General features: G+C 38.7%; 55 protein-coding genes and 3 tRNA genes. 5 read left to right on the forward strand and 53 right to left on the reverse strand.

Annotated features, from left to right (window positions below; all coding sequences use genetic code 11):
- Window positions 1-135: 135 nt before the first annotated feature.
- Together CP363_RS07180 and pepC are read left to right on the forward strand one after the other, a co-directional pair.
- Entirely contained in the window at window positions 136-435 is a 300-nt protein-coding gene (locus CP363_RS07180; RefSeq protein ID WP_089142846.1) for a hypothetical protein, read from the forward strand.
- A 69-nt stretch (window positions 436-504) separates the two neighbouring features.
- Complete coding sequence (gene pepC, locus CP363_RS07185; protein ID WP_089150628.1) at window positions 505-1,854, forward strand: aminopeptidase C; 1,350 nt, start codon at window positions 505-507, stop codon at window positions 1,852-1,854.
- A 61-nt stretch (window positions 1,855-1,915) separates the two neighbouring features.
- Here pepC and CP363_RS07190 read toward each other — a convergent pair whose 3' ends face one another.
- The 6 genes from CP363_RS07190 to CP363_RS07215 form a co-directional block, all read right to left on the reverse strand.
- Window positions 1,916-2,851 (reverse strand): AAA family ATPase, encoded by a 936-nt coding sequence (locus tag CP363_RS07190; RefSeq protein WP_023488529.1) that lies wholly within the window; start codon window positions 2,849-2,851, stop codon window positions 1,916-1,918.
- A gap of 110 nt (window positions 2,852-2,961) precedes the next feature.
- Window positions 2,962-3,642: a 2,3-diphosphoglycerate-dependent phosphoglycerate mutase gene (locus tag CP363_RS07195; RefSeq protein ID WP_005724199.1), complete on the reverse strand. Its 681-nt coding sequence runs from the start codon at window positions 3,640-3,642 to the stop codon at window positions 2,962-2,964.
- Window positions 3,643-3,653: 11 nt separating this feature from the next.
- Window positions 3,654-3,836 (reverse strand): hypothetical protein, encoded by a 183-nt coding sequence (locus tag CP363_RS07200; protein WP_005720404.1) that lies wholly within the window; start codon window positions 3,834-3,836, stop codon window positions 3,654-3,656.
- Window positions 3,837-3,844: 8 nt separating this feature from the next.
- Window positions 3,845-4,744: a cation diffusion facilitator family transporter gene (locus tag CP363_RS07205; RefSeq protein ID WP_057726694.1), complete on the reverse strand. Its 900-nt coding sequence runs from the start codon at window positions 4,742-4,744 to the stop codon at window positions 3,845-3,847.
- 60 nt (window positions 4,745-4,804) lie between these two features.
- Complete coding sequence (locus CP363_RS07210) at window positions 4,805-5,485, reverse strand: histidine phosphatase family protein (RefSeq protein WP_061204433.1); 681 nt, start codon at window positions 5,483-5,485, stop codon at window positions 4,805-4,807.
- Window positions 5,486-5,527: 42 nt separating this feature from the next.
- Window positions 5,528-6,286: a sulfite exporter TauE/SafE family protein gene (locus tag CP363_RS07215; protein WP_098036058.1), complete on the reverse strand. Its 759-nt coding sequence runs from the start codon at window positions 6,284-6,286 to the stop codon at window positions 5,528-5,530.
- Between the two features lie 73 nt (window positions 6,287-6,359).
- Between CP363_RS07215 and CP363_RS07220 the strand changes: the two genes are divergently transcribed.
- Window positions 6,360-7,019: an HAD family hydrolase gene (locus CP363_RS07220; RefSeq protein WP_098036059.1), complete on the forward strand. Its 660-nt coding sequence runs from the start codon at window positions 6,360-6,362 to the stop codon at window positions 7,017-7,019.
- A 36-nt stretch (window positions 7,020-7,055) separates the two neighbouring features.
- Complete coding sequence (locus CP363_RS07225) at window positions 7,056-7,640, forward strand: DJ-1 family glyoxalase III (protein ID WP_061204430.1); 585 nt, start codon at window positions 7,056-7,058, stop codon at window positions 7,638-7,640.
- A 28-nt stretch (window positions 7,641-7,668) separates the two neighbouring features.
- Here the strand turns inward: CP363_RS07225 and CP363_RS07230 are convergent, their stop codons facing one another.
- The 40 genes from CP363_RS07230 to rpsL form a co-directional block, all read right to left on the reverse strand.
- Window positions 7,669-8,118, reverse strand: coding sequence for a GNAT family N-acetyltransferase (locus CP363_RS07230; RefSeq protein ID WP_098036060.1), 450 nt, complete (start codon window positions 8,116-8,118; stop codon window positions 7,669-7,671).
- 225 nt (window positions 8,119-8,343) lie between these two features.
- On the reverse strand, window positions 8,344-9,822 hold the full coding sequence (locus CP363_RS07235; RefSeq protein ID WP_233187149.1) for a hypothetical protein: 1,479 nt from the start codon (window positions 9,820-9,822) through the stop codon (window positions 8,344-8,346).
- A 251-nt stretch (window positions 9,823-10,073) separates the two neighbouring features.
- A complete protein-coding gene (gene rpsI, locus CP363_RS07240) occupies window positions 10,074-10,469 on the reverse strand; it encodes a 30S ribosomal protein S9 (RefSeq protein ID WP_013085821.1) in 396 nt (131 codons plus the stop codon).
- A gap of 11 nt (window positions 10,470-10,480) precedes the next feature.
- Complete coding sequence (gene rplM, locus CP363_RS07245) at window positions 10,481-10,924, reverse strand: 50S ribosomal protein L13 (protein ID WP_005720369.1); 444 nt, start codon at window positions 10,922-10,924, stop codon at window positions 10,481-10,483.
- Window positions 10,925-11,028: 104 nt separating this feature from the next.
- Complete coding sequence (gene truA / locus CP363_RS07250) at window positions 11,029-11,817, reverse strand: tRNA pseudouridine(38-40) synthase TruA (RefSeq protein ID WP_089142841.1); 789 nt, start codon at window positions 11,815-11,817, stop codon at window positions 11,029-11,031.
- Window positions 11,818-11,821: 4 nt separating this feature from the next.
- Window positions 11,822-12,619, reverse strand: coding sequence for an energy-coupling factor transporter transmembrane protein EcfT (locus tag CP363_RS10815; protein WP_061204427.1), 798 nt, complete (start codon window positions 12,617-12,619; stop codon window positions 11,822-11,824).
- A gap of 3 nt (window positions 12,620-12,622) precedes the next feature.
- On the reverse strand, window positions 12,623-13,468 hold the full coding sequence (locus CP363_RS10820; RefSeq protein ID WP_065990080.1) for an energy-coupling factor transporter ATPase: 846 nt from the start codon (window positions 13,466-13,468) through the stop codon (window positions 12,623-12,625).
- Window positions 13,444-14,295 (reverse strand): energy-coupling factor ABC transporter ATP-binding protein, encoded by an 852-nt coding sequence (locus tag CP363_RS07260; protein ID WP_098036061.1) that lies wholly within the window; start codon window positions 14,293-14,295, stop codon window positions 13,444-13,446. Before CP363_RS07260 ends, CP363_RS10820 begins: the two co-directional genes overlap by 25 nt.
- A gap of 184 nt (window positions 14,296-14,479) precedes the next feature.
- Complete coding sequence (gene rplQ, locus CP363_RS07265; protein WP_005721620.1) at window positions 14,480-14,863, reverse strand: 50S ribosomal protein L17; 384 nt, start codon at window positions 14,861-14,863, stop codon at window positions 14,480-14,482.
- A gap of 27 nt (window positions 14,864-14,890) precedes the next feature.
- The gene (locus tag CP363_RS07270; RefSeq protein WP_005720363.1) at window positions 14,891-15,829 is read right to left on the reverse strand and encodes a DNA-directed RNA polymerase subunit alpha; all 939 of its coding nucleotides are present in this window, start codon (window positions 15,827-15,829) and stop codon (window positions 14,891-14,893) included.
- Window positions 15,830-15,874: 45 nt separating this feature from the next.
- Window positions 15,875-16,264 carry a 30S ribosomal protein S11 gene (rpsK, locus tag CP363_RS07275; RefSeq protein ID WP_003625817.1) on the reverse strand — a complete coding sequence of 130 codons (390 nt, stop codon included), beginning with the start codon at window positions 16,262-16,264 and terminating at the stop codon, window positions 15,875-15,877.
- Window positions 16,265-16,288: 24 nt separating this feature from the next.
- Window positions 16,289-16,639, reverse strand: coding sequence for a 30S ribosomal protein S13 (rpsM, locus tag CP363_RS07280; RefSeq protein ID WP_005724162.1), 351 nt, complete (start codon window positions 16,637-16,639; stop codon window positions 16,289-16,291).
- Between the two features lie 20 nt (window positions 16,640-16,659).
- Window positions 16,660-16,776: a 50S ribosomal protein L36 gene (gene rpmJ, locus CP363_RS07285; protein WP_005721621.1), complete on the reverse strand. Its 117-nt coding sequence runs from the start codon at window positions 16,774-16,776 to the stop codon at window positions 16,660-16,662.
- A gap of 16 nt (window positions 16,777-16,792) precedes the next feature.
- The gene (gene infA / locus CP363_RS07290) at window positions 16,793-17,014 is read right to left on the reverse strand and encodes a translation initiation factor IF-1 (protein WP_002878178.1); all 222 of its coding nucleotides are present in this window, start codon (window positions 17,012-17,014) and stop codon (window positions 16,793-16,795) included.
- Between the two features lie 75 nt (window positions 17,015-17,089).
- On the reverse strand, window positions 17,090-17,746 hold the full coding sequence (locus tag CP363_RS07295) for an adenylate kinase (RefSeq protein ID WP_005720355.1): 657 nt from the start codon (window positions 17,744-17,746) through the stop codon (window positions 17,090-17,092).
- Between the two features lie 10 nt (window positions 17,747-17,756).
- Window positions 17,757-19,052: a preprotein translocase subunit SecY gene (gene secY / locus CP363_RS07300; RefSeq protein ID WP_005724159.1), complete on the reverse strand. Its 1,296-nt coding sequence runs from the start codon at window positions 19,050-19,052 to the stop codon at window positions 17,757-17,759.
- Entirely contained in the window at window positions 19,052-19,492 is a 441-nt protein-coding gene (rplO, locus tag CP363_RS07305; protein ID WP_005720352.1) for a 50S ribosomal protein L15, read from the reverse strand. Before rplO ends, secY begins: the two co-directional genes overlap by 1 nt.
- 23 nt (window positions 19,493-19,515) lie before the next feature.
- A complete protein-coding gene (rpmD, locus tag CP363_RS07310) occupies window positions 19,516-19,701 on the reverse strand; it encodes a 50S ribosomal protein L30 (RefSeq protein ID WP_005720351.1) in 186 nt (61 codons plus the stop codon).
- 17 nt (window positions 19,702-19,718) lie between these two features.
- Window positions 19,719-20,225 (reverse strand): 30S ribosomal protein S5, encoded by a 507-nt coding sequence (gene rpsE, locus CP363_RS07315; RefSeq protein WP_005720350.1) that lies wholly within the window; start codon window positions 20,223-20,225, stop codon window positions 19,719-19,721.
- 17 nt (window positions 20,226-20,242) lie between these two features.
- On the reverse strand, window positions 20,243-20,599 hold the full coding sequence (gene rplR / locus CP363_RS07320; protein WP_005724156.1) for a 50S ribosomal protein L18: 357 nt from the start codon (window positions 20,597-20,599) through the stop codon (window positions 20,243-20,245).
- 26 nt (window positions 20,600-20,625) lie between these two features.
- A complete protein-coding gene (gene rplF / locus CP363_RS07325) occupies window positions 20,626-21,156 on the reverse strand; it encodes a 50S ribosomal protein L6 (RefSeq protein WP_005720348.1) in 531 nt (176 codons plus the stop codon).
- A 24-nt stretch (window positions 21,157-21,180) separates the two neighbouring features.
- Entirely contained in the window at window positions 21,181-21,579 is a 399-nt protein-coding gene (gene rpsH / locus CP363_RS07330) for a 30S ribosomal protein S8 (protein WP_005720347.1), read from the reverse strand.
- A 24-nt stretch (window positions 21,580-21,603) separates the two neighbouring features.
- Window positions 21,604-21,789 carry a type Z 30S ribosomal protein S14 gene (locus tag CP363_RS07335; protein WP_003549037.1) on the reverse strand — a complete coding sequence of 62 codons (186 nt, stop codon included), beginning with the start codon at window positions 21,787-21,789 and terminating at the stop codon, window positions 21,604-21,606.
- Between the two features lie 12 nt (window positions 21,790-21,801).
- On the reverse strand, window positions 21,802-22,344 hold the full coding sequence (rplE, locus tag CP363_RS07340) for a 50S ribosomal protein L5 (RefSeq protein WP_005720346.1): 543 nt from the start codon (window positions 22,342-22,344) through the stop codon (window positions 21,802-21,804).
- A 14-nt stretch (window positions 22,345-22,358) separates the two neighbouring features.
- Complete coding sequence (gene rplX / locus CP363_RS07345; RefSeq protein ID WP_005720345.1) at window positions 22,359-22,595, reverse strand: 50S ribosomal protein L24; 237 nt, start codon at window positions 22,593-22,595, stop codon at window positions 22,359-22,361.
- A gap of 19 nt (window positions 22,596-22,614) precedes the next feature.
- The gene (rplN, locus tag CP363_RS07350) at window positions 22,615-22,983 is read right to left on the reverse strand and encodes a 50S ribosomal protein L14 (protein WP_003549034.1); all 369 of its coding nucleotides are present in this window, start codon (window positions 22,981-22,983) and stop codon (window positions 22,615-22,617) included.
- Between the two features lie 31 nt (window positions 22,984-23,014).
- Complete coding sequence (rpsQ, locus tag CP363_RS07355) at window positions 23,015-23,281, reverse strand: 30S ribosomal protein S17 (RefSeq protein ID WP_005721626.1); 267 nt, start codon at window positions 23,279-23,281, stop codon at window positions 23,015-23,017.
- Between the two features lie 18 nt (window positions 23,282-23,299).
- On the reverse strand, window positions 23,300-23,497 hold the full coding sequence (rpmC, locus tag CP363_RS07360; RefSeq protein ID WP_003549032.1) for a 50S ribosomal protein L29: 198 nt from the start codon (window positions 23,495-23,497) through the stop codon (window positions 23,300-23,302).
- Window positions 23,487-23,927, reverse strand: coding sequence for a 50S ribosomal protein L16 (rplP, locus tag CP363_RS07365; protein WP_003625792.1), 441 nt, complete (start codon window positions 23,925-23,927; stop codon window positions 23,487-23,489). The genes rpmC and rplP overlap by 11 nt, the downstream gene beginning before the upstream one ends.
- Window positions 23,927-24,601, reverse strand: coding sequence for a 30S ribosomal protein S3 (gene rpsC, locus CP363_RS07370; protein WP_005720341.1), 675 nt, complete (start codon window positions 24,599-24,601; stop codon window positions 23,927-23,929). The genes rplP and rpsC overlap by 1 nt, the downstream gene beginning before the upstream one ends.
- Window positions 24,602-24,614: 13 nt before the next feature.
- On the reverse strand, window positions 24,615-24,968 hold the full coding sequence (rplV, locus tag CP363_RS07375; protein ID WP_003625788.1) for a 50S ribosomal protein L22: 354 nt from the start codon (window positions 24,966-24,968) through the stop codon (window positions 24,615-24,617).
- A gap of 19 nt (window positions 24,969-24,987) precedes the next feature.
- On the reverse strand, window positions 24,988-25,272 hold the full coding sequence (gene rpsS, locus CP363_RS07380) for a 30S ribosomal protein S19 (RefSeq protein ID WP_005720340.1): 285 nt from the start codon (window positions 25,270-25,272) through the stop codon (window positions 24,988-24,990).
- A gap of 18 nt (window positions 25,273-25,290) precedes the next feature.
- Window positions 25,291-26,127, reverse strand: a complete 837-nt coding sequence (gene rplB, locus CP363_RS07385) for a 50S ribosomal protein L2 (RefSeq protein ID WP_089142839.1) — start codon at window positions 26,125-26,127, stop codon at window positions 25,291-25,293.
- 15 nt (window positions 26,128-26,142) lie between these two features.
- The gene (gene rplW / locus CP363_RS07390) at window positions 26,143-26,448 is read right to left on the reverse strand and encodes a 50S ribosomal protein L23 (protein ID WP_005720338.1); all 306 of its coding nucleotides are present in this window, start codon (window positions 26,446-26,448) and stop codon (window positions 26,143-26,145) included.
- Window positions 26,448-27,065: a 50S ribosomal protein L4 gene (gene rplD / locus CP363_RS07395; protein WP_089142838.1), complete on the reverse strand. Its 618-nt coding sequence runs from the start codon at window positions 27,063-27,065 to the stop codon at window positions 26,448-26,450. The genes rplW and rplD overlap by 1 nt, the downstream gene beginning before the upstream one ends.
- Before the next feature lie 14 nt (window positions 27,066-27,079).
- Window positions 27,080-27,718 (reverse strand): 50S ribosomal protein L3, encoded by a 639-nt coding sequence (gene rplC / locus CP363_RS07400; RefSeq protein WP_003625776.1) that lies wholly within the window; start codon window positions 27,716-27,718, stop codon window positions 27,080-27,082.
- 23 nt (window positions 27,719-27,741) lie between these two features.
- Window positions 27,742-28,050, reverse strand: a complete 309-nt coding sequence (gene rpsJ / locus CP363_RS07405; RefSeq protein WP_013641475.1) for a 30S ribosomal protein S10 — start codon at window positions 28,048-28,050, stop codon at window positions 27,742-27,744.
- 315 nt (window positions 28,051-28,365) lie between these two features.
- Complete coding sequence (gene fusA, locus CP363_RS07410; protein ID WP_089142837.1) at window positions 28,366-30,459, reverse strand: elongation factor G; 2,094 nt, start codon at window positions 30,457-30,459, stop codon at window positions 28,366-28,368.
- 33 nt (window positions 30,460-30,492) lie between these two features.
- Window positions 30,493-30,963, reverse strand: coding sequence for a 30S ribosomal protein S7 (gene rpsG / locus CP363_RS07415; protein ID WP_003549021.1), 471 nt, complete (start codon window positions 30,961-30,963; stop codon window positions 30,493-30,495).
- 15 nt (window positions 30,964-30,978) lie between these two features.
- Window positions 30,979-31,386, reverse strand: a complete 408-nt coding sequence (rpsL, locus tag CP363_RS07420; RefSeq protein WP_025014719.1) for a 30S ribosomal protein S12 — start codon at window positions 31,384-31,386, stop codon at window positions 30,979-30,981.
- 181 nt (window positions 31,387-31,567) lie between these two features.
- On the opposite strand from rpsL, the gene CP363_RS07425 reads away from it, so the two are divergent.
- Entirely contained in the window at window positions 31,568-32,251 is a 684-nt protein-coding gene (locus CP363_RS07425) for an A24 family peptidase (protein ID WP_098036062.1), read from the forward strand.
- A gap of 61 nt (window positions 32,252-32,312) precedes the next feature.
- On the opposite strand, the gene rpoC is transcribed toward CP363_RS07425, so the two are convergent.
- From rpoC to CP363_RS07460, 7 genes are all read right to left on the reverse strand, one after another.
- Window positions 32,313-35,972 (reverse strand): DNA-directed RNA polymerase subunit beta', encoded by a 3,660-nt coding sequence (gene rpoC, locus CP363_RS07430; RefSeq protein WP_013085813.1) that lies wholly within the window; start codon window positions 35,970-35,972, stop codon window positions 32,313-32,315.
- A gap of 15 nt (window positions 35,973-35,987) precedes the next feature.
- Window positions 35,988-39,626 (reverse strand): DNA-directed RNA polymerase subunit beta, encoded by a 3,639-nt coding sequence (locus tag CP363_RS07435; RefSeq protein WP_005729342.1) that lies wholly within the window; start codon window positions 39,624-39,626, stop codon window positions 35,988-35,990.
- Window positions 39,627-39,847: 221 nt separating this feature from the next.
- Entirely contained in the window at window positions 39,848-42,328 is a 2,481-nt protein-coding gene (locus CP363_RS07440) for an ATP-dependent Clp protease ATP-binding subunit (protein WP_023488512.1), read from the reverse strand.
- 104 nt (window positions 42,329-42,432) lie between these two features.
- Window positions 42,433-42,888, reverse strand: coding sequence for a GAF domain-containing protein (locus CP363_RS07445; protein ID WP_023488511.1), 456 nt, complete (start codon window positions 42,886-42,888; stop codon window positions 42,433-42,435).
- A gap of 74 nt (window positions 42,889-42,962) precedes the next feature.
- Window positions 42,963-43,036 (reverse strand) — tRNA-Pro (locus CP363_RS07450).
- Between the two features lie 36 nt (window positions 43,037-43,072).
- Window positions 43,073-43,147, reverse strand: a tRNA-Gly gene (locus CP363_RS07455).
- Between the two features lie 112 nt (window positions 43,148-43,259).
- Window positions 43,260-43,331, reverse strand: a tRNA-Gly gene (locus tag CP363_RS07460).
- Between the last annotated feature and the right edge of the window lie 191 nt (window positions 43,332-43,522).

Here is a 43,522-nt window from a genome sequence, read left to right on the forward strand (position 1 = left end):
TCCCGAAAGGCATCCTAAATCTCACAGCCGTTTACACAAGAATTTATACTGAACCCAAAAGATTTGACAGTTTCTAGCTCTCTATTATTTATTACGCAAAAAAAATGAGATTATTTTTTTAAAAAGGAATTTTTTATGAATAAGCAAAATACGCACCAAATTTTCACTATAAAAAATGAAGAAGACATACTATTATCTAGCGTTACCTTAGATAAAATCGCTCGCAAAGACAGTAATGTCTGGATAATGAACCATTTTTTTATTAATCCACAATTTAATAGTCAGGATTTGCTTGAAAAACAAATGCAAAAAGTTTGGCAATTAGCTCAAGAAACTAACTCACCCATTTGGCCGCTTGATCCTATGATCATTGACTACTTCACCCAGCATCCTCAATTTCACAAAATTTGGTATCATCGTCCATTTAATCGATAAGATTATTAGACGACTCATTTTGAATAAGATAAAATTAATTTAAGTACTTATAAAGGAGGATTTTTTTTTATGGTAAAAGAAATCAACAATGATACTATTAATAAATTTGAACAAGACTTAGCTAACCACCCTGTTTTTGATGTGGCTAGTCACGCTGCTCAAGAAAACGGTATCTACAAAGCTAGTCAAAACTTACAAACTAAGATCGACCTAGATCCAACCTTCTCAATCGAAATTGATACAGGTAACCCTGCCGATCAAAAGCAGTCTGGTCGCTGCTGGATGTTCAGTGCTTTAAACACTATGCGTCACCCATTACAAAAGAAATTTAAGTTAAAGGACTTCGAATTATCTCAAAATTACACTAACTTCTGGGATAAATTTGAAAAGTCTAACTGGTTCTTTGAAAATGTGATCGCAACTGCTGATAAGGACTTGGGCGATCGTAAAGTTTCATTCTTATTTGCGACTCCTCAACAAGACGGCGGTCAATGGGACATGCTTTGCGGTATTATTGAAAAATATGGTATCGTTCCTAAGAGTGTTTATCCAGAAACTGCTAATGCTACTAATTCAAGTGCATTAAACGACACTTTAAATACTTTGCTTCGTAAAGATGGTCTTGAGTTACGTAAATTAGTTCAAGATGGCAAGTCAGAAGATGAAGTACAAGCTCGCAAGGAAGAAATGCTAAACGATGTCTTCCGTATTTTGGCTACTTCATTGGGTATTCCACCAAAGAAGTTCAACTTTGAATACCGCGATGATGACAAGAATTACCATATTGACAGGGACATTACCCCAAAGGATTTCTTTGACAAGTACGTTGGCATGGATTTAGCAAACCATATCTCAACTATCAATGCTCCAACTAACGACAAACCTTTCCACAAGGTATTCTCAGTTGAATACTTAGGTAATGTTGAAGGCGGTCGCCAAGTTCGCCACTTAAACCTTAAAGTTGATGAAATGAAGGACTTAATCATTAAACAATTGAAGAGTGGCGAAGTTGTTTGGTTCGGTTCAAACGTAGTTAAGGATTCTGAACGCCGTGCTGGACTTCTTGATACTAACCTTTACCGCCGTGATCAATTATTTGATGCTGACTTCACTATGTCTAAAGCCGACATGCTTGATTCTGGTGAAAGCATGATGGACCATGCCATGGTGATTACCGGTGTTGATATCGTTGATGGTAAGCCAACTAAATGGAAGATCGAAAACTCATGGGGTGAAAAACCTGGCTTTAAGGGTTACTTCGTAATGAGTGATTCTTGGTTTGATTCATTTGTTTACCAAGCAGTTATTAACAAGAAATTCTTACCAGAAGATCTTAAGAAGGCTTACGATGAAGGCAAAGATAACCCAATTCAATTATTGCCATGGGATCCAATGGGTGCTTTAGCTTTTAAATATTAAATGAATTAAACAGATAAAAAGAACTTATCCACTAAGATTGTGAATAAGTCCTTTTTTATTTTTACCAAATATGTAATAAGCGGGTTGGATCTAACTTACTTAAGTTGAACTGATGCACATGTTGCTTTTTATTTTCCGGAAATTCTTTCACAAAATCCGCTACATTATACAAACCAGTTGAATATGTCCAAACTCCCTTAACCTTTCTGATCGGATCCAACATCTCATTTCGAATTGGATAAGCTGAAATCAAAAAGTGCTTGTGATGAAACTTAAAGACAAAATATGGCAACTTGAACTGCTTAACTGCTTCATCTTCAGTTTTAGCAATTGAAACTACATTTCGATAAGTTCCATACTTTTCTGTAAACTTGTCATTAAATGAAAAATAAAAGTTCGAGATATGCACATGTGGAAAATCTTCTTCATCTACCATGTCAGGAACCGCAATCACATGAGCATAACGATCTAAATTTGTCTCACGCTGTGACAACGCATGATCCATCTGATTTGGCACAACTTTATGTGCCCAGTATGGTACTTCTGGATGTGCTTCATAAGAACGATACATTTGCTTAACCACTTCAGGCTTAACCCAATCGTAATGCATTCTAGTCTGATTACGCTTAAGCAAACTCTCTAAGGTAGTATGTTCCATCAGATCTACTACAAAGCATTCATAGTGATACTTGTCTACCCAAGGCTTAAAATGTTCAATCGCACTTGGAACGATATGCGTCCCATCCACAATAACAGTTTCGCCATATTCCATCTTGTGTTCTACAAGGTGATCCACCATTTGCTCAGTACGCACAGTTACGTGCCGCGGAATGACTTGGTGTAAAACATCCGCATCCTCTTGATAGTAAACTGTCAAATCCGCCAATAGTAGCCTAATTTGATCACGACTGATCGCATAAGGATTTAAGTGATGGCGAGCAATAAAAGAAGATTTACCGGAGCCAGGTGCACCTCGTAATAAAAATAATTTACGCATGCCTAATACTCCAAACTAAATATACTAGAAATCATAATAGATTTTACCATAGATATGTGTAAAACCTCATTTAGAGCATTAAAAAAATGCACTAAGGTGCATTTTTAACATTATTTACGTAAAATTTGTTTGTTAATAATCTTTAAGTGCTCATCCATAGTATAAACAATCGGTTCCGCATTAGGAACTTCCAGTTTTACGATGTCATGATCATTAATTTGCTCTAGCTTTTTTATCAAAGCACGCAAACTTGAACCGTGGGCTACGATCAGTTGGTCTTCACCATTCATCAATCGAGATGCGATATGATCATAATAATATGGCATGAGTCTTTTCTGAGTTTGATGTAAACTTTCTGCCCGTGGCATCAAATGCTGATCAAAATGCTTATAACGGCGATCAATCATTGGCGACCCCTGCTTAGGTGGAACTGAATCAAAACTACGTCGCCACAATAGAACTTGTTCCACACCAAATACTTTACGTGAAATGTCCTTATTAAGGCCCCTTAAAGCACCGTAGTGGCGTTCATTCAGCCGCCAGGTCTTAGTCATCGGTAGCCATAATAAATTGCAGACATCGGCTACTATATTTGCTGTCACAATTGCACGGGATAAGACTGAAGTATGAATGTGGGTGGGAGCAAAATCCGAAATGGTTTTAATCAATTCACCAGCTTTTTCTGCTTGTTCTTCACCTTTTTTAGTCAACGGAACATCGTTCCAGCCAGTATAAACATTGGCAGCATTTGCCACACTTTCGCCATGTCGAACTAATACTAATTTAGCCATTCTAAGATTCCTTACTTCATTAATACTCTAACGATCATAACAATTCCTGCGATCGTGAAGATAATTCCTAAAGCCATAAAGGCTCTAATGCCGCCTTTATTGGTAGGTTGCTTACGCCTATTAAAAGCATAGGACATGTCATAAATACCCATAATCAATACAATAATCGCTGTAAAAATATTAACATTAAACATTCTTTCACCTAATCTTCGTTAATACCGTGGCCTGGAACGATCATCTTGTCTTTTCTGCCACGCTCGCACTCTGCTTGTAAGGTAATATGATTAATACCTAACTCTTTTTGTAACTCCTGTCCAATATCTTGGTATAGCTGCTCTAATTCATCGGCTCTTAATCCTGGGGCTACATTAATATGCGCGTCCATCATAATAAAGTCATCGCTGTAGCGCCAAACATGGACATGATGGATATTTTGAACTATGGGGAACGATAAAACAATCTTGTTCACTTCATTCAAGTCGATATCAGGATTAGATTCCATCAAAACATTGGCTGCTTTCATTGTAATTTCATAAGCTTCATGCAAAACAAAGATTGAAACTAAAATAGTCAAAACTGGGTCAAGCCAAGTTACATTCCAGAAGTAAATGAAGATCGCACCAATTACAACCGCTACACTGGACAAGGCATCACTTAACATATGAATAAAAGTTGACCGTACATTCAAATTAGCCTTGGAATCGCTATGCATTGCTAGCATTGAAATAATATTGGCAGCCAGCCCAATAATCGAGACAATCAGCATAATGCCACCGTGAATATGTTCCGGCTTCCAGAAACGTTGAATTGCTTCAACAAACAAAACCACACTGATCACGATCAAGATAACGCCATTAGTAAAAGCGGCTAAAGTTTCAGCTCTTTCATAACCAAAGGTCTTAAACTGATTACGACTTTTGCGACTAATCAGGTGCGCCACAAAAGATAAAATAATTGCACCAACATCACTCAGATTATGAACTGCATCTGAAAGCAGTGCTAATGAACCTGAAAAAATACCACCTATAAATTCAGCAATAGTAATAACAACATTCAGTAGAGTTACGAAGACATAACGCTTAGTTGTATGATCTTTATTCATAAAATATTTTCCTTTCGTTATCAGTGTACCAAAAAAGGCCCTACTTCGGCAGTAGGACTTTTATAGCTCTTCAGCATCTACATTATAATCAACAATTTCAAATGAACCGTCATCGTGCAAAATTCCACGAGTAACGCTCCCATTATTTGGAAAAACAATATCGTTTTTGCCATTACTCTTATTCCAATATTTTATGGACAAAGTTTTAATAAAGTCACCATGGCTAACTAACAAAACTCTTTGTTCATCTTTAGTTAAATCGCGCAAAACGTCAATTGCCCGTACCATCCGCTCATCTAACTCATCCTGATTTTCCGCTAAATGACGCGGATCAGCCTTTTTTGTTGCTGCACGAAATTTGCGCAAGCCTACCTGATTGATGATCTTAGTTACATCATCTTCATGGCCAATTCCTGCGGCTAGTGCTACTTGCTCCCAAGTCTGGTTAATATCATCGCCTTCAAAAGTTCCAAAGAAGACCTCACGAAATTCAGGCAGCTTTTTAATTTTACCAATATCCGAGACCACATTAGCATCCTTCATCAAGTGAACGGTATCAATTGCTCTCTTCAAATCCGATGAATACATGTTATCAAAGTGAACTTGACTCAAGGCCTTAGCGGTTCTCTTTAGATCGTTAATCCCCTTCACGGTTAGAGGAGAATCGCACCAACCCTGAACTTTGTCCAATTGGTTAAACATTGTTTCACCATGACGTACCAAATAAACTTCTGTTGCCATCAACCTTAGCCCCCCTTTTCATTGCTTAATATTGTACCAAACTTATTGCAGGTATGCCGTATAAAAGAAGTAACCGGCTTGAATGAAGGCCAAGCTTGCAATGAAAATTCGAACTGGCTTTTCCGGTACTCGTCTTAAAATAGCTGGCCCAATATAACCACCAATAAACATCCCGATTGCCAAAGGAATCGCTTGAAGCCAATAAATATGCGAAGTAAACATAAAGATAATTAAGGCTACCAAATTGGCAAAACCACAAATCACATTTTTAATAGCGTTAATAACAATAAATCGATCATTAGTAATATAAGTTAAAAGTACTAGTACGATGACTCCACCAGCTGCACCAAAGTAACCCGTATACATCCCCATAATTAAAAGTGCAATAAAATAAATTATTTTAAGCCATGTTGGTTGCGCCTTAGTATTTAAACTATGGTGTTTACCAGAAACAATAATCATCAATCCTGAGAAAGCAATGAAGAATGGTACTGCTTTTTCAAAAATCTTTGGAGGAAAAGATAGAAGCAAAATACAACCCAAAATTGATCCCACAACTGTAAAAATGGTATAGAACCAAACTTGCTTCCAATGTCCTTTTAACTCCTTAGTCGAAGATACAGTTGAACCGATGCTAGTCCAAATTAGCGCCGCATCATTAGTTACATTAGCAAATACTGGTGGAATTCCTACTGCTAGCAAAACTGGGTATGATGCAAGTGATGCCATTGAGGCCACTGACGATAATAAGCCACCTGCAACACCACCTAATAATAATAAAATTACGGTCCAGATTTCCATTTTTTAATTCCTTTCCTAAAATTGTCTAGTTCATTATAATTCTAATAGGAACTAACACAAAGGAAGTTTATTCATGGCTACATTTGAAACCTTAATTTTCATTCCAGAAGGCAGTCTATTAAATGAAAAATTAGCAGAAAAAACTGCGCTGCGGCAAACTTTAAAACATTATGGATTAGACTGGGGACCAGCTGAGCGACTACGCTACACTAGCTTAGAAAAAGAATTTAAAAATTTATCTAGCGATGATCAAATCGATTTAGCTTTATCTACATTTTTAAAAGAAGATCTTTCTAAAACGCGAACTGTTTTTGATGATGCAATGAAGGATCAAACCATGTTAGTCAAGGGCGCCATCGACTTTATTGATGAAGTCAGTGGCAAGCTGCATTTGATTTTGTTTGCTAAAGAAAAGCGCACTCAAATCGAACCGCGCCTTGCACCTACAGAATTGCTTTCTTCATTTGACAATGCTTATTTCGCCGATGATTTTACGGACAAGCTGCCAAGCAAAAATATCTTCTTTAAGATTCTGAAAGACAATCCAGATATTGATCCAGACAGAGTTTTAATAATTGGAACTAATCTGGATGAAGAAATTCAAGGTGCAGAAAACGCCAATCTAAAATCATTATGGCTGGCACCTAAAAAAGACAAGATACCAATTTCACCTCATCCTACTCTTCATTTAAGCAAATTAGCAGATCTTTCATTTTACTTAGATCTAATGTAAGTAGATAATTAAAATAGTTATAGAAAGGATGATTTTATGACAAAAGTTGCTGTAGTATTTGCAGACGGTTGCGAAGAAGTCGAAGGTTTAAGCGTTGTTGACGTATTGCGTAGACTTAATGTTGAATGCGATATGGTAGGTTTAATAAGTAAAAAAGTAGATGGTGACCACCATATTGAAATCACTTGTGACAAGGTTGTAGATGACAGTTTATTAGATTATGATTTGGTTGCCTTTCCAGGAGGCATGACTGGTTCTGCTAACTTACGCGATAATGAAAAATTACGTGATCTGATGATTAAGCGTCATGAAGCTGGCAAGTGGGATGCCGCAATGTGTGCTGCTCCACGCGCTCTTGCTCGCTATGGTGTTTTGGCAGATGCGGACTTCACTTGTTATCCAGGCATTGAAGAAGAATGCTTAAAAGATGCCCCAAGTGCTCATTTTTCAGAGAAAATCACCGTTACTGATAAAGAGCATAAAGTTTTAACAAGCCGTGGTCCTGCTACCGCTTGGGCCTTTGCCTATGCAATTGCCGAAGCCTTAGGGGTCGACACTAGTGCCTTAAAGAAGGGTATGCTCTACAATTACCTAGCCGATAATATTCAAGATAGTTTGTAATAAAAAATGATTGGGTTTGATCGCCCAATCATTTTTCATATTTCATCAAATCTACTTCAACATGAAAGCTCTCATTGCCTGGCATCTTACCACTTTCGTGTTGAATAGTCTTAAAGCCTTTGGCTAAATATAATTTTTGTGCAGGATTTCCTTCTAGTACTTCTAAATAGAACGGTCTTCCTGCATTTTTTATTGCGAAATCGATTAATTGACTGCCAATTCCTTGATGCTGATATTCTGGTTTTACATATAGCCATCCTAACTCTTCATCATTGAAGGCTACAAAACCCACTGTAGTCTTATCTTTTTGAGCAACATATACTTGATAATCGTCAAATAGTCCCTCTTTTTGAGATGCAATTTTAAATGGGATAAATGCAGCGGTTAAATTAGCCACTGCAAGCTCCTGTTTTCTGGCTGGATCATGTATTTCACATAATGTCGAAAAGTCTGACTCTTGGTATTTTCTAATTTGCATGATTATTGTCCCACTCCTTTATTTGCCTGATTATTTCCTAATTTATCAAAAAATATCATTTTTCGTCAAATATTACCCAGGAAATAATTATTCTGCAAAAAGAAAAGGCACTCTATTGAATGCCTTTCCTAATGAAGAAAAATTTAAGTTATAGTTTGTTTGCAAGTTGATATTGCTTGAAAATGAATCTGTTTAGTGAAGATAGATTATCTAGAGATTTTATTATTAATTAGTTGTAAAGCTTCCTTTCACCGTTACTGCATAGGAACTTGTACCCTTTTGAACAGTTTTACCATTAGCAATAATTGTTACTTTGTTTCCTTGAGAATCGACGATCTCACCACCATCAGCTAAATTTAAATTTGTGACAGTTGAGTTACCTGTAACTATCCATTTTGAATTTGACCCAACGCTGATAGTCAATGGTGTCTTGCTCTTGGATGAACTTGTAGCATATTTATTAGCCACAATACTAGTTTTGCCAGTGTAAGTTGAATCATCTGTCAACTTCACATTAGCACTTGAAATGCTATCGACTACAATATTACCTTTTAGGGTTTGGTTTTTAGCTGTCAGAGTTACATGACCACCATTTTTACCCTTAGTACCCCAACCATTAGAATTATTACCGGCTACATTTAATAAATCTACTTTGCTATTATTAAAATTCAGTTTAGTATTTTCTAAAGTGATTTTGCCTGTAGTGTTAGTTACGTAAAACATTGCACCACTAGTAATCGCGGTTTTTAAAGTAGAGTCCTTAGCTTGGAAATCTGCACTCTTACTTGATGATGTTTCTGCATCCCCAGAAGTTGATTGATAAATAATCACACCATTCTTAATTGAATCAGAACCTGAAATTTTATTATTGGTCGATGTCAGATTGGAATTGACTAAATAAATCTTATTATAGCCTTCCATCCCAGCGATTTGGCTACCACTTGCAGTACCGGTCACATTATTAAAATTGATAGTACCTGTTGAATATGCTAGAGGTGATCCCGTACCTTTAGTAGTTACTTTAGCATTTTTAACTGTGACTGTACCACCACCACGATCAGTTGCAACTGCTGCCGAGTGATCACCTTTAGTTGAGATCTTTACCTTATTGGCATTGATCTTACCACCGTAAGTTGCATCTAAGCCTCTTGAATGGGCTTTTCCAGTAGTCTTAATCTTGGTGTTTGATACATTAACGGTACCTTTATTAGTAGCAAAGATACCATTAGCACCTGTTGCTTTAGAAGTTAAAGTAGCATTTTTAACTGTCGCAACCGCATTTTTACCGTCTGCCAATAAAATTGAGTCTAAACCATAGAAATTAGCACTATCATCATTTTTAGAATTGCTCGTTTTCTTCAGTTTAGTACCATCTAAACTCAATTTATCGTTCTTTTGTACAAGAGCTACATTTTGGTCAGTTTTGTTATTAGTAATTGTCTTCTTGCCAACCTTAGTAGTACCAGATTTTACATTAAGCGAAGCTTTTAAAGTCCCCTTATAATCATATGATTGAGTATTTGGACCACCCTTACCAGACTTACCATTAGGCTTTTGCCCCGATGGTTTAGTTTTTTTCTTATTTGTCGCTGCTTGTGCAGTATTATTTTCTATTTGATTAGATGACTGAATTCCTGTATTGATTAAAAAAGTAGTAAGCAATGTCGCTATTGTTAGTAGTTTAACTTTATTTTTATTCTTCATCTTGATAATTCCTTTCTTTGTTCGTCCTATCGATTGAGTAATAGAATACGCGAATAGTTTGAACAAAATATGGTTATCAAGTAAAAAACAATTTAAGAAAAAGTTGCTTAAAATGTAAATTGGTTAAGTTTTTTTAGAAGTTGTAGAATATATTATTTGTACTAGATGTTTATATGTGCATAGTAACCTCCACAAAAAAAGCATCGCTTTTCGCGATGCTTTTTCTTGTATATAAACGTAAAATCCAAAGATTAACGCTTTGAGAATTGTGAAGCTTTACGGGCTTTCTTCAAACCTGGCTTCTTTCTTTCCTTCATTCTTGGGTCACGGGTTAAGAAACCTGCCTTCTTAAGTGGACCACGGAAGTCTGGGTCTACTTCAAGAAGAGCACGAGCGATACCAAGACGGATAGCCCCAGCTTGACCTGAGAAACCACCACCGTTAACATTAACGTGAATGTCGTATTGACCTTCAGTTTCAGTTAATGTTAATGGTTGCTTCAAGTCCTTAACCAAGTTAGGGAATGGAATGTATTGATCAACATCTTTATCGTTAACAGTGATCTTACCGTTACCTGGTACTAAACGAACACGCGCAACTGAATTCTTGCGGCGACCAGTACCTGTGTATGCAGCTTGTTGTGCCATTGTATAACCTCCTAGATTAATTTGTTAATATCTAACTTTTCAGGCTTTTGTGCTTCGTGCTTGTGGTCTTCGCCAGCATAAACATGCATCTTCATGAATTCATGGTGACCAAGAGTGTTCTTTGGAAGCATACCCTTAACTGAGATTTCAACCATCTTAACTGGGTTATTAGCAAGCAATTCACCGTAAGATACGGCCTTCAAGCCGCCACGCCATGATGAGTGGTGGTAGTAGAACTTGTCTGAAGCCTTTTTACCAGTCAATCTAATCTTTGATGCGTTGATAACGATAACGTTATCACCAGTATCAACATTAGGTGTGTATTGAGGCTTGTTCTTACCTCTCAAAATAGTGGCAACAGCTGCAGAAAGACGACCAAGAGTTACGTCAGTTGCATCAATAATGTACCACTTACGTTCGATTTCACTAGATTTTGCTAATGGTGTAGTACGCAATTTAAATTCCTCCGTTTATTTGCAGTTTGAAAACAATAAGTTTCCGGGGCCTATCGTGGACAAACATACTATACTAGAGTACGTCCTTTTAGATAAAAAGTCAATTATAAATGCTGTTCTAAACGATATTTTTGTGGGATTTCATCGTAAAAAACATGATAAAGGTACAAACCACTCGCATGAGCAGTTTGTCTTACCTCTTGACGATCCTTGGCAGCAATTACTCGTTGCAAGTCATGAATTGGCCTACGATCATTACCAATTTCCAGTAGCGCCGCTACCATAATCCGTACCATATTATACAAAAAGCCTGAACCAATAAAATCAAAAATTACTTCATTTTCTTTTTCGTCTTTAGTAATGTTTACATAATAAATGGTCCGAACTTTATCTTCAATTTGACCACCGCTGGCCGCAAAACTGGTAAAATCGTGCTTACCCAATAAGTCCTGAGCTGCAACCTGCATTTTTTCAATATCTAATGGATACGGAAAATGACCAGTATAAAAACGCTTAAAAGGATTAACAAAATGATCTAAACTAACACGATAGCGATACCATTTTCCCTTAATCGAATAACGCGCATGAAAATTCTCATCAACAATTTGGCAATCATCAAAGATAATATCGGTTGGCATCATAGAATTCATTGCCAAAATCATTCGATTGGCTGGAATAGTTTTACCAGGATAATCAAAATGAATTACCTGTCCAACCGCATGTACACCGGCATCAGTTCTACCTGACCCCTGCACAATCACACGCTGCCCCTTAGTCATTTTCTTCAACGCATCTTCAATTGTCCCCTGAACAGTTCGCTGGTCTGGTTGAAGTTGAAAGCCATGAAAAAGATGACCATCATAAGCCATCGTCATTTTATATCTTGTTGTCATATTTCTAATATGTCCTAAAAGTTAATAGTAATCCGACTAACAGTACAAAATAAAATAATGCAATTAAATCATATTTTGACCAACTTAAAACGCGATATTTAGTTCGTCCTTCACTACTACGATAACCACGTGATTCCATTGCTGTAGATAAATCAATTGCCGTTTCTAAAGACTGAATAAACAACGGAACCAAAATGGGCGTAATTGCCTTAGCACGTTGAATTAAACCACCGTCATTGAAGTCCGCTCCACGTGATCTTTGCGCATTCATAATTTTAAAAGTTTCATCAAACAAAGTCGGTACAAAACGAAGCGCAATTGAAATTACTAACGCAATTTTATCCACCGGCACTTTAAACAACTTAAGCGGCTTAAGCAGCCATTCCATCGCATCAGCAATTTCAAGTGGCATTGTAGTAACTGTCATTACTGTTGAAATTAAAATAATTAATGTAAAACGAATAAAAATATAGATTGCATTAATCAAACCGTAGCTAGATAATGAAAAAATCCACCAATGCCAATAAATATGACCACCAGTCATAAAAAACAATTGCAAAAGCGACGTAAAGAAAATTAAACCAATCAAAGGCTTAACGCCATCCCAAAATACTTTTGCATTTAATCCTGTAGCAACTACAGCTAAGAAGCAAAAAATGGTCACAATCGCATAAGTTATTGAATTATTAGCTAAAAAGATAGCCAATATAAATAATATGGTAACTAATAATTTACTCCGAGGATCCATTTTATAAATAAGAGAATCTCCCGGAATATAACGTCCTACAATTATCTTACTCATAAACTACCCTCGCAAATTTTTCTTAATTTCATTAACAAGCTGATCCAGTGTTAACGGTTTATCTTTAAAGTTAAAGTTCGTCAAATCTGAGGCAAAAAGACTAGCCGTTGGTTCACTCAAATAGTGCTTTTCTAGCCAGTTTTTATTAGTAAAAATCGCCTTAGGCGCATCATGTCTAATTAATTTACCATGTTCCATCACTAAAACATCATCTGCATATTCGGCCACATCATCCATATTATGCGTAACCAAGATTACAGTATGACCTGCTTTTTGATAATCAACAAATAATTTCATCATTTCTTTACGAGACTTAGGATCTAACCCCGCTGCTGGCTCATCTAAGCATAAAATTTCTGGTTCATCAGCCATTACCCCAGCAATTGCAACACGCCGCATTTGTCCTCCAGATAACTCAAATGGCGACTTATTTGCTAGCGATTCATCCAATCCTACTCGCTTCAACCATTTCAAAGCTTTACTTTTAGCTTCATCATCGGTTGCTCCAAAATTTTTAGGACCAAATTCAATGTCTTCAAGCACAGTATTTTCAAAAAGCTGTGCTTCAGGAAACTGAAAAACCAAACTAACCCGCTTGCGTAACTTTTTCAAATTCTTATTTCCTGTTTGAGCAGTAATATGATAACCAGCAATATCAATTGTTCCTGAACTCGGCTTCAGTAATGCATTAAAATGCTGCATCAAAGTCGACTTACCACTACCGGTATGACCTACCAATGCAACAAAACTATTTTCAGTTAATTCAAATGAAACATTATCTAATCCTTTTTTCTCCATTGAAGTTCCGGGAGAATAGATATAATTTACTTTTTCAAATTTAATTGACATAGATATTGTTTCAACTCATCTTTCGTTTTTATATTTTTAGGTACAGAAATTCCCACTTCATTTAATTTATTTATTAATTTTTGTACAAATGGAATGTCTAGCCCTATTTCTTGCAACATTTCAGTTTTACCAAAAATTTCCGTTGGAGTTCCTTGAGCTAAAATCTTGCCATCATTTAAGACGATCACATCATCAGCCATATTAGCCTCATCAATGTCATGTGTAATCGAAATAACTGTCAAATTCTTCTCTTTCTTTAAATGCTTAATAATTTTTAGCACCTGCTCTCTCCCCTTAGGATCAAGCATCGAAGTTGATTCATCTAAAATAATAATTTTCGGTTCTACGGCAAGAATACCTGCAATTGCTACTCTTTGCTTTTGTCCACCAGAAAGATTAGCTGGCTCTGCATCTATATAATCCAGCATTCCAACGTCTGCTAAAACTTTTCTGACTATTTTTACCATTTGCTCCCGAGGAACAGCTCTATTCTCAAGCCCAAAAGCAACATCATCGCCAACAGTAGCTCCAACAAACTGATTATCTGGATTCTGAAATACAATACCGACTTTTTCCCTAACATCCCAGACTGTCTTTTGATTTAACGTCATTCCTAAAACAGTGATTCTAGAATTATTAGCAGAATCAGGCAAAAGTAACCCATTAATTAATTTAGAAATTGTGGACTTACCGCTACCGTTGTGACCTATCAAAGATGTCCAGGAACCTCTTTTTATTTTAAAACTAATCTGATCAAGAATCGCTTTTTTAGTATCGGGATAGGTAAATGAGACATCCTTAAATTCAACAGCACTATCTACTGGCATTTTTCCACTTCCTTTCTTAAATCGCTTATTAGCAATTGTAACAGAAAAAAAGAGCAAAAAAAATCACCCATGAAGAGGGATGATTTTTATCATCTAAGCTAGACTAAGCTTGCGCCATCATCTTTACGCTTATTCTCACTTTCATGGATAATTCTTAATACGTATTAAGTTGTGTTACTCTAAATTAAACTAATTCAAGAATAACCATTGGAGCAGCGTCACCCTTACGAGGAACGGCTAACTTCAAAATTCTGGTGTAACCACCATTACGGTCCTTGTAACGAGGTGCTACATCACTGAAAAGCTTTTGCAATGCTGACTTAACAACAACTGCATCTTTTTCTTCGTGAACATCTGCAACTTCGTCACGTACAAATGCAGCAGCCTTTCTTCTAGCTGCTAAATCGCCGCGCTTACCTAAAGTGATCATCTTTTCGGCAGTCTTACGAACTTCTTTAGCACGAGTTTCAGTAGTAACAATGCGTTCGTTCATGATTAATTGAGTAGTCATTTCTCTAAGCATTGCTTTTCTGTGAGCACTATCGCGACCTAATTTACGGTATGCCATGGATTTGCCTCCTTTATTCACCTAAGCTTAGTCTTCTTGACGAAGTGAAAGACCTAAGTCGGTTAATTTATTTTTAACTTCTTCCAATGATTTACGTCCTAAGTTACGTACACGCATCATATCTGATTCTGTCTTGTCAGTTAACTCTTGAAGAGTATTAATGCCAGCACGCTTCAGGCAGTTATATGAACGAACAGAAAGGTCAAGCTCTTCGATAGTCATCTCAAGCTTCTTTTCCTTCTTATCGTCTTCCTTTTCCACCATTACTTCGCTGAATTTAGCATTTGCATCTGCTGATTCAAATACCTTAAAGTGTTCAACTAAAATTTTAGCAGCAAAACTAAGGGCGTCATTAGGCTTGATTGAACCGTCAGTCCAAATCTCAAAAGTGAGCTTATCAAAGTCATCTCTCTTACCAACACGAGTTGATTCAACTTGGTAGTTAACCTTCTTAATTGGTGAGAATAAAGAGTCAACTGGGATAACTCCGATTGGCATGTCATCACTCTTATTGTCACTTGCAGCAACATAACCTCTACCATTCTTTACGGCAAGTTCCATATGCAAGTGTCCACCTTCAGCAATGGTACAAATATATTGATCCGGATTCAAGACTTGAACGTCTGCATCAACTTTAAGATCATCAGCAGTTACTGTGGCTGGACCTTCAATGTCCAATTCAATAACCTTTTGTTCATCTGAAAGAGACTTTAATTCAAGTTTCTTCAAGTTCAAGATGATCTTGGTTACATCTTCTCTGACGCCAGGAACTGTTGAGAACTCGTGTAAAACGCCATCAATTTGCACATAAACAAGTCCAGTACCTGGAATAGAAGTAAGTAATACTCTTCTTAAAGAATTACCTAAAGTAGTACCAAAGCCTCGCTCAAGTGGTTCAACAACAAACTTACCGTAAGAATCTTCTTGTTCAACAACGGTAATATTTGGTTTTTCAAATTCAATCATTACTGGGCCCCTTTCAAAACGTTACGTCCTATATCAAGGACAAAATTAAACACGACGACGTTTTGGTGGTCTGGAACCATTGTGAGGAACTGGCGTAACGTCACGAATTGCAGTAATTTCAAGACCAGTTGCTTGAAGTGATCTAATAGCAGATTCACGACCAGCACCAGGACCTTTAACTGAAACTTCTACATGTTTCATGCCTTGGTCCATTGCACTCTTAGCTGCTGCTTCAGCTGCCATTTGAGCTGCAAATGGAGTAGACTTACGACTACCCTTAAAGCCCAATGCACCAGCTGAAGACCAAGCAACTGCATTACCTTGAACGTCAGTAATCATGACTAAAGTATTATTAAACGTTGAGTGAATGTGTGCTACACCGCTTTCAACATGCTTCTTCACACGACGCTTACGTGCTGTTTTCTTTGCAGGCATCAATAAACCTCCTTATAAATAAAATTAACGATTTCTCTTAGTACCCTTACGAGTACGAGCATTGTTCTTGGTATTTTGGCCACGAACTGGAAGTCCACGGCGGTGACGAATACCACGGTAAGAACCAATATCAACTAAACGCTTAATGTTCATGCTTACTTCACGACGTAAGTCACCTTCAACACGGTACTTGTCAACTTCAGCACGAAGCTTTTCTTGATCTTCTGGAGTTAAATCCTTTGAACGAATATCTTCAGATACTCCAGCATCAGCACAAATTTTCTTGGCAGTTGCTTCACCGATACCGTAAATGTAAGTTAAAGCGATAACGATTCTTTTATCTCTTGGTAAGTCAACACCAGCAATACGAGCCATAAACTACACCCCCTCTATTTCTAACCTTGACGTTGCTTGTGCTTTGGATTTGCTGAGCAAATTACCATCACACGGCCATGTCTCTTGATAACTTTACAATGTTCACACATTGGTTTAACAGATGGTCTAACCTTCATGTTTCCCTCCGTTATATTACTTTATAAACCGATACGTAATTCTACCTTTAGTTAAATCATATGGAGATAATTCCACAGTCACACGGTCTCCCGGCAAAATACGAATGTAGTGCATCCTAATTTTACCAGAAACGTGTGCTAAAATTGTGGCTCCATTTTCCAATTCAACTTTAAACATAGCATTAGGTAAGGTATCAACTACCTTACCTTCTACTTCAATGACATCATCTTTTGCCAAAGTTGTTCCTCCGCAATTAAACAGTCATATACTTTGAAATTATAACACGGATAAAAAATTATACAAATTTTTCTTCTATTGATTATTACTCAATACCGCATCAATATCTTCAAAGACTTTTTCTGGAGTTTGTTCACCATTAATTACAGTGAGCAAGCCTTTCTTCTGATAAAAGTCCTTCAAAGGTGCATTCATCTTTTCATTAACTTCAAGACGATTCTTAACAACTTCTGGTTTATCATCTTCACGTTGATAAAATTCATGGCCACCACAGCGATCACAAGTGCCCTCAACTTTTGGCTGCTTGGAAAGCTTGTTGTAAGTAGCTCCACAATTTTTACACATGTATCTTGCTGATAAACGCTTAATCAAAGTGTCTTCGTCAACTTCAAGCGCAATGACATTTGTTAAAGGTTTCTCCAAACGTTTTGTAATACCATCTAAAAGTTCTGCTTGTACAGTGGTTCTTGGAAAACCATCTAAGATAAAACCTTCTTTAATATCAGGTTGACTTAAACGTTCCTCAACCAACTTTGCAGTAACTTCATCGGGTACTAGATTACCCTTATCGATATAACTCTTAGCTTCAAGACCAACCTTCGTCTTGTTAGCCATTGCTTCCCTAAACATATCCCCAGTTGAAATATGAGTTAAGTGATATTTATCAACGATTCGCTCTGATGCTGTACCTTTACCAGCACCTGGTAACCCTAAAAGAATTAAGTTAATCATTTATCCGTTCCTATCTGATGAATCCAACATATTCTCTCTTCATTAACAAGCCGTTAATTTGACGAGATAACTCGAGAACAACCCCAATCACAATTAAAAGACTTGTTCCTCCTAAACCAATGGAACTTGGGAGATTCCAAAAGTTAGTAGCCAATTGAGGCAGTAAAGCAACTAAGCCCAAGAATAATGAACCTACTGTTGATAATTTCATCAACATCTTTGAAATATAATCCTGAGTGTCTTTTCCTGGCCATACACTAGGAATATAAGCACCCTGCTTTTGTAAGTTTTCTGCTAGCTTCTCAGGGTTGACCTGTACGAAAGCGTAGAAGAATGTAAATAAGATAATTAAAAGAGTGTAGATAATTACCCCAGGAGTAGTTTGTAAGCTAAAGATTTGGTTCATTACTTTAAACCATTGTTGATCGCCCTGGGTTCTTTGAAAGGCCATTAAAATCGTTGCCGGTGTAACAATAAATGAACTGGCAAAAATAACCGGAATAACTCCAGATACATTAACCTTTAATGGTAGAAAACTTTCAGAACCACTCATCGTCGCTCTTCTCGTATATTGAATTGGAATACGACGATCAGCTTGTTCAACCCATGTAACAAATTGAGTTACGATAAGGATTGCAACTATAACCGCGATGAAGAACAAAATGCCTTGCCAACGATCACTAGCACTATTATTAATAATTTCTTCCTTATAAATTTGCCATAGACCACTTGGTAGTCTTGCAATAATACCAGCAAAAATAATTACTGAGATACCATTACCTAGACCCTTATCAGTGATTTCATCACCCAACCATGTTAATAACATAGTTCCAGCAGTCATAATAATAGCAATTTCTATATAAGTCTGTGGTGTTTGATTCTTTACCAAACCCATTTGAGTTAAAGCGTTAAAGCCTAACGTAATACCAATACTCTGGATAAAAGCAACAACTAATGCTAAATATCTAGTTACTTGATTTGTTTTACGTCGACCTACTTCACCTTGTTTTCCCCATTCTACTAACGTAGGAACAATATCCATCTGTAGCAGCTGGATAACAATCTGAGCCGTAATATAAGGAGAAACACCCAAAGAAAATATTGAATAGTTATCTAGTCCACCACCAGATACAGTATCCAGCATTGGAACTAAACCAGTTTGCGCAACCTGCGTGATCGCCTTCGCATTAACACCGGGAACGGTAATGTTTGCACCGATCCGATACAGCAAAAGAATAAAGAGCGTGAAATAGAGCTTATTTCTAATTTCTTTATCTTTGAAGGCGTTCTTCAAGGTCGAAAACATTAGATCACCTCAACAGTTCCGCCAGCGGCTTCAACTGCTTGCTTAGCAGATGCGGAAACTTTATTAACCTTTACAGTTAACTTAACTTTTAATTCGCCCTTGCCAAGTAACTTAACACCTGACAATTCTTTCTTTACTAAGCCATTATCTTTAAGTGATTCTACAGTTACTTCACTGCCGTCTTCGAACTTGTTTAAATCATCTAAGTTTACAATTGCATATTCCTTGCGGTTAATGTTCTTAAAACCACGCTTAGGCATAGTTCTGAATAATGGCATTTGACCACCTTCAAAACCTAAACGAGTATGACCGCCTTGACGAGCTAATTGACCCTTTTGACCACGGCCTGAAGTTTTACCGTAACCACTTGAAGTACCACGACCAACACGTTTTCTATTGCGACGTGAGCCTTCAGCAGAATGTAATTCATGAAGCTTCATTAATTTGGCACCTCCTTGATATTCTATTTGTTAATCTCTTCAACAGAGATTAAGTGAGCAATCTTTAATAATGCACCACGAGTAGCAGCGTTGTCTGGAAGAACAACAGTACTATCCACTCTACCTAAACCAAGAGCTTTAACGATCTTTCTTTGTTGAGGTAGACGGTGAGCAACACTTCTAATTAAAGTAATCTTTAAATCAGTCATCTATGATCTCCCTAATCTTAAGCTCTTTCAGGTTGACGAAGTTTTGCAACTTCTTCACTAGTTCTAAGCTTCTTCAAACCATCGATAGTTGCACGAACAACGTTAATTGGAGTGTTTGAACCAAGTGACTTTGAAGTTACGTCTGAGATACCAGCCATATCCATAACGATACGTACGGCACCACCAGCAGCAACACCAGAACCAGCTTCAGCAGGTTTCAATAAAATGTTACCTGAACCGTAGTGACCAATAACTTCATGAGGAATAGTAGTACCAACTTTAGGTACATTGATCATTTTCTTCTTACCGTCTTCTACAGCCTTACGGATTGCTTCTGGGACTTCTTGAGCTTTACCAGTACCAAAACCTACACGGCCTTTCTTGTCGCCAACAACAACAAGAGCAGCAAATCTCATGCGACGGCCACCTTTAACAACCTTAGTAATACGGTTGACAGCGACTAATTGATCTTCGATATCGTCTTTGTTTCTGCGATTGTTACGAGAATCATTGCGGTTTGCCATGTGTTAATTCTCCTTTCCTAGAAATCTAATCCGTTTTCACGAGCAGCATCAGCTAATGCTTGAACACGGCCGTGGTATAAGTAACCACTTCTGTCGAATACAACAGTAGAAATGTTCTTTGCCTTTGCAGCTTCAGCAATTGCCTTACCTACAGCAGCAGCTTGTTCTACTTTAGTTGCATCTGATACATTTTCATCCAAAGTTGAGGCGCTTGCAAGCGTAACACCCGCTACGTCATCAATTAATTGAGCGTAGATGTTTTTATTTGAACGAAAAATGCTTAAGCGTGGGCGCTCAGCAGTACCAGAAATTTTTCCACGAATACGTCTATGACGCTTTAAGCGTAACTTGTTTTTATCTGGTTTAGAAATCACAATTTCACCTCAAAAATAACTACTTATTACTTACCAGTCTTACCTTCCTTGCGACGTACGTATTCATCAACATAACGAATACCTTTACCCTTATAAGGTTCTGGTGGACGTACGGCACGGATTTCAGCTGCAAATTGACCAACATCTTGCTTTGAAACACCTTCAACTTCTACATCAGTTGCTGAAGTTGCCTTTACAGAAACACCTTCTGGTGCAGTCAATACAACTGGGTGTGAATAACCAACATTTAAAGTAATCTTGTTGCCTTGTGCTTGTGCACGGTAACCAACACCGATTAACTTCAAAGTCTTCTTATAACCGTCAACTACACCTTCGATCATTGAAGCTAAGTTAGCTCTTTCAGTACCGTGAAGTGCTTTGTCGCTTTCGCTTGAACGTGAAAAGTTAATTTCACCATCTTTTTGTTCAAACTTAATCTTTGGATCGAAGTATCTAGTTAATTCACCCTTTGGGCCCTTAACAGTAATATTGTCGCCTTCCTTGGTAACAGTGACACTGTCAGGGACTTCAATAGTCTTTAAACCGATTCGGCTCATTGATTGTTCTCCTTTCTGTCAGTATTACCAAATGTAGGCAATTACTTCGCCGCCAACGTTCTTTTGTCTTGCTTCCTTGTCGGTAATAACACCAGCAGAAGTAGAAACGATGGCAATGCCTAAGCCATTAAGAACTTTAGGTAAGTCTTCAGCGCCAACGTAGTTTCTAAGACCTGGCTTAGAAATACGCTTCAAACCTGAGATAACACGTTCTCCATTTGGACCATATTTCAAGAATACCTTGATAACGCCTTGCTTGTTATCATCTGCAACTTCGTAATCACGGATGAAGCCTTCACGTTTCAAAATTTCTGAAATAGACTTTTTAATGTTTGATGCAGGAATTTCAACTGAATCGTGTTTTGCCATGTTGGCATTTCTGATTCTAGTCAAGTAATCTGCGATTGGATCTGTCATGACCATTTAAGCTATCCTCCTAACCGTATACTACCAACTAGCCTTTTTAAGACCAGGGATTTGACCCTTGTGTGCTAATTCCTTTAAGCAAATACGGCATAACCCGAATTTACGGTATACGGAGTGTGGACGACCACATCTCTCGCAACGTGTATATTCGCGTGAAGAGAACTTAGCAGGACGACGATTTCTGATTTTTTGTGATGTTTTAGCCATTAATGTCCTCCACTATCTTGCAAACGGCATACCAAATTGAGTCAAAAGTTCACGAGCTTCTTCATCAGTGTTGGCAGTAGTTACGATAACAATATCTAAACCTCTAGTGCGGTTTACCTTATCAAAATCGATTTCTGGGAAAATCAATTGTTCTTTAATACCTAAAGTGTAGTTACCACGACCATCAAATGAACGAGTTGATACACCACGGAAGTCACGAACACGTGGAAGAGAAACATTGATTAACTTGTACAAGAAATCGTACATTCTGTCGCCTCTAAGAGTTACCTTAGCACCGATAGACATACCTTCACGTAAACGGAAGTTAGCGATTGATTTCTTGGCCTTAGTGATTAATGGCTTTTGACCTGAGATCAAAGTTAATTCTTCAACTGCTTCATCTAAGTTCTTGGCGTTAGAAACTGCATCACCAACACCCATGTTTAAAACAATCTTGTCGATCTTAGGTACTTGCATAGATGACTTGTAGTTAAACTTTTCTTCTAATGCAGGAGCTACCTTTTCGTTGTATTCCTTAGCTAAATAACTTGCCATGTGTGTCCTCCCTTCTACTTATCTTCTTTTTTACTACTAATTACTTTAACGTTTGATGCGTGAATTGAACCTTCTGATTCAACTACACCACCATTAGCATTGCTTTGTGAAGGCTTTTGGTGCTTCTTAATCTTGTTAACGCCCTTAACCACTACACGGTTTTTCTTAACGTTAACAGAAAGAACAGTACCTTCTTTACCTTTATCTTTTCCGGCAATAACTTTTACTTTGTCACCAGTTTTAACGAACATCAGTGCACCTCACTATCAATTATAAGACTTCAGGAGCAAGAGAGACGATCTTCATAAAGTCGTTCTCACGTAACTCACGTGCAACTGGCCCAAAGATACGAGTACCACGTGGGCTCTTGTCTGCGTTGATAATTACGCCAGCATTTTCGTCGAACTTGATGTATGAACCATCTTCACGACGTGCACCTGATTTAGTTCTAACAATAACAGCTTTTACAACGTCGCCTTTTTTGACAACGCCACCTGGTGTTGCTTGTTTAACAGTACATACTACGATGTCACCAATGTTACCGGTCTTACGCTTTGAACCACCTAAGACTCTAATAACTAAAAGTTCTCTGGCACCAGAGTTATCAGCAACCTTTAAACGGGATTCGTTTTGAATCACTGTGTAATCCTCCCCTCACTAAATCCGCAAATTAAACAGATTTCTTAACAATCTTTACTAAACGGAAGCGCTTCTTACGAGATAATGGACGGGTTTCCATGATACGTACAGTATCGCCAACTTTAGCTTCGTTATTTTCGTCTTGTGCGTAGTACTTCTTTGAATATCTAATACGCTTGTTGTAAACAGGGTGGTTCTTGTAAGTGTCAACAACTACAACGATAGTCTTGTCCATCTTATCAGAAACTACACGACCTTGGTATACGTGACGACGATTTCTTTCGTTTGTTTCGCTCAAGTTAATAGCTCCCTTCCATTAATTGTTTTCTAACGCTTTTTCGCTCAGAATAGTCTTGATTCTGGCGATATTCTTGCGGACTTTGCTCAAGCGAGCGGTATTTTCTAATTGACCCGTTGCTTGTTGGAAACGCAAATTGAAGAGTTCTTCTTTGTATTGCTTTTCTTTTTCTAACATTTCATCAGTGGTTAATGCTCTGATATCTTTAGCCTTCATTAGATTCGCCACCTACTTCCGAACTTCTAGTTACAAACTTAGTCTTAATTGGTAACTTAGTTGAAGCAAGACGTAAAGCTTCACGAGCAGTTGCTTCATCAACACCACCAATTTCGAACATAATCTTTTCTCTCTTAACTACAGCTACCCAACCTGCTGGTGCACCTTTACCTGAACCCATACGTACACCAACACCTTTAGCAGTGTATGACTTTTGAGGGAAAATTCTGATCCAAACCTTACCGCCACGTTTCATGTAACGAGTCATAGCAACACGAGCTGCTTCGATTTGACGGTTAGTAATCCAATGTGATTCGAGGGCTTCAAGACCATATTCACCAAAGGCAATATATTTACCACCCTTAGCAGCACCACGCATCTTACCACGGAATTCACGACGGTGTTTTACTCGCTTTGGTACTAAAGGCATTATCTATTTCCTCCCTTCGCTGGCTTTGAAGCTGGCTTATTCTTACGAGTAGGTAAGATTTCGCCACGGTTGATCCAAACTTGAACACCAATTTCACCATAAGTAGTGAAGGCATTTACCCAAGCGTAATCAATATCAGCTCTCAAAGTTTGTAATGGAACACGACCTTCTGTGTGCCATTCTCTTCTTGCCATATCGGCACCGTTCAAACGACCTGAAGTTTGAACCTTAATACCCTTGGCACCAGCACGCATAGCTCTTTGAGTAGCTTGACGCATAGCACGTCTGAAAGCAATACGAGCTTCAAGTTGACGAGCAATACTATCTGCTACTAACTTAGCATCAAGATCTGGTTTCTTAATTTCAACAATATTAATGTGAACTTGCTTACCAGTTAAAGCATTTAATTGTTTTCTCAAAGCTTCAACTTCAGAACCACCTTTACCAATTACCATACCTGGCTTAGCAGTATGAATTGAAATGTTGATTCTGTTAGCTGCACGTTCAATTTCAACAGTAGATACTGAGGCATCCTTCAACTTTTCTGAAATAAATTTTCTGATTTGAAGGTCTTCATTTAAAGTTTCTTTGTATCCCTTGTCAGCATACCATTTTGATTCCCAATCACGGATAACACCGAGACGAAAACCGTTTGGGTTAATCTTTTGACCCATTAATATACCTCCCTTAATCGTTCTTTTCTGAAACTACTACAACTACGTGACTGGTTCTCTTGTTAATTGGAGAAGCCATACCCTTAGCACGTGGGCGGAATCTCTTCAAAGTTGCACCTTCATTTACATAAGCTTCTGATACGTAAAGGTTTGCACTTTCAAGATCGTAGTTATGTTCTGCGTTAGCAATAGCTGAACGCAAAACTTTTTCAACGATTGGGGAAGCAGCTCTAGGCGTAAATTCCAAGATTGCTAATGCTTCAGCAACGCTCTTGCCACGAATTAAGTCAACGACTAAACGAGCTTTTCTTGGAGCGATGCGAACAGTTCTTGCTTCAGCCTTAGCTGAACTAATTTGTTCTGCCATTTAGATGTTTCTCCTTCCTCTAAGCTTGTGTTGTGGCTTTATCATCAGTGGATTTGTGTCCGTGGAAAGTTCTTGTTGGAACAAATTCACCTAACTTATGACCAACCATGTCTTCAGTTACATATACTGGGACATGTTTTCTACCATCGTAAACAGCTATAGTCAAACCTACAAAGGAAGGGAAAATAGTTGAACGACGTGACCAAGTCTTAATAACTTGCTTCTTATCTGCATCTGCTTGTGCATCAACCTTCTTTAACAATGATGCATCAGCAAAAGGACCTTTTTTAATACTACGGCTCATTAATTAACCCTCCTTCTACTACTTGCTACCTTTACGGTGACGAATGATTAACTTCTCGCTGGCCTTCTTGGTATCTCTAGTCTTAATACCACGTGCCTTCTTGCCCCATGGAGTCATAGGTTGAGGACGACCAACTGGAGCCTTACCTTCACCACCACCATGTGGGTGATCGTTAGGGTTCATTACAGAACCACGTGATTGTGGACGCTTGCCCAACCAACGCTTACGACCAGCTTTACCTAATTGAATCAATGAGTGTTGTTCATTACCAACAGTACCGATAGTTGCACGGCATGATGACAAAATCTTACGAACTTCACCACTTTGTAATCTTACTAAAGTGTAATCACCATCAGCACCTAAAACTTGAGCTGAAACACCAGCACTTCTTACGAGTTGGCCACCCTTGCCTGGCTTTAATTCGATATTGTGAATTGAAGTACCAGTTGGGATATTCTTTAATTCCAAAGCGTTACCTGGCTTAATGTCAACTGAATCACCTGATTCAACTACATCGCCAACTTTTAAGCCCTTAGGAGCTAAGATGTAAGCTTTGATACCATCAGTGTAGTGAAGCAAAGCAATGTTAGCAGTTCTGTTTGGATCGTATTCGATAGCCTTTACAACTGCCTTTGCGTTGTCCTTGTTACGCTTAAAGTCGATGATACGGTATTTTTGTTTGTGACCACCACCACGGTGTCTTACAGTGATATGACCATATGAGTTACGACCTGCAGTATGTGATTGAGATTCAAGTAAAGTCTTTTCAGGCTTTGTCTTAGTGATCTCAGCAAAGTCGGAAGAAGTCATATGACGACGACCATTCGTGGTTGGCTTGTAAATCTTAATAGCCAATTGACTGACCTCCTATTACTTGTTGTCTTCTGTGTTATCGTCTTGGAAAATCTTGATGTCGTTTGAATCGTTAGTTAAAGTAACGATAGCCTTTCTACGACGAGCGGTCTTACCAGTGTAACGACCTACTCGCTTGTCCTTGCCGCGAACGTTCATAATGTTTACGTTCTTAACTTTAACATCGAAGATTTCTTCAACAGCATTGCGAACTTGTGTCTTGGTTGCAGTTAAAAGCACGTCGAATGTGTACTTCTTATCATCCATTAAGTTCGTGGACTTTTCAGTAATGACAGGTCTTAAAATGATATCGCGTGCGTCCATTAAGCCAAAACCTCCTCGATCTTCTTAACAGCATCTTGATCTAAGATCAACTTGCCATAGTTAACAGCATCTTCAACGTTTAAGCCATTAACTGGAACAACCTTAACCTTAGTCAAGTTTCTTGCGGAAAGTTGTACATTGTTATCATCTGAAACAATTAAAACTTTACCGTCAGCATTTAAGCCGTTTAACATTGATACTAATTCCTTAGTCTTAGGAGCTGACATAGTCAACTTATCTAAAACAATTAAATCATTGTCAATCAACTTTTGGGAAAGAACTGACTTAATAGCCAAACGACGTTGCTTTCTTGGCATCGTGTATGCGTATGAACGAGGTGTTGGGCCAAATACTGTACCACCACCACGCCATTGTGGAGATCTGATAGAACCTTGACGAGCACGACCAGTACCCTTTTGTCTCCAAGGCTTCTTACCACCACCGCGAACGGCAGATCTGTTCTTAACCTTTGAGGTACCTTGACGCTTACCGGCTCTTTGTCTAATGATTGCTTCAAAAACGACACTTTCGTTAGGCTCAATACCAAAAACTTTATCGTTTAAAGTAACTTCACCAGAATCTTTACCGTTTTGATCCATAACTTTTAAATTAGCCATTCTAGTCCTCCTTCCTATTTATCAGCCTTAACAGCTTTAGAAGCAGTCTTAACAACGATTAATGAGTTCTTAGCACCTGGAACATTGCCCTTGATCATCAATACGTTCTTGTCTGCTACAACTTTTTCAATTACTAAGTTTTCAATGGTAACTTTCTTCATACCCATGTGACCTGGCAAACGCTTGCCCTTTGGTACACGGTTAATGATGGAACCCATTGAACCAGGAATTCTATGGTATCTTGAACCGTGGGTTTCTGGTCCTCTTGATTGGCCCCAACGCTTGATGTTACCTTGGTATCCATGACCTCTTGAAGTACCAGTAACGTTTACAACGTCACCTTCCTTAAATGTATCCACAGTAACTTCTGAGCCGACTTCATAGTCCTTAAGCTCAACACCGCGGATTTCCCGAATGAAGCGCTTAGGTGAAGTCTTTGCCTTATCAGCATGACCTTTTTCTGGTTTGTTGCTCAAAACTTCACGCTTGTCTTGGTAACCTAATTGAACAGCTTCGTAACCGTCTGATTCAACAGTCTTAACTTGCATAACAACGTTAGGAGTTGCTTCTACAACTGTTACAGGAACAAGGACACCATCTTTAGTAAAGATTTGAGTCATACCAACTTTTCTTCCTAAGATTCCTTTGGTCATGTTTACACCTCTTTCTATTTAAATTACAACTTAATTTCGATGTCTACGCCGCTTGGAAGATCAAGCTTCATTAATGAATCAACAGTCTTTGGTGTTGGATTCAAAATATCGATTAAACGCTTGTGAGTGCGCATTTCGAATTGTTCACGTGAGTCCTTGTTCATGTGTGGTGAACGAAGAACTGTGAATAAAGTTCTTTCTGTTGGAAGAGGAACTGGACCTGAAATTTCAGCACCAGTTCTCTTTGCAGTAGCTACGATCTTAGCAGCTGATTCATCGAGAATACCATGTTCGTAAGACTTAAGTCTAATACGAATTGTTTGACTTGCCATTAAATTACCTCCTTAACGTCTTCTTTAAAAGATGACTCGCTCGGCAAAAATTCCCCGCACGCCACTGTGGCAATGCAGCCTGGCGTGCCGCAACCTTTTGCGTCAACGCTTTACAACAATTTTCACACTTAAGGGCACACTGTCCCATAAGCACAAAGACTATTGTACTTTGTCCCTCCTTAAATATCAAGGGTTTACGACTTTTTTCTTAAATTTATTTACAAAAAAAGAGTTATCAAAATAAAAATGATAACTCTTTTTTATATGAAATTGTTTTCAATTAAGCTAACTGCATTAATCAGTTCTTAACGGAAGCTATTCAGCATCTCCGCCGCGCTTCTTAATGATGTCAGCTTGAATTGATTTAGGTGTTGGTGAGTAGTGATCAAATACCATAGTAAATGTACCACGACCCTGAGTTGATGAACGCAAAGTAGTTGCGTAACCAAACATTTCTGAAAGTGGAACAAATGAGTTGATGATCTTAGCACCTGCTCTGTCTTCCATACCTTCCATGGTACCACGACGAGCAGTGATTGAACCCATAACATCACCTAAGTATTCTTCTGGAGTAGTTACTTGAACCTTCATAATTGGTTCCAAGATAACTGCGCCAGCCTTTGAAGCAGCATTCTTCAAAGCAAGTGAAGCAGCAACCTTGAAGGCAGCTTCTGATGAGTCGACTTCGTGGTAACTACCATCGTAAAGCTTAGCCTTAACGTCGATCAATGGGTAACCTGCAAGAACACCATTCTTCATAGCTTCTTGTAAACCTTGGTCAACTGAAGGAATGAATTCACGAGGAACAACACCACCAACGATGGCATCTTCGAATTCGTAACCCTTACCTTCTTCGTTAGGAGTAAAGTCAATCCAAACGTCACCGTATTGACCTTTACCACCTGATTGACGAACAAACTTACCTTGTGCCTTAGCTTCCTTGGTGAAGGTTTCACGGTAAGCAACTTGTGGTTCACCAATCTTAGCATCAACGTTAAATTCACGTCTCATACGTTCAACCATGATGTCAAGGTGAAGTTCACCCATACCTGAAATCAAGGTTTGACCAGTTTCTGGGTTAGTTTCAGCACGGAAAGTTGGGTCTTCTTCAGTAAGCTTTTGCAAAGCAACGTCCATCTTATCACGGTCAGCCTTTGACTTAGGTTCAACTGATACTTGGATAACTGGATCTGGAACTTTCAAGCTTTCCAAAATAAGTGGGTGATCTGGGTCAGTTAATGAGTCACCAGTAGTGGTGTTCTTCAAACCGATGGCACCAGCGATATCACCTGAGAATACTTCTGGAATTTCAGTTCTTGAGTTGGCGTGCATTTGAAGCAAACGACCTACACGTTCACGACTGTTCTTTGAAGCGTTCAATACGTATGAACCTGATTCAAGAGAACCGGTGTAAACACGGATGAAAGTCAAACGACCTACGAATGGGTCAGTAGCGATCTTGAATGCAAGAGCTGCAAATGGCTTCTTATCGTCAGCCATAAGTTCAACTTCATCACCAGTCTTAGGATTGTGAGCAACGTAAGGCTTAACGTCAAGTGGTGATGGCAAGTAGTCAATAACACCGTCAAGCATCATTTGAACACCCTTGTTCTTGAAGGCTGAGCCAGCGTAAACTGGGAAGAACTTCAAGTCCAAAGTAGCTTTACGGATAGCTGCCTTTAATTCATCGTTAGAAATTTCTTCACCGCCAAGGAATTTTTCCATGATGCCGTCATCAACATCGGCTACGGCTTCAATTAAGTCGTTACGACGTGCTTCAGCTTCTTCCTTGTATTCGTCAGGAACTGGAACAGTATCCCACTTAGAACCAAGCTTATCTTCGTCGTAGATGTCGGCAACCATGTTGATTAAGTCGATAACACCTTCAAAAGTGTCAGCTGAACCAATTGGCATTTGAACAGCATGGGCATTAGCGTTTAAACGTTCGTGCAATGACTTAACTGACTTATCGAAGTCAGCACCGATCTTATCCATCTTGTTAACGAAAACAATACGAGGAACACCGTAAGTTTCAGCTTGACGCCATACGTTTTCAGTTTGTGGTTCAACACCAGCTTGGGCATCAAGAACAGTTACGGCACCATCAAGAACACGAAGTGAACGTTCAACTTCGATAGTGAAGTCAACGTGTCCTGGGGTATCAATGATGTTAATTCTGTAGTCCTTCCATTGTGCAGTAGTGGCTGCAGAAGTAATAGTGATACCACGTTCCTTTTCTTCATCCATCCAGTCCATTTGTGAATCACCTTCGTGAGTTTCACCAATTTTGTGGATCTTACCAGTGTAGTAAAGGATACGTTCAGTAGTAGTAGTCTTACCCGCATCGATGTGGGCCATAATACCAATGTTACGTGTCTTTGCTAATGGAAATTCACGCTTGTTAGCCATAAATTATTCTCTCCTTAAAATAAAACTAACGAATTAGAAGCGGTAGTGTGCAAATGCACGGTTAGCTTCAGCCATACGGTGAACGTCTTCACGCTTCTTAACTGCTGAACCAGTGTTGTTTGAAGCATCGATGATTTCGTTAGCTAAACGTTCATCCATAGTGTGTTCGTTACGTAAACGAGCGTATGAAACAAGCCATCTTAAACCTAAAGTAGTTCTTCTTTCAGGACGTACTTCAACTGGGATTTGGTAGTTTGAACCACCGATACGACGAGCTCTAACTTCCAAAACTGGCATAACGTTGTTCATAGCTTCTTCAAATACATCAAGTGGTTCCTTACCAGTCTTGTCTTGAACAATGTTGAAAGCATCGTAAAGGATTGAAGATGCCTTAGCTCTCTTACCATCAATCATCAAGTGGTTAATTAACTTGGTAACAAGCTTTGAGTTGTAAACTGGATCTGCTAAAACGTCTCTTTTAGTTACGTGACCTTTTCTAGGCATTATTTAACTCCTCCTTTAATCTTTCTTAGTACCGTACTTAGAACGGCCTTGCTTTCTGCCATCAACACCAGCAGTATCGAGGGCACCACGAATGATGTGGTAACGAACACCAGGAAGGTCCTTTACACGACCACCACGAATTAAAACAACTGAGTGTTCTTGCAAGTTGTGTCCTTCACCTGGAATGTAAGCAGTAACTTCGATCAAGTTTGAAAGACGAACACGAGCGTACTTACGTAAAGCTGAGTTAGGCTTCTTTGGAGTCATAGTACCCACACGAGTTGCAACACCACGCATTTGTGGAGCTGGGTTGAATACTGATTCCTTCTTCATACTGTTGTAGCTGTAATTCAAAGCAGGTGACTTTGACTTAGTAACCTTTGAATGACGGCCTTTTCTTACCAATTGATTAATGGTTGGCATTAATTTTTCCTCCTAAAATACTATTTCGTTCACACATCCGGGAGTTTCTTTTTTACTCACGAATAGACTGTTCAAAACATACAAAGACTATTGTACTCGGTTTTAAGCAGAAAGCAAACTTTTTCAAAATAAAAAAAGAAAAATCGGCTATTTTTGCGTAATAAATAGTGGAGGTGTTTTTTTGAAATACTTATTTATTTTTACTAACTTTATAATTGGAAGTTGCTTGGCTTCTCACGCAGCAGTAGTTTACGAGCACTGGAATGATAAAAATTTTATTTACTCACGTTCTCAGTGCAACAACTGTCACCTTGAATTATCAATTTTGGATGAAATTCCATTATTATCTTATCTTTTTCTTCAAGGAAAATGTCGTTATTGTTATCAACAAATTCCAGTTGAATTATTTTTATTTGAATTAATTGGCGGCTTTGCCTTTTGTTTACTCGATTTTAGTAAGACACAGGACATTATTACCGCTATTTTGCTTTTTTCGCTTTTAGTCGTTGCAATCTCTGATTATCAAAAGCAAGAATTTGATCTTCCCCTACTAATTCCAGCCATTAGCGTTGCGATTTTATTCAACCAATTTGCAGCTTTTACATTAATCGACTGGATCTCTTTTACATTATTGCTAGGAATTTTTAGCTATAGCATAATGCAAAGAAAAATGGGGCTAGGCGATTTATTAATTTACTTAATTATCGCTTGCTACTTCACCCCATCATTTGCCAATTTAGTTTTTCTATTTGCTTCAATCTTGGTAATTGCAATTTTTCTTATTGAAAAAACTCCTATTAACCATCGCTATCCATTTATTCCATATATTTTCCTAGGATTAGTACTAACCCAATTAATTTTTTAGACAAAAAATAAGCATTCCCGCTCTTAAAAGATTGGAAATGCTTATTTATTTTCAATAAAGCTTAGTCTTGCTTAGCTTTATCCTTTTCTTTCATTTGCTTTTCAATATCAGCAATTGAGTATACTGAATCTGGCTTCTTAACGTCAGCTTCAGGTTCCATGCTGCGGTATACAGGCATACCAGTACCAGCTGGAATAATTTTACCGATAATAACGTTTTCCTTAAGTCCAAGAAGTGGATCATTCTTACCTCTAATAGATGCATCAGTAAGAACACGTGTGGTTTCCTGGAATGAAGCAGCTGACAAGAAACTGTTAGTTTCCAAAGCAGCCTTAGTAATACCCAAGATAACGCTTTGAGCAGTTGCTGGAATACCACCAGAAATAATAACTTCCTTGTTGCGGTCTCTAAATTGACCAATATCCATAACTTCACCTGGCAAGATGTCAGTTTCACCTGGATCAAGGACACGAACCTTTTGCAGCATTTGACGAGTTAACACTTCAACGTGCTTGTCGGCAATGTCTACACCCTGCATTCTATAAGCCTTTTGAACTTCAGCTAAGATGTACTTTTCAGTAGTTAATGTATCAGTAACTTGAATCAATTCCTTAGGATCAACAGAACCAAGAGTTAACTTGTCACCACGATGAACGTAGTCACCTTCGCTAACAGCAACTGAAGCTGTATAAGGAACACTGTAGCTTCTAGTATCAATCTTACCCTTAACAGTAATTTCACGAGTATGTTCTGCTGGGTTTTCTTGAATTGAATCAATTACACCATCAACTTCAGAAATGGTTGCACGACCCTTAGGGTTACGTGCTTCAAACAATTCTTGCACACGAGGCAAACCTTGAGTGATATCTTCAGCACCGGCAACACCACCGTTGTGGAAAGTTCTCAAAGTAAGCTGAGTACCTGGTTCACCAATTGATTGAGCAGCAACAGTACCAACTGCTTCACCAACTTCAACTTCTTCACCAGTAGCAAGGTTCATACCGTAACACTTGCGACATACGCCGTGAGGAGTATCACAGGTAAGAATTGAACGAATCTTAACGTGAGTTACACCTGCATCACAAATCTTGTGTGCCATGTTTTCATCCATCATGACATCTCTGCCGACAATAGTTTCGCCAGTTTCAGGATCTTTAACAGTCTCAGCAGTGAAACGACCAACCAAACGGTCAAATAATGGTTCGATCATTTCGTCACCTTCCATGATGGCACTAACTGTAATACCACGATCAGTACCACAATCGTCATCACGAATAATAACGTCCTGAGCAACATCAACCAAACGACGAGTCAAGTAACCTGACTGAGCAGTCTTCAATGCAGTATCAGTCATACCCTTACGAGCACCGTGAGTGGACATGAACAATTCCAATACTGACAAACCTTCCTTAAAGTTTGAAGTAACAGGAATTTCGAACAAACCACCGTTAGGAGTGGCCATCAAACCACGCATACCGGCTAACTGAGTAAAGTTAGAAATGTTACCACGGGCACCTGAGTCTGCCATGATTGAAATTGGATTACGAGGTGCGTGAATTTGTGCAATTTCGTTTTGGATCTTGTCCTTACATGCATTCCAAATACTAATTACTCGGTCGTGACGTTCTTGTTCAGTAATCAAACCACGTCTAAATTGCTTAGAAACAACATCAACTTGTTTACGTGCCTTGGCTACCTTTTCATCCTTATCTTGGATTTCTGGAACGTCAGTCATACCAATAGTAATACCTGAAGTAGTTGAGCTAGTGTAGCCTAACTTCTTCAAATCATCCAAGTATTCTGAAGTTCTTTGAACCTTGTAATACTTGTAAATAGTAGCAATAGAATCTGACAAGAAGCTTCCCTTAAATGGACTAGCGATTAAATCATCGCCTACTTCATCGATCTTCTTATCAATCTCTTCGCCTTCACCTAAGAAGTACTTAGCATCCAACGGATTGTTCAAGTTCTCTTCAGTTGGTTCATTGATATAGAAGTAATCATCTGGGAACAATTGATTGAAGACAATCTTACCATAAGTGGTAATAAAGATGCCGTGTTCATGTCCCTTAGGCCATGGCTTTTTAGGCATAGCATCTGCAGACATACCAATAATGGTATGGTAGTGAATATCGCCATTTTCGTAAGCTACAGCAGCTTCTGCTGGTGAGCTGAAGATCATACCTTCACCTTCACGACCACGTTCGGCCTGAGTTAACCAGTAGTTACCCAAAACGATATCCTGCGATGGAGTAACAATTGGCTTACCATCCTTAGGAGCCAAAATGTGGTGAGCAGCCAACATTAACAATCTTGATTCAGCAACAGCTTCATCAGAAAGTGGTACGTGAATAGCCATCTGGTCACCATCGAAGTCGGCATTGTAGGCTTCACAAGCTAATGGGTGAAGTCTAATTGACTTACCTGGTACCAAGATTGGCTCAAAGGCTTGAATACTCAAACGGTGAAGAGTAGGTGCACGGTTTAAAAGAACTGGACGTTCCTTAATCACATCTTCAAGTACATCCCAGATATCGTCATCTTCACGGTCAATCTTACGCTTAGCATTCTTGATGTTTGATGCAATTCCACGTTTAACTAATTCATGCATTACAAATGGCTTGAACAATTCCAAAGCCATTGGACGTGGCACACCACATTGATAGAACTTCAATTTTGGTGAAACATCGATAACTGAACGACCAGAGTAGTCAACACGCTTACCAAGCAAGTTTTGACGGAAACGTCCTTGCTTACCCTTAAGCATATGTGAAAGTGACTTCAATGGACGGTTACCTGGTCCAACAACTGGACGACCACGACGACCGTTATCAATTAAAGCATCAACAGCTTCTTGAAGCATACGCTTTTCGTTTTGAACAATAATATTAGGTGCGTTCAAATCAAGCAATCTCTTCAAACGGTTGTTACGGTTGATTACACGTCTGTACAAATCGTTCAAATCTGAAGTTGCAAAACGGCCACCTTCAAGTTGAACCATTGGACGAAGATCTGGTGGAATTACTGGAACGGCATCCATTACCATCCATTCAGGCTTGTTACCTGAATTCTTGAAGGCATCCAAGATATCTAACCGTCTAATTGCACGCGTACGTTTTTGACCAGTGGCAGTTTGAAGTTCTTTCTTCAAATCCTTAACTTCTTTATCAAGGTCAACTTTCTTAAGCAAATCGCGAACAGCTTCAGCACCCATCTTAGCTTCAAAACGGTTACCGTACTTAGCTTTTTGTTCACGGTATTCAGCTTCAGTTAATAATTGCTTAGGTTCAAGGTCAGTATCACCTGGATCAATTACAATGTATGCAGCAAAGTAAATAACTTCTTCAAGTAATCTTGGAGAAATGTCCAAAACTAATCCCATTCTTGATGGGATACCCTTAAAGTACCAAATGTGAGTTACAGGTGCAGCCAATTCAATATGACCCATACGTTCTCTTCTTACCTTTGAAGAAGTAACTTCAACACCACAACGGTCACAAACGATACCACGGTATCTAACGCCCTTGTACTTACCACAAGCACATGACCAATCTTTTGTTGGTCCAAAAATTCTCTCATCAAATAAGCCATCTTTTTCAGGCTTTAAAGTACGGTAGTTGATGGTCTCTGGCTTTTTAACTTCACCATATGACCAGCTTCTGATCTTGTTAGGTGATGCAAGACCAATTTGCATACTTTCAAACTTATTTACGTCGATCAAAAGTTTAACCTCCTACTATTTAGAAACTTTATCGTCAGACTCATCTGCAGGAGCTACCGGCTTATCTGCATTTTCTTTACTGTCTTTATCTTCTGATTTTCCAGTTTCTTCGGCTAACTTCTTCTTTTCTTGCTCTTCTGCCATCCGTGACAAAGTATCGATGTTCAAGTGTTCACTTGAGTCTTCATCCATATCACGAAGTTCAATTTCATTATGGTTCATATCAAGAACACGGATATCCAAACCTAATGATTGAAGTTCCTTAACAAGAACACGGAATGATTCTGGAACACCTGGCTTAGGAATCTTTTCACCCTTAACAATAGCTTCATATGCCTTTACACGACCAACAACGTCATCTGACTTGTAAGTCAAAATCTCTTGCAATGTGTAAGCAGCACCATAAGCTTCAAGGGCCCAAACTTCCATTTCACCAAAACGCTGACCACCAAATTGTGCTTTACCACCAAGTGGTTGTTGAGTAACCAATGAGTAAGGCCCAATTGAACGTGCGTGGATCTTGTCGTCAACCATGTGGGTCAACTTCAAGTAGTGCATAACACCTACAGATACACGGTTGTGGAATGGTTCACCGGTACGACCATCATAAACAACGGTCTTACCATCTTTATCAACACCTGCTTGACGAACTGTGTCCCAAACGTCATTTTCGTCAGCACCATCAAATACTGGTGTTGCAACGTGAATGCCCAATTGACGAGCAGCTGCACCTAAGTGCAATTCAAGAAGCTGTCCGATGTTCATACGTGATGGAACACCCATTGGGTTTAAACAAATATCTACTGGAGTACCATCTGGTAAGTATGGCATGTCTTCTTCTGGAACAACTGCAGCAACAGTACCCTTGTTACCGTGACGACCAGACATCTTGTCCCCAACTTGAATCTTTCTCTTTTGAGCGATGTAAACACGAACCATTGTGTTAACACCTGGTGAAAGTTCATCGCCGGCTTCACGAGTATAAACCTTAACGTCTTGAACAATACCGCCACCACCGTGTGGTACACGAAGTGAAGTATCACGAACTTCACGAGCTTTTTCACCGAAAATAGCGTGAAGTAATCTTTCTTCAGCAGATAATTCAGTTACACCCTTAGGAGTTACCTTACCTACCAAAATGTCGCCATCGTGGACTTCTGCACCAACACGAACGATACCATCAGCATCAAGATCCTTCAAAGCATCCTCACCAATATTAGGAAGTTCTCTAGTAATTTCTTCTGGACCTAACTTAGTGTCACGAGCTTCTGATTCATAATCTTCAATACTGATTGAAGTATAAACATCATCCTTAACTAATCGTTCAGAAAGCATGATGGCATCTTCATAGTTGTACATATTCCAAGTCATGAAGGCAATCAATGGGTTTTGACCTAAAGCAAGTTCGCCATGATCCATAGTTGGACCGTTAGCAATTACATCACTCTTGTCAACCTGATCACCTAATTTAACATTAGGAGTTTGGTTGTATGACTTAGAGTTATTTGAACGACGGTACTTTTCAAGTGTGTATTTGTCCAAAGTACCATCTTCACGTCTAATACGGATTTCATTAGCATCAACGTATTCAACTACACCAGCAGCCTTAGCGATTAAAGCAGCACCTGAATCGTGTGCAGCACGGTATTCCATACCAGTACCAACAAGTGAACCATGCGGATTAATTAATGGTGCAGCCTGACGTTGCTGGTTTGCACCCATCAAAGCACGGTTAGAGTCATCGTTTTCAAGGAATGGAATACATGCTGAAGCGACAGAAACAACTTGCTTAGGAATAACGTCCATGTAGTCAATCTTATCTGGAGAAACTTCGACGTTATCTTCCTTTTGACGAGCCAAGATCAACTTCTCCTTAAATGAACCATCATCATTCAATGGAGTGTTGGCACCAGCGATAATGTAATTATCCTCTTCGTCAGCAGTCAAATAGTCGATCTTATCAGTAACCTTGTGGTCCTTCCAAGAAACACGACGGTATGGGGTTTCGATAAAACCATACTTATTAATAATCGCATATGAAGCAAGTGAGTTGATCAACCCAATGTTAGGACCTTCTGGAGTTTCGATAGGACACAAACGACCATAGTGAGTATAGTGAACGTCACGAACTTCATAACCAGCACGGTCACGGGTCAAACCACCAGGCCCTAAGGCTGACATACGACGTTTATGAGTCAATTCACCTAATGGGTTATGTTGATCCATAAACTGTGAAAGTTGTGATGAACCAAAGAATTCCTTAATACTTGCAACAATTGGACGAATGTTGATCAATTGTTGTGGAGTAACTGTTGAAGGATCTTGGATTGACATTCTTTCACGAACAACACGTTCCATACGTGCCAAACCAATTCTAAATTGGTTTTGAAGAAGTTCACCAACACGACGAATACGACGGTTACCCAAGTGGTCGATATCATCAGTAGTACCAATTTCATCTTGCAATGCAAAGAAGTAATTGATTGAAGCTAAAACATCAGCTGGAGTCAAATGCTTAACGTTATCAGCAATATGACCATTTGACATTAATTTAACTTCACGTTCAGGGTCTACCTTTGAGTAAACCTTAATTTCTTGAACTGTAATAGGATCTGGTAATACGCCTTCCTTTGAAGGTTGGTAAGTTACCATCTTAAAGTCATCACGATCAAGGTATGGAGCTAACTTATCCATTACTTCGTGGGTAACTACAGTACCCTTCTTAGCAACAATTTCCCCAGTATCTGGATCAGCTAAAGTTTCAGCTAAAGTTTGACCGTATAAACGGTTCTTAAGTGAAAGCTTCTTATTGATCTTGTAACGACCTACAGGTGCTAAATCGTAACGACGTGGATCAAAGAAACGGGCATACAAAAGTGAACGTGAAGAATCAGTAGTCTTTGGTTCACCTGGACGAAGTCTTTCATAGATATCTTTTAAGGCTTCAGCTACACGTGAGTCAGCTGGGTTCTTATGAACATCCTTGTCCAAAGTGAATTGCAAAGTATCACTTTGACCAAACATATCAATAATGTCACTGTCAGAGCCAATACCCATTGCTCTAATCAATACAGTAAGAGGCAATTTACGAGTACGGTCTACACGAACAAATGAAACGTTCTTTGCGTCGGTTTCATATTCAAGCCAAGCACCACGGTTAGGAATAACAGTAGTACCAAAGATTTGACGACCATTCTTGTCATAATCGCCAGTGTAATATACACCAGGTGATCTTACCAATTGTGAAACGATAACTCTTTCAGCACCGTTAACAATAAATGAACCTGATTCGGTCATTAATGGCAAATCACCAAAGAAAACATCTTGAGTCTTAATTTCACCAGTTTCTTGGTTAGTCAATTTCAAGGTAACGTGCATTGGTGCAGCATAAGTTGCATCATGGTTACGGGCTTCATCAACTGTATACTTTGGCTTTTGCAATTTATAGCCAACATATTCTAATGAAAGCTTACCTGAGAAATCGCTAATCGGCATAATGTCATCAAAGACTTCTTTAATGCCTTTATCAAGAAACCACTTATATGATTCGGTTTGAACATCAGTTAAGTTAGGTAACTTCAATACTTCCTTAATGCGGGAGAAGCTACGTCTAGTTCGATGTTTACCGTAGTTCACTACGTGTCCATTTAACAAGGAAAAACATCCTTTCTGTCTAAGAAAGCAAATATTACATTTCTGTTACAAATTCAAAAAACTGCAATTTTAGGCATAAAAAAGACAAAAACAACAATTGTCGTTTTTGTCCCTTATCATTTTGCTGGACAATAGATCAGCAAAATCCTGAATCTCAGTCTTTTTAAATCAGCAAAAATTATATTATATTTTCAGCATTTTGTCAAGGTATAGCACCAATATCACTTGACTTTTACAGTTTCTTTCTTCGGATTAACTACTTCAAATTTCAAATGTCCATGCTGACTACCAATTTTCAAAGTGTCGCCTGACTTAACTTCGCCTACAATCAGCATCTCGGCAATCTTGTCTTCAATATCATTTTGAATTGCTCTTCTCAATGGTCGAGCACCATTTTCTGGATCATAACCATCTTGTGCAATCTGATCCAGTGCTGCCCGTGATAGCTTCAATTCGATACCCTTCTTTTGCAAACGAACTACCAGCTTGTGCGTTAACAAAGTTACAATATTGCGCAGCTGCTTCTTATCTAGTTCATCGAAAATAATAGTTTCATCGATTCTGTTTAAAAATTCTGGGCGGAAGAATTGTTTGATTGCTTGTTCAACTTTAGCTGATCTCGCCTTGGCTGGATCTGCATTATCTGCATTGAAGCCGACCGCCTTATTATCAAAGAGCGAACGAGAACCTAAATTAGAAGTCATGATTATAATTGTATTTCTAAAGTCGACTTTTCTACCTTTGGAGTCAGTCAAAAATCCTTCATCTAAAACCTGCAAAAGCAAGTTAAAGACATCTGGATGAGCTTTTTCTACTTCGTCAAGCAAAATAACCGAGTACGGATGACGACGAACCTTTTCAGATAATTGACCGCCTTCTTCATAACCGACATAGCCTGGTGCCGAGCCAATTAATTTGCTTGAAGCAATTTGGTCCATATATTCAGACATATCTAGCCTAATCAAATTGTCTTCCGAGCCAAACATTGCTGCTGCAACTGATTTAGCCAATTCTGTCTTACCAACTCCAGTTGGTCCTAGGAAAAGGAATGATCCAATTGGACGTCGCTCATCCTTGATGCCACTTCTACTACGACGAATAGCACGGGCAACTGCAGAAACAGCTTTATCTTGTCCAATCACGCGTTGATGCAAGATCTTTTCCAAGTTAGCCAATTGCCGTGACTCATTACGCTTCATTTGAGTAACAGGGACGCCAGTCCAGTCGGAAACCACTTTAGCAATATCTTCTGGCTCAACCACAGCTTTAGCACTAACTTTGTCTTTCAACTTCTCTACCATTGCTTCACGTTGCATTTCTAAGTTGTTCTGCTCATCCTGCAATTGAGCAGCTTTAACAAAGTTTTGACTAGCGGCAGACATATTCTTTTGCGTAATCAGTTTCTTAATTTGCTCATTAACTTTTTCTAGCTCAGCATCATTGCTAATGTTATTACGAATCTTAACTGCGGCACTAGCTTCATCTACTAAGTCAATCGCCTTATCTGGCAAAAAGCGATCCGAAATATAGCGCGTTGACAAATCAACTGCATCCTTCAAGCTCTCATCAGAAATAGTCACATGATGGAACTTTTCATATTTCGACTTCAAGCCACGCATAATTGTCAAAGTATCATCTCTTGAAGGCTCACTTAAGCGCACTTGTTGAAAACGACGTGCCAAAGCTTGATCTTTTTCAATGTACTTTTGATATTCATTAAAAGTAGTTGCACCAATCATTTGAATATCGCCACGAGCAAGCGAAGGCTTCAAGATATTAGAAGCATCAATTGCACCTTCAGCACCACCAGCACCAATTAAAGTATGCATTTCATCAACAAAGAGAATGACATTGCCATCCTTGGTGACTTCGTTCAGGATTTTCTTCATTCTGTCTTCAAACTCACCACGATACTTAGTCCCAGCAACTAAACTACCTAAATTTAAGGCCATTACCCGTTTCTTAAGCATATCCTGTGGCACTTTTTTGTTGACAATCTCAGTTGCAATCGCTTCAGCAACAGCAGTCTTACCAACTCCTGGTTCACCAACTAAGACAGGATTATTCTTAGTCCGTCGAGACAAAATTTGAATCACACGCTTAATTTCTTGGTCACGGCCAATCACCGGATCAATCTCGCCATTACGCACACGTTGATTTAAATTAACTGCTACCTTATCTAAGTTAGGAGTAGTGCTCTTGCTCTTCTTTTGACCAGTCGTCGTGTTATCATCACCCAGCCAATTAGCTGAATCACCAAAGTCTTGGTCTTGACTCAAACTGTCTTCAACATCCTGCTGCAAGCGAGGAATATCAACATTCAAGTTTTTCAAAATCATTGCTGATAAAACCTGCTCACTTGCAGTAATTCCCAGCAAAACATGATTAGTGTTAACTTCCTTAACTCCATCGTCATTAGCTCGTCTTCTAGCATAATCCAAAGCTAAACTCAAACGTGGTGACATTTCCATGTAGCTTGCCTTAGGGGCAGAGCCATAACCGGTATAACGTTCAATTTCTTCACGTACTGCAGTTGGTGTTAATCCCCATGAACGCAAGATTTTTCCTGCTTCACCGTCAGTTTCAATTACTAGAGCCAATAAAACATGTTCTGTGCCAATCAAGCGATGATGAAAATTTTGTGCTTGTTCACGTGCAATTTTCAATACTTGATTAACGCTCTTACTATATGAATTTTCCATACAAACACCACCCTTTAAAATACGTTATGGTATTTTACTTTTCTTTTGTCAGTAAGTAAAACAATTTGACTTATCTTCAACTTCATTATGTCCAATTCTAATAATTACGCAAAAATTGCTTTCGCTATTTCAGTTAAATACTTTTTATCAATTTCGTCAAAATTAGCTAGCTTGGTCGAATCAAAATCAAAGACGCCCCAAAGTTTTCCCTGATTAAAAATTGGGACAACGATTTCCGAATTTGAAGCACTATCACAAGCAATGTGACCAGCAAATTCATGTACATCCTTAACAATCTGCGTTGTTTTTGCTTGTGCAGCCGTACCACAAACACCTTTTCCCATTTGAATATGAACACATGCTGGCATCCCCTGAAATGGACCTAATATCAGTTCACCATTTTCATAGCGATAAACACCCGCAAAATTTACATCGTTTAACGAATTAAACAAAAGAGCTGACAAATTGGCCGTATTAGCAATCCAATCATCTTCTCCCTCAATCAAAGCTCTAGCTTGCTCCACTAATAATTTGTATTTTTCTTCAGTAGTTGCCGTCATTTTTAATCTCCCTTTAAGTTTTAAAAGATATTATAACAAAAAGAAAAAAGCTACCCAAACGGATAGCTTGTATATCGGGAAAATCGGACTTGAACCGGCGACCTCTACGTCCCGAACGTAGCGCTCTACCAAACTGAGCTATTTCCCGTAAAAAAAGACTCACCACTTGGTGAGCCTTCTATCTTGGAGCGGAAGACGGGATTCGAACCCGCGACCCCCACCATGGCAAGGTGATGTTCTACCACTGAACTACTTCCGCAACAACAAATATAATTATAGCAAATGCATTTTTCATTGCAAGGTATTTTGCCCCAAAAAATAAATTTATTTTAGGCACAAAAAAAGCTCACTTCCGTGAGCTTCCATCTCGGAGCGGAAGACGGGATTCGAACCCGCGACCCCCACCATGGCAAGGTGATGTTCTACCACTGAACTACTTCCGCAACAACAAGTATAATTATAGCAGTTCTTTGATACATTGCAATACTTTTTTGTAAAAATTTCAAAAAGTTTTCTTACATCTAAAACTGCATATATGGAAAAATAAAAAGCTCATCCAAATATGAGCTTTTGTCTTGGAGCGGAAGACGGGATTCGAACCCGCGACCCCCACCATGGCAAGGTGATGTTCTAC

The organism is Lactobacillus sp. UMNPBX12, assembly GCF_002553955.1.
GTDB classification, from domain to species: Bacteria; Bacillota; Bacilli; order Lactobacillales; family Lactobacillaceae; genus Lactobacillus; species Lactobacillus crispatus.

Bases quoted from the DNA above. Each gene is read 5' to 3' on its own strand.
- rplO (WP_005720352.1), bottom strand. From the start codon at position 19,492: ATGAAGCTTCATGAATTACATTCTGCTGAAGGCTCACGTCGCAATAGA.
- rpsL (WP_025014719.1), bottom strand. From the start codon at position 31,386: ATGCCAACCATTAATCAATTGGTAAGAAAAGGCCGTCATTCAAAGGTT.
- CP363_RS10815 (WP_061204427.1), bottom strand. From the start codon at position 12,619: ATGAGTAAGATAATTGTAGGACGTTATATTCCGGGAGATTCTCTTATT.
- rplV (WP_003625788.1), bottom strand. From the start codon at position 24,968: ATGGCAGAACAAATTAGTTCAGCTAAGGCTGAAGCAAGAACTGTTCGC.
- CP363_RS07445 (WP_023488511.1), bottom strand. From the start codon at position 42,888: ATGACGGCAACTACTGAAGAAAAATACAAATTATTAGTGGAGCAAGCT.
- rplE (WP_005720346.1), bottom strand. From the start codon at position 22,344: ATGGCAAGTTATTTAGCTAAGGAATACAACGAAAAGGTAGCTCCTGCA.
- CP363_RS07215 (WP_098036058.1), bottom strand. From the start codon at position 6,286: ATGGAAATCTGGACCGTAATTTTATTATTATTAGGTGGTGTTGCAGGT.
- rpsM (WP_005724162.1), bottom strand. From the start codon at position 16,639: ATGGCTCGTATTGCTGGTGTTGACTTACCAAGAGATAAAAGAATCGTT.
- rpsE (WP_005720350.1), bottom strand. From the start codon at position 20,225: ATGGCAAACCGCAATGATTCTCGTAACAATCGCAGAAACAAAGACGAT.
- truA (WP_089142841.1), bottom strand. From the start codon at position 11,817: ATGACAACAAGATATAAAATGACGATGGCTTATGATGGTCATCTTTTT.
- rpmD (WP_005720351.1), bottom strand. From the start codon at position 19,701: ATGACTGATTTAAAGATTACTTTAATTAGAAGTGTTGCTCACCGTCTA.
- rpsG (WP_003549021.1), bottom strand. From the start codon at position 30,963: ATGCCTAGAAAAGGTCACGTAACTAAAAGAGACGTTTTAGCAGATCCA.
- rpsH (WP_005720347.1), bottom strand. From the start codon at position 21,579: ATGGTCATGACAGATCCAATCGCAGATTACTTGACTAGAATCAGAAAT.
- CP363_RS07205 (WP_057726694.1), bottom strand. From the start codon at position 4,744: ATGAATAAAGATCATACAACTAAGCGTTATGTCTTCGTAACTCTACTG.
- CP363_RS07190 (WP_023488529.1), bottom strand. From the start codon at position 2,851: ATGCGTAAATTATTTTTATTACGAGGTGCACCTGGCTCCGGTAAATCT.
- rpsC (WP_005720341.1), bottom strand. From the start codon at position 24,601: ATGGGTCAAAAGATTAACCCAAACGGTTTTCGTCTCGGTGTTATCCGT.
- CP363_RS07225 (WP_061204430.1), top strand. From the start codon at position 7,056: ATGACAAAAGTTGCTGTAGTATTTGCAGACGGTTGCGAAGAAGTCGAA.
- rplW (WP_005720338.1), bottom strand. From the start codon at position 26,448: ATGGACGCACGCGATATCATTTTAAGACCTGTCATTACTGAAAAGTCC.
- CP363_RS07295 (WP_005720355.1), bottom strand. From the start codon at position 17,746: ATGATTAACTTAATTCTTTTAGGGTTACCAGGTGCTGGTAAAGGTACA.
- rplF (WP_005720348.1), bottom strand. From the start codon at position 21,156: ATGAGCCGAATCGGTTTAAAGACTATTGAAGTCCCTGACAGTGTCACT.
- rplX (WP_005720345.1), bottom strand. From the start codon at position 22,595: ATGTTCGTTAAAACTGGTGACAAAGTAAAAGTTATTGCCGGAAAAGAT.
- pepC (WP_089150628.1), top strand. From the start codon at position 505: ATGGTAAAAGAAATCAACAATGATACTATTAATAAATTTGAACAAGAC.
- secY (WP_005724159.1), bottom strand. From the start codon at position 19,052: ATGTTTTCGACCTTGAAGAACGCCTTCAAAGATAAAGAAATTAGAAAT.
- rplP (WP_003625792.1), bottom strand. From the start codon at position 23,927: ATGCCTTTAGTACCAAAGCGAGTAAAACACCGTCGTGAATTCCGTGGT.
- CP363_RS07230 (WP_098036060.1), bottom strand. From the start codon at position 8,118: ATGCAAATTAGAAAATACCAAGAGTCAGACTTTTCGACATTATGTGAA.
- CP363_RS07195 (WP_005724199.1), bottom strand. From the start codon at position 3,642: ATGGCTAAATTAGTATTAGTTCGACATGGCGAAAGTGTGGCAAATGCT.
- rplC (WP_003625776.1), bottom strand. From the start codon at position 27,718: ATGACCAAAGGAATCTTAGGAAGAAAAGTTGGTATGACTCAAATCTTT.
- rplQ (WP_005721620.1), bottom strand. From the start codon at position 14,863: ATGGCATACCGTAAATTAGGTCGCGATAGTGCTCACAGAAAAGCAATG.
- CP363_RS07335 (WP_003549037.1), bottom strand. From the start codon at position 21,789: ATGGCTAAAACATCACAAAAAATCAGAAATCGTCGTCCTGCTAAGTTC.
- fusA (WP_089142837.1), bottom strand. From the start codon at position 30,459: ATGGCTAACAAGCGTGAATTTCCATTAGCAAAGACACGTAACATTGGT.
- CP363_RS07200 (WP_005720404.1), bottom strand. From the start codon at position 3,836: ATGTTTAATGTTAATATTTTTACAGCGATTATTGTATTGATTATGGGT.
- CP363_RS07235 (WP_233187149.1), bottom strand. From the start codon at position 9,822: ATGAAGAATAAAAATAAAGTTAAACTACTAACAATAGCGACATTGCTT.
- CP363_RS07260 (WP_098036061.1), bottom strand. From the start codon at position 14,295: ATGCCAGTAGATAGTGCTGTTGAATTTAAGGATGTCTCATTTACCTAT.
- CP363_RS07440 (WP_023488512.1), bottom strand. From the start codon at position 42,328: ATGGAAAATTCATATAGTAAGAGCGTTAATCAAGTATTGAAAATTGCA.
- CP363_RS07210 (WP_061204433.1), bottom strand. From the start codon at position 5,485: ATGGCAACAGAAGTTTATTTGGTACGTCATGGTGAAACAATGTTTAAC.
- rpmJ (WP_005721621.1), bottom strand. From the start codon at position 16,776: ATGAAGGTTAGACCATCTGTTAAACCAATGTGTGAACATTGTAAAGTT.
- rpsJ (WP_013641475.1), bottom strand. From the start codon at position 28,050: ATGGCAAGTCAAACAATTCGTATTAGACTTAAGTCTTACGAACATGGT.
- rplD (WP_089142838.1), bottom strand. From the start codon at position 27,065: ATGGCTAATTTAAAAGTTATGGATCAAAACGGTAAAGATTCTGGTGAA.
- rpsK (WP_003625817.1), bottom strand. From the start codon at position 16,264: ATGCCTGCAAAGAAAACAGCACGTAAGCGTCGTGTGAAGAAGCATGTT.
- rpmC (WP_003549032.1), bottom strand. From the start codon at position 23,497: ATGAAGGCTAAAGATATCAGAGCATTAACCACTGATGAAATGTTAGAA.
- CP363_RS07270 (WP_005720363.1), bottom strand. From the start codon at position 15,829: ATGATTGAATTTGAAAAACCAAATATTACCGTTGTTGAACAAGAAGAT.
- CP363_RS07180 (WP_089142846.1), top strand. From the start codon at position 136: ATGAATAAGCAAAATACGCACCAAATTTTCACTATAAAAAATGAAGAA.
- rpsS (WP_005720340.1), bottom strand. From the start codon at position 25,272: ATGAGCCGTAGTATTAAAAAAGGTCCTTTTGCTGATGCATCATTGTTA.
- rpsI (WP_013085821.1), bottom strand. From the start codon at position 10,469: ATGGCACAACAAGCTGCATACACAGGTACTGGTCGCCGCAAGAATTCA.
- CP363_RS10820 (WP_065990080.1), bottom strand. From the start codon at position 13,468: ATGTCAATTAAATTTGAAAAAGTAAATTATATCTATTCTCCCGGAACT.
- CP363_RS07220 (WP_098036059.1), top strand. From the start codon at position 6,360: ATGGCTACATTTGAAACCTTAATTTTCATTCCAGAAGGCAGTCTATTA.